The organism is Marseilla massiliensis, from assembly GCF_016899855.1.
GTDB lineage: Bacteria > Bacteroidota > Bacteroidia > Bacteroidales > Bacteroidaceae > Prevotella.
This window is the reverse complement of sequence record NZ_JACJJG010000015.1, coordinates 1-50,791: the sequence shown is the minus strand read 5'-3', so window position 1 is coordinate 50,791 and position 50,791 is coordinate 1. Positions and strand designations below refer to the sequence as shown.

General features: G+C 50.9%; 36 protein-coding genes and 3 pseudogenes. 24 read left to right on the top strand and 15 right to left on the bottom strand.

Annotation, left to right across the window (positions count from 1 at the left end):
• Positions 1-152: 152 nt before the first annotated feature.
• The 4 genes and pseudogenes from H6A34_RS04930 to H6A34_RS04920 all read right to left on the bottom strand — a co-directional run bounded on the left by H6A34_RS04930 (position 153) and on the right by H6A34_RS04920 (position 9,072).
• On the bottom strand, positions 153-2,228 hold the full coding sequence (locus H6A34_RS04930; protein ID WP_205103857.1) for an alpha-glucuronidase: 2,076 nt from the start codon (positions 2,226-2,228) through the stop codon (positions 153-155).
• Between the two features lie 25 nt (positions 2,229-2,253).
• Positions 2,254-3,042, bottom strand: a pseudogene (locus tag H6A34_RS15520) (response regulator); the annotation flags it as partial.
• A gap of 129 nt (positions 3,043-3,171) precedes the next feature.
• Positions 3,172-6,090 (bottom strand): annotated as a pseudogene (locus tag H6A34_RS04925) (ligand-binding sensor domain-containing protein); the annotation flags it as partial.
• A gap of 408 nt (positions 6,091-6,498) precedes the next feature.
• Positions 6,499-9,072, bottom strand: coding sequence for a glycosyl hydrolase 115 family protein (locus H6A34_RS04920; RefSeq protein WP_239480765.1), 2,574 nt, complete (start codon positions 9,070-9,072; stop codon positions 6,499-6,501).
• A gap of 208 nt (positions 9,073-9,280) precedes the next feature.
• Between H6A34_RS04920 and H6A34_RS04915 the strand changes: the two genes are divergently transcribed.
• The 4 genes from H6A34_RS04915 (at position 9,281) to H6A34_RS04900 (ending at position 14,197) form a co-directional block, all read left to right on the top strand.
• Positions 9,281-10,489 (top strand): SGNH/GDSL hydrolase family protein, encoded by a 1,209-nt coding sequence (locus H6A34_RS04915; RefSeq protein ID WP_205103849.1) that lies wholly within the window; start codon positions 9,281-9,283, stop codon positions 10,487-10,489.
• 59 nt (positions 10,490-10,548) lie between these two features.
• Positions 10,549-11,973, top strand: coding sequence for an MFS transporter (locus H6A34_RS04910; protein WP_021949074.1), 1,425 nt, complete (start codon positions 10,549-10,551; stop codon positions 11,971-11,973).
• A gap of 12 nt (positions 11,974-11,985) precedes the next feature.
• On the top strand, positions 11,986-13,101 hold the full coding sequence (locus H6A34_RS04905; protein ID WP_205103848.1) for an endo-1,4-beta-xylanase: 1,116 nt from the start codon (positions 11,986-11,988) through the stop codon (positions 13,099-13,101).
• Positions 13,102-13,231: 130 nt separating this feature from the next.
• A complete protein-coding gene (locus H6A34_RS04900) occupies positions 13,232-14,197 on the top strand; it encodes a glycoside hydrolase family 43 protein (protein ID WP_205103847.1) in 966 nt (321 codons plus the stop codon).
• 108 nt (positions 14,198-14,305) lie between these two features.
• Here the strand turns inward: H6A34_RS04900 and H6A34_RS04895 are convergent, their stop codons facing one another.
• The 4 genes from H6A34_RS04895 to H6A34_RS04880 all read right to left on the bottom strand — a co-directional run bounded on the left by H6A34_RS04895 (position 14,306) and on the right by H6A34_RS04880 (position 21,276).
• Entirely contained in the window at positions 14,306-14,455 is a 150-nt protein-coding gene (locus tag H6A34_RS04895) for a hypothetical protein (RefSeq protein ID WP_205103846.1), read from the bottom strand.
• Between the two features lie 46 nt (positions 14,456-14,501).
• Positions 14,502-15,014: an RNA polymerase sigma factor gene (locus H6A34_RS04890; RefSeq protein WP_021949079.1), complete on the bottom strand. Its 513-nt coding sequence runs from the start codon at positions 15,012-15,014 to the stop codon at positions 14,502-14,504.
• Between the two features lie 132 nt (positions 15,015-15,146).
• Positions 15,147-18,221, bottom strand: coding sequence for a DUF6298 domain-containing protein (locus H6A34_RS04885; RefSeq protein ID WP_205103845.1), 3,075 nt, complete (start codon positions 18,219-18,221; stop codon positions 15,147-15,149).
• A gap of 664 nt (positions 18,222-18,885) precedes the next feature.
• Positions 18,886-21,276 carry a glycoside hydrolase family 2 TIM barrel-domain containing protein gene (locus tag H6A34_RS04880; protein ID WP_205103844.1) on the bottom strand — a complete coding sequence of 797 codons (2,391 nt, stop codon included), beginning with the start codon at positions 21,274-21,276 and terminating at the stop codon, positions 18,886-18,888.
• 562 nt (positions 21,277-21,838) lie between these two features.
• On the opposite strand from H6A34_RS04880, the gene H6A34_RS14920 reads away from it, so the two are divergent.
• Genes H6A34_RS14920 through H6A34_RS04860 form a run of 5 tightly spaced genes read left to right on the top strand, consistent with a single transcriptional unit; the run spans position 21,839 to position 27,642 of the window.
• Positions 21,839-22,564 carry an NTP transferase domain-containing protein gene (locus tag H6A34_RS14920; protein WP_239480764.1) on the top strand — a complete coding sequence of 242 codons (726 nt, stop codon included), beginning with the start codon at positions 21,839-21,841 and terminating at the stop codon, positions 22,562-22,564.
• Complete coding sequence (locus H6A34_RS14915) at positions 22,561-23,367, top strand: ATP-grasp domain-containing protein (RefSeq protein WP_239480763.1); 807 nt, start codon at positions 22,561-22,563, stop codon at positions 23,365-23,367. The genes H6A34_RS14920 and H6A34_RS14915 overlap by 4 nt, the downstream gene beginning before the upstream one ends.
• Before the next feature lie 34 nt (positions 23,368-23,401).
• Positions 23,402-24,346: a CDP-alcohol phosphatidyltransferase family protein gene (locus H6A34_RS04870; protein ID WP_205103842.1), complete on the top strand. Its 945-nt coding sequence runs from the start codon at positions 23,402-23,404 to the stop codon at positions 24,344-24,346.
• Positions 24,339-25,067, top strand: a complete 729-nt coding sequence (locus tag H6A34_RS04865) for an HAD family hydrolase (protein ID WP_205103840.1) — start codon at positions 24,339-24,341, stop codon at positions 25,065-25,067. The genes H6A34_RS04870 and H6A34_RS04865 overlap by 8 nt, the downstream gene beginning before the upstream one ends.
• 16 nt (positions 25,068-25,083) lie before the next feature.
• Positions 25,084-27,642: a DUF5686 family protein gene (locus H6A34_RS04860; protein WP_205103838.1), complete on the top strand. Its 2,559-nt coding sequence runs from the start codon at positions 25,084-25,086 to the stop codon at positions 27,640-27,642.
• A 431-nt stretch (positions 27,643-28,073) separates the two neighbouring features.
• On the opposite strand, the gene H6A34_RS04855 is transcribed toward H6A34_RS04860, so the two are convergent.
• On the bottom strand, positions 28,074-29,183 hold the full coding sequence (locus tag H6A34_RS04855) for an efflux RND transporter periplasmic adaptor subunit (protein ID WP_205103836.1): 1,110 nt from the start codon (positions 29,181-29,183) through the stop codon (positions 28,074-28,076).
• Between the two features lie 175 nt (positions 29,184-29,358).
• On the opposite strand from H6A34_RS04855, the gene H6A34_RS04850 reads away from it, so the two are divergent.
• From H6A34_RS04850 to H6A34_RS04840, 3 genes are all read left to right on the top strand, one after another.
• Positions 29,359-30,261 (top strand): helix-turn-helix domain-containing protein, encoded by a 903-nt coding sequence (locus tag H6A34_RS04850; protein WP_205103834.1) that lies wholly within the window; start codon positions 29,359-29,361, stop codon positions 30,259-30,261.
• A gap of 102 nt (positions 30,262-30,363) precedes the next feature.
• The gene (locus tag H6A34_RS04845) at positions 30,364-30,849 is read left to right on the top strand and encodes a PaaI family thioesterase (RefSeq protein ID WP_205103832.1); all 486 of its coding nucleotides are present in this window, start codon (positions 30,364-30,366) and stop codon (positions 30,847-30,849) included.
• Between the two features lie 214 nt (positions 30,850-31,063).
• A complete protein-coding gene (locus tag H6A34_RS04840; protein WP_205103830.1) occupies positions 31,064-32,083 on the top strand; it encodes a LacI family DNA-binding transcriptional regulator in 1,020 nt (339 codons plus the stop codon).
• Here H6A34_RS04840 and H6A34_RS04835 read toward each other — a convergent pair.
• Complete coding sequence (locus H6A34_RS04835; protein WP_205103828.1) at positions 32,080-32,370, bottom strand: DciA family protein; 291 nt, start codon at positions 32,368-32,370, stop codon at positions 32,080-32,082. The two genes, H6A34_RS04840 and H6A34_RS04835, sit on opposite strands and share 4 nt — an antisense overlap.
• Positions 32,357-33,478 (bottom strand): DNA replication/repair protein RecF, encoded by a 1,122-nt coding sequence (gene recF, locus H6A34_RS04830; protein WP_205103853.1) that lies wholly within the window; start codon positions 33,476-33,478, stop codon positions 32,357-32,359. The genes H6A34_RS04835 and recF overlap by 14 nt, the downstream gene beginning before the upstream one ends.
• A gap of 145 nt (positions 33,479-33,623) precedes the next feature.
• Between recF and H6A34_RS04825 the strand changes: the two genes are divergently transcribed.
• The 10 genes and pseudogenes from H6A34_RS04825 (at position 33,624) to H6A34_RS04780 (ending at position 43,595) form a co-directional block, all read left to right on the top strand.
• The gene (locus tag H6A34_RS04825) at positions 33,624-34,319 is read left to right on the top strand and encodes a tetratricopeptide repeat protein (RefSeq protein WP_205103826.1); all 696 of its coding nucleotides are present in this window, start codon (positions 33,624-33,626) and stop codon (positions 34,317-34,319) included.
• Complete coding sequence (gene ribH / locus H6A34_RS04820) at positions 34,319-34,795, top strand: 6,7-dimethyl-8-ribityllumazine synthase (protein ID WP_021947988.1); 477 nt, start codon at positions 34,319-34,321, stop codon at positions 34,793-34,795. The genes H6A34_RS04825 and ribH overlap by 1 nt, the downstream gene beginning before the upstream one ends.
• A gap of 158 nt (positions 34,796-34,953) precedes the next feature.
• The gene (locus tag H6A34_RS04815; RefSeq protein ID WP_021947987.1) at positions 34,954-35,703 is read left to right on the top strand and encodes an exodeoxyribonuclease III; all 750 of its coding nucleotides are present in this window, start codon (positions 34,954-34,956) and stop codon (positions 35,701-35,703) included.
• 501 nt (positions 35,704-36,204) lie between these two features.
• The gene (locus tag H6A34_RS04810) at positions 36,205-37,458 is read left to right on the top strand and encodes a TolC family protein (RefSeq protein ID WP_205103824.1); all 1,254 of its coding nucleotides are present in this window, start codon (positions 36,205-36,207) and stop codon (positions 37,456-37,458) included.
• Positions 37,459-37,527: 69 nt separating this feature from the next.
• Positions 37,528-38,418: an HlyD family secretion protein gene (locus tag H6A34_RS04805; protein WP_021947985.1), complete on the top strand. Its 891-nt coding sequence runs from the start codon at positions 37,528-37,530 to the stop codon at positions 38,416-38,418.
• Between the two features lie 4 nt (positions 38,419-38,422).
• Positions 38,423-39,346 carry an ABC transporter ATP-binding protein gene (locus tag H6A34_RS04800; RefSeq protein ID WP_205103822.1) on the top strand — a complete coding sequence of 308 codons (924 nt, stop codon included), beginning with the start codon at positions 38,423-38,425 and terminating at the stop codon, positions 39,344-39,346.
• 224 nt (positions 39,347-39,570) lie between these two features.
• Positions 39,571-40,284: pseudogene (locus tag H6A34_RS04795) on the top strand (ABC transporter ATP-binding protein); the annotation flags it as partial.
• A 20-nt stretch (positions 40,285-40,304) separates the two neighbouring features.
• Positions 40,305-41,471 (top strand): ABC transporter permease, encoded by a 1,167-nt coding sequence (locus H6A34_RS04790; RefSeq protein ID WP_205103820.1) that lies wholly within the window; start codon positions 40,305-40,307, stop codon positions 41,469-41,471.
• A 31-nt stretch (positions 41,472-41,502) separates the two neighbouring features.
• Positions 41,503-42,615, top strand: a complete 1,113-nt coding sequence (locus tag H6A34_RS04785; protein WP_205103819.1) for an ABC transporter permease — start codon at positions 41,503-41,505, stop codon at positions 42,613-42,615.
• Between the two features lie 77 nt (positions 42,616-42,692).
• Positions 42,693-43,595: a helix-turn-helix domain-containing protein gene (locus H6A34_RS04780; protein ID WP_205103818.1), complete on the top strand. Its 903-nt coding sequence runs from the start codon at positions 42,693-42,695 to the stop codon at positions 43,593-43,595.
• A 373-nt stretch (positions 43,596-43,968) separates the two neighbouring features.
• On the opposite strand, the gene H6A34_RS04775 is transcribed toward H6A34_RS04780, so the two are convergent.
• Positions 43,969-44,529, bottom strand: a complete 561-nt coding sequence (locus H6A34_RS04775; protein ID WP_239480762.1) for a DUF4738 domain-containing protein — start codon at positions 44,527-44,529, stop codon at positions 43,969-43,971.
• A gap of 107 nt (positions 44,530-44,636) precedes the next feature.
• Between H6A34_RS04775 and H6A34_RS04770 the strand changes: the two genes are divergently transcribed.
• Positions 44,637-45,311, top strand: coding sequence for a DUF4230 domain-containing protein (locus H6A34_RS04770; protein ID WP_205103817.1), 675 nt, complete (start codon positions 44,637-44,639; stop codon positions 45,309-45,311).
• The gene (locus H6A34_RS04765; RefSeq protein WP_205103816.1) at positions 45,301-45,945 is read left to right on the top strand and encodes a DUF4230 domain-containing protein; all 645 of its coding nucleotides are present in this window, start codon (positions 45,301-45,303) and stop codon (positions 45,943-45,945) included. Before H6A34_RS04770 ends, H6A34_RS04765 begins: the two co-directional genes overlap by 11 nt.
• Positions 45,946-46,027: 82 nt before the next feature.
• Here the strand turns inward: H6A34_RS04765 and H6A34_RS04760 are convergent, their stop codons facing one another.
• The 3 genes from H6A34_RS04760 to H6A34_RS04750 all read right to left on the bottom strand — a co-directional run bounded on the left by H6A34_RS04760 (position 46,028) and on the right by H6A34_RS04750 (position 50,247).
• Positions 46,028-46,726 carry an aromatic aminobenezylarsenical efflux permease ArsG family transporter gene (locus H6A34_RS04760; RefSeq protein WP_205103815.1) on the bottom strand — a complete coding sequence of 233 codons (699 nt, stop codon included), beginning with the start codon at positions 46,724-46,726 and terminating at the stop codon, positions 46,028-46,030.
• A gap of 461 nt (positions 46,727-47,187) precedes the next feature.
• Positions 47,188-47,880: a GIN domain-containing protein gene (locus H6A34_RS04755; protein ID WP_205103814.1), complete on the bottom strand. Its 693-nt coding sequence runs from the start codon at positions 47,878-47,880 to the stop codon at positions 47,188-47,190.
• A 120-nt stretch (positions 47,881-48,000) separates the two neighbouring features.
• Positions 48,001-50,247: an inorganic phosphate transporter gene (locus H6A34_RS04750; RefSeq protein ID WP_205103813.1), complete on the bottom strand. Its 2,247-nt coding sequence runs from the start codon at positions 50,245-50,247 to the stop codon at positions 48,001-48,003.
• Between the last annotated feature and the right edge of the window lie 544 nt (positions 50,248-50,791).

Sequence of the window (50,791 nt, the reverse complement as noted above, 5' to 3'; positions counted from 1 at the left end):
AATTTAATCAATATACAGGTACTGATTATCAGGGACTTATGAGCATACAAGATAATACAAATACTTGAATATCAGCAGCTTATCTTTATCCAACAGAACTGCGGATAAACCATTTATATTAATGTAAGGTTATGATGTTAAGCACGTTGGTTTCATGGCCTGTCCGTCTCCCGTCCCTGCAGAATGGCCGGTTGCGTGCCGTCATCTTGCGGTAGATTGGCTGATGTCTCGGTAGCGGTTTCCTGTATCTTGCCGCTTATCTTGCCGAAATACCCAAGGCAGGTATCCCGCCATTCCTCGGCGTTTTCCAGCTGGTGGTCGAGCAGGGCGGACACAATCATGAAGCGTTCGGTGTCAACATACGGACGCATTCTTTGCCATGTGCCGATAAAACGGCGCACTTCGTCTACTCCTCGGTTATAATGTGCCGAGAGATTCTCCCATAATGTTTTGCCGTTTTTCATCTTGTAGTCCCAGCTTACATGGTGGAACCACAGCAGGTATTCCTCTGGACATGCGTTGATGTCATTGTAAATGCTGTCGTATGGGTGGCGGTACTGGCCTACGGCGTCCGTCCCCGTGCGTGTACGGTCAAAGCCTATGCCGAGGCTGTCAGCCTTGTGGTAGTACACGGGACACCATTCTATGGGATAGTTCGGGTACAGACCGTCAGGCTCCGGGCCGTAGTGGTGGTCGGCTTTGAATATGTGGTGTAGGCCAAGCGGCATCATATAGTCAACGCATGCTTCACGGCTGGCCTCCATTACGGCAGTCATCGGATTGATGAAGGCCGTGTCACGTGTGAATGTTTGTGCCAGCCATTCGCGCGCAATACTGTCAGATGCCAGTTCGGGGTTCCATGCCAGTCGGCCGAACGCATACCAGTTAGACTGTGAGAACGGATGTCCGCACCAATTAGTGTTGTCGCCCGTGTTTGCAACGCCTGCGATTCCTTGCAGCTGTTGTGGACTGACGAATGTGAAAAACTCCTTCCACATCGGCGCAAGGTACACCAAATGGCGGCTCTGCCCGAGGTATTCCTGCGTTATTTGCAGTTCCACCCACATTGGAGTATGTTTCATTCTGTCGAATATCGGGGCGTAAGGTTCGCGTGGCTGGAAGTCGAGCGGCCCGTTCTTTGACTGTAGGATAACATTATCCGCGAACTTACCGTCAAGTTCCTCAAACTCGGTTACGGCCTGCTTTACCCTGTCTTCACCTTCGTGGTTGCCGTACACAAAGCTGCGCCACATCACAATCCCGTTGTATGGGGCAAGCGCCTTGGCCAGCATGTTGGCGCCTTCGGCATGCGTGCGATGATAATCTCCAGGTCCGGGTTGGCCTTCCGAGTTGGCTTTTACAAGAAATCCTCCGAAGTCTGGAATCTTCTTATATATTTCTTTTACTTTCTTTTCCCACCATTCCTTTACCTTTGCGTCTGCCGGATCGGCCGTTTCCAGGCCGCCAGCGGCCATTGGCGACGCAAAGTTCACCGCAAGATAGGTCTTTATTCCGTAAGGACGCATCATGTCGGCTATTACTTTTATCTTGTCAAGATATTCGGTGGTGAGGATATATGGCGATGCATTGACGTTGTTGAGCACGCTGCCGTTTATCCCGATTGATGCATTTGCGCGGCAGTAGATGGTCAGCCGTTCTTTCAGGTCCATGCTCATGGTGCCTTTCTCGCCGTTTATCTCGTCCCATTTCCATATACTTTTGCCTGCGTATCCGCGTTCTACACTTCCGTCGGGGTTGTCCCAGTGGTTAAGTATACGGTACGGAAATGCGGGCGACGACGATGAAACACAAACTGACGGACTTATCCTGAACTTATTGTCGGCAGCGGACAGATTGGTGTCTTGTCCCGTTTTGCCGCTGTAAATCTCGCCTTTTGTCTGTTGCATGCGCAGTAACTCATAAGCTCCATACAGCAGTCCGGCACTACGGCGGGCTTTGACAATGAGCGAACCGTTCTTCCCTGAGCGCTCTATTTTGAAGCCGTCGTTGTCAGGAAGGCTTTTGTCTCTTGACAGTATAATGTCACAACCGTTCCAGAATGCGGCAAGTTCGCTGACGGCTGTTTGCGCGATGTCCGACTTGTCGGAAGTTTCAATCTTGGCTGTGCATGCCCCACGCTGTTTGTTCAGCCATAATCTTGAACCGTCATCGGCTTTTGCCGTGATGAAGATTAGTGCCGTCATCGCGGCTATTGTAATTCTTTTCATGTTCATGTTGCGGCTTTTTATCTGGTTATAGAGTACTTTCATTCTGGGCACTTGATTTCTCTTCCTCTCCTTGTTTCCTGTGTTTATCGGCATATTCGGACGGAGACATTCCAAAATGTTTCTTGAATACGGTGGAAAAATGGGTCTGGTTGTTGAATCCAACGTTGTAAGCCACTTGCGTGATGTTTATTTTACCTTCGCTGATAAGTCTTGCGGCTTGTTTCAATCTCAGGTTACGTATGAACTCGCCGGTGGATATTCCCGTTATTTCCTTCATCTTTCTGTGCAGTTGGGCACGGCTTATTCCTACGTCTTTGGTTAGTTCTTCCACGTTGAAGTCAGGATTGGATATGTTCTTGTTGATGGATTTCATTATGCGTTCCATCAGTGCGTCGTTATTGCCTTTTACCTTTATCTGCTCCATTTTGTCTTCCTGCGTCTGTGCTCCGGAGAATTTTCCCTTGAGTCTTCGCGTCTTGTCAATAAGGTTTTCAATCATTATGCGGAGCTCAGTCATGTCGAACGGCTTGGGCAGATATGCGTCTGCGCCTTTCTTGAAGCCTTCAAGGCGGTCAGAGGCATCTGACTTTGATGTAAGCAGTATTACAGGAATGTCTGACACAAGATTGTTGGTCTTGATATTTTTAAGGAGCGTAATACCATCCATGCCTGGCATTACGATGTCTGATATTACGAGGTCGTAGCGCCGTGAGAGCAGCGCCTGGAGCGCATCATGCCCGTTTGTGAAGTTGTCGAACTTGTACCAGTCGCCCAGTTCGTGCTTTATGTACGTGGCAATCTCCGGGTCATCGTCAACAATCATTATTGAGTAGTTCTTGCTGGCGTGGCGGCGAGGAGCGCTCTTGTCGGCACTTTGTGCTTCTGCATTCACTTCAACGATTTCCTCCGGCTTAAGATGTGCATTTCCGGTGCGCAGCGTTATGGTCATCAGAGCCCCTTGCTTACCGTCCGTACGGTTGCTTGCCTTTATTTTTCCGCCGTGCATTTGTATTAGCGTACGGCAGAGGTTCAGGCCTATTCCTGTACCGGCAGTCTTCATTCCGGTAGTGTTCTTGCCCTGGTAGAAGCGGTCGAACAGCTTGTCCGTGTTCTCGTCGTTGAAGCCTATGCCCGTGTCTTGTACCTGTACGATGACAGTTTCGCCGTTCTGCCGTACTTTTATGCATATCTCGCCACCGTCGGAAGTGAACTTGAAGGCATTGGAAAGAAGGTTCTGTATTACCTTGTCGAAATTTGTGCGGTCAATCCATGCATATACTTCTCCGTCGTTCTCGAGTTTGAGGGATATGTTATGTGACCGTGCGTTGCTTTGGAACATAGCCATGACTCCGCTGATTTGCGTGCCAAGTTCGGTGTTCTGGCAGTGCAGGTGCATTTGGTTCTTGTCTATGCGACGTTCGTCAAGGATTTGATTGACCAACAGAAGCAGGCGTTGCGCGTTGCGGTCAATCGTATCTATGTCGGCGATTGATTCCTTGTCGGTGATTTTTTGTTTCAGCTTGTTGAGCGGACCGAGTATCAACGTAAGCGGTGAACGTATATCGTGAGTGGCATTTATGAGGAAGCGCATTTTCGCCTCGTCCAGTTCTTCACGCTTGTTTTTCTCGTATTGCCTGATGAAGTATGCCGTGATTGAGGCGAGCAGCACGATGTATATCACCCACGCGGTGGTCGATGCATACCAAGGGCCGTTCACAATGATGGTTATTTTCTTTGTCTGCCGTGAGTATTTGCCGTTGCATTCGGCGCGAACGTAAATGTCGTATGTGCCGGGTGTCAGCTCATTGAACTGTATGGAGTTGGTACCGTCACGTACGGGAACCCACTCCTTGCTGTCGTTTATGCGGTACTGGAAGTGTATTTCCTCAGTGTGCTTGAAGTTTAGCAGCGAGAATTCCAGTTGCAGTATATTGCTGTTGTACGGTACCTCGAATTTATCCTTGAAGCTATATACCGACTTGCCATTGACGATAAAGTTGGTCAGGTATATGCTGTCCATCTCCATTGTGCTGTTCTTGACTTCCTCGGGATAGAACACTGTCACTCCGTCGTTTGTCCCGAAGGCTATCCTATCGTTGTTTTTCGAATGCAGGGCGGCCCCCAGGATATATTCGTATGTGGACAGTCCGTTGCCGCTAAGATGGCTGATGAATTTGCGGGCCTTCCTGTCGTATAGCAATATTCCACGTGCCGTACCCAGCCAAATGTCGTTGTTGTTGTCTATGACAATGCTGTATATAAGGTTGTTGCGTATCAGTTCCGAGCCGGGAAACAGCCTTAGGTTGCCTGTGCGCTTGTCATATTCGTACAGGCCGTTGTTGGTGCCGATTAAAATCCTGCCGTCGTGGGTCTCGCCAAACGACAGGCTCTGCATGTTCTTGAGCAAAGTGACTCCCTTGAGCACGTAGAAATCGTAGTTGCGTGTGTCCATGCATGACACTCCGTTGGCGCTTCCTAACCACAGCAGGCCGTCGCTGTCGATGAAAAGGGCCTTTATCCAGTTGTTGCATATTGTGCCTCTTGCACGTTTGTCGCCCATGCTGAACGACAGGCTCTTGCCCGTACGTGTGTCATATACGCACAGGCTTTTGCCGTAATCGCAGATGAACAGCCTGCCCTGGCCGTCGTCCGTCATGCAGTTGAGGCCCCATCCGTCATATCGTGCCTTCTCTTCCGAACGTCCTGTGTACGGGTCGTATGCGTACAGGATGTTCTCCGTGCATAGCCAGAAGCGGCCCTGCCGGTCGCGGTATATGGTGTTAGAGCCGTATGGCGAGGTTGGGTGGGCCGAGATGTTGCCGTTTTTGTCGAATTTGTATACGCCGGCTTTCTGCACGGTAGCCCATATGTCGCCGTCATTGCCGCCGGTGATGGATGACACTCCGCTGCCGAGAAAGTATTTCTGTGACGTGAAGTCCCAACTGCTAAAGGCTTCCTTGTCTTGGTTGAGAAGGTATATTCCCCTCTTGTAGCAGCTCACCCAGATGTTGCCGTCCTTATCCTCGAGGATGTCGTTCACGTTGGAAGTCGACAGGTCAAAGCTCTTGTCCTTGGTTTTCACCTGCTCCAGCCTTGTGTAGCCGGCGGGTATCTTCATCAGTCCCCGGCCAGATGTGCCTATGTAGATGTTGCCCTTACGGTCGGAAATGCCTTTCCTTATCGAGACGTTGCGGCTCAGTATGCCCATGTCGTACTCTGTGGCGGTAAGCCGTCGGGTGGCGTAGTCGTATCTCATTATGCCGTACATGCACACTACGAGGAAACCCTTTGCGTCGGCCTTTACGCAGTTGATGGTCGGTCCGCACGATGTCTTGAAGTCCGTGAAGGTAGTCTGCCCCTTGTTGTCGGTGTGCATTTTCGTTATCATGGAGAAGGGCATGCTTATCCACAAATCGTTGTTCTTGTCGATAAACAGGCGGTTGACGTACTCGTAAGAATTCTTCCATCCCGGTATGTTCTCCTCTATTATGGTTTGTGTACCGGCTTTTATCTTGAAGAGGCCATAGCCGGCAGTGCCTATAAGGATGTCGCCCGAGGCGGTCTGTATGATGTCTTCCACCCTTGGTGTAAGTGCTCCGGGGAAAGGATACTTCTTGAAGCTGTCGTTCTCGTAGTCGTAACTCATAAGCCCCTGTGCGCACCCTATCCACAGGCGGCCGTCACGGTCGGCGAAGGTCTTGGATATGTCGTTGCTGAGCAGCGACGTAGAGTCGGTGTCGTTGACGTTGTTCTTTATGTAGTGGGTGAATCGGTAGCCGTCAAATTTGTTCAGTCCGTTTTCCGTCCCGACCCAGATGTATCCGTACCTGTCCTGCCCGACGCAGTTGGTCAGGCTGCTCATAAGCTGGTTGGTGGTGTAAAGCCGGCCGCTATCGGCTACGGCCAGCAGTGTGGCCATCATGTATGCCGCCATGCTGATGAGCGTGATGGGGCGCATACCGTGGCGTACGTGCTTATTGAGTCTTGAAAATCGTAATGTTTTCATTTGTTTTCCTTACGTTTTGTATCTTTGTCTTTGGCTGTGGTGTGTAGCTTGAAGCAAAACCAGCATATATTGTTTTAATCCGTAAAGGTGGCCTTTCGGCGTTTAAAAGGTGGCTTTTCGGGCTGTGAAAGACCGCCTTTTGCATGGCGGTTGGCACCCTTTCGGGTTGTCGCCTGTGCTGTTTGTCGGGTTGATTTGTTTCCGGTAGAGCCTATACGGCTTGCGAAAGTAATCAAAAATACCCGTATGCCAAAATATTGTTTGTCATTTTTCGGTTGCGGCCGAGCCTTCACGCGACCTTTCCGAAGGCTCCATGAACAGGTAAGACGGAGTGTAGCCGCCATAGTCTACGACTATCTTTTCAAATACAATCCCCGGGTCATAAGGGCTTATTGTCAGCTCGTGTGTGCCGCCATTGCCGTCGCCGAGCGGCAGGGTTACCACGCTTTCCACCGCGCGGCGCGCCACGGTGGGGTAGTATACGGTGTAGGCATTGTCGGGTTTCTCGTTCAGGTTTTTGTTGAAATTCACTTTTTGGGGTGTGCAGCCGTCGATGGACACTCCGTAGCAAAGACCTCCCTGGTTAAGGAAATCGAGGGTTGACTTCACCACTATGTGTACGTTTACTTTACCGTTGTCGGTACGTGTGCCTGCCGGCAGCGTGAACCTGTATGACAGCGAGGCTCCGTCCGTGGCCTTGGTATATGGAGTGAGCGCCATGCCTCCTTCGGTCCTGCCGATATACGGGATATATGTCCAGGTGGCTTCTGCTGCGTTGGCCATGCCATACCAGCTGCCGGCCTCCATTGCCACGTAGCCGTTGTCGCCCTTGTTGACGAATCCGCCGGCGCCGTTATCCGCCACGCGCAGCACTTCGGGCTGTGTGTCAGCGGCAAAGCTGTCGTTCCAGTCGGTGTAGCCGATGTGCTTTTGGGTCATCATGCCGTTCCATTTGCCTCCGGCTATGTCGTGGTTGTATTGTGCGCAGAGCATCGAGTCGCGCTTGAAAGCCCGCTCTACATGGTCAGCCCAGACGTTGGCCTCTGGGTCGCCGAGAGTGTGTAGCCTGTGGTTCATGGCCTGGGCGTAATACATCTGGTACAGGTTTGACATGGCCTGGACCGGGAACAACACCAGCTCGCGGTAAGCGTCGCGGTATTCTTCGGGCAGGTCAATGTACTGCCTTAACGCCTCGGCCTCCAGCCTCATGTAGTCGTCGGCCACTTGCCTCCACTCGCCCGTCTTTGTATTATATGTGTGGCGGTCGAGCATTTCGGGGGTCACTCGCCCGTTGTATTTAAGGTAAAGGTTTATTATGCGTGCTGCCTCGTCGGCCTGTTCCGCTCCGAACTGTTGCTCGCAGAACATCCGTATATGTTCGGTTACGGTTCCAGGCGTGAATCTCTTGGGGTTCCAGGCCATGTCCATGAACAGGGATATGGCATATTCCATAGGCTTCAGGTCGCCTACGTTCAGTATCCATAGGCGGTCTATGCCGTAGTCGTAGGCCAGTCCGAGCTGTTCGCACATGTTCTGTGGAGGCGTGCAGTTGAGCCATTTGGAGTTGCGTGGCGCGCCAACGTAGTCAACATGGTAGTACAGACCCCATCCTCCGGCTCTGTCGCGCTCGCCGGCTGACGGTACACGCCTTACGTTTCCCCAGTTGTCGTCGCATAACAGCAGGGTTACGTCGTCAGGAATCTTCATCCCGCGGTCATAGTAGTCGAGCACTTCCTTGTACAATGCCCATACCTGCGGCGTCTCTTTGGCCGGCCGGCCGGTGACGTCGCTTATTATCTTACGCTGGTTGGTGAAGATGTTTTTCATCAGTTTCATGTTCTTCTCGTACTGCGGCACGTACTCATGGTCCTTGCCTTCCGCTCCGCCCATGGGCGCGTCGCCGTCTCCACGCATACCTATCGTTATAACGTCCTCAGTGCCTTTGGCGCGTTCAATGCCTTCACGGAAAAAGCGGTCGATAACGTCTTTGTTGGTGGCATAGTTCCATTCTCCGTATTTGTCGCGGTTGCGTGCCCACTCCTGATGGTTGCGCGCCATCGGCTCGTGGTGCGACGTGCCTATCATTACGCCCATTTCGTCGGCCGTTTTGCTGTTTAATGGGTCGTCGGCGTAGAATGCCCAGCTCCACATGGCAGGCCATAGGAAGTTGCCTTTGAGGCGGAGTATCAGTTCGAAAACTTTTGAATAAAACTTGTGATTACCGTAGTCGGTGCCAAAAGTGTTCTTAACCCAAGTGGTGAGGCACGGCGCCTCGTCGTTGAGGAATATGCCGCGATAACGCACGACGGGTTCACCGTCGGTGTATACACCTTTTTTTATATATATGCGTTCGTGGCGCTTCACGGGCGTGTCGGCCCAGTAGTACCATGGCGATACGCCTATTTGTCTTGAGAGTTCGTATATTCCGTATATCGTTCCGCGGCGGTCGCTGCCTGCTATTATCAGTTTCCCGTCGGCAATGGTTATAATATATTTCTCGCGTTTGCCTTTGAGGGCACTCTTGTCGATGGCTTTCGCTTTAACCAGCCGGTCAATTTCGTAGGAGTGGCCGATGGTGCCAGCTATTATACGTGCTGTGGCGGCATTGCTTGTTGTGCGTGCCGTGGCTCCGCATACCTTGTTTATGTCGGTGGCAAGGTTGGCGGCCGCAATGCCCACTCCTTTGCAGTCTTTGGCGTCTATGTATATTTCGGCCTTGTTGTCGGCATTCAGAAGAAAGTCTCCGGACGTAAAGTCTACAAAGCGTTCGGCGGCATTTATATTTGTTGCAAATGTCAATAATGATAGTAAAATAGTTGCAAGGTTGATGTGTTTCATGTTCATTGATTTTCCTGCAAAAATAAGTATATGTGTCTGAAAATCATAGATTATTTGTTCAAAATAAACGATGGTGATACAAATTGAAATGCAACTGCGACAAAAATAATTTGGTGTTATAAAAGTATGGTGTACTTTTGCAACATAACAAAACCAATGGTCGGGGCAGTTGAGGCCCGGGCTTTTCAATCTGTTTTAGCTTTATATCATGAAAACTGGAATTACTTGTATCGGAAAACTGTTACTGTCCTTGTTGTGTGGAATGGTGTTCACGGCCAACGCCGCCGGTAGTGGCGACGGCAAAGGGTGGACGGCTACGTGGGCGGCAGCGCCCCAATTGGCATCAGGTGTAGACATGCCGGCGGGCTCAGACTTGTCGAATAGCGCGTTGCGCCAGGTCATCCATGTGTCAACAGGTGGCGATGTGCTGCGCCTGAAGTTGTCGAATGAATATAGTAAGGCGCCTGTTGAAATTAAGTCGGTATATATAGCTACGGCTTCCGATTCGTGTGATATTGACGTAAAGTCGGCTGAATACCTGTCGTTCGGCGGTAAGCGCAGTGTTACAATACCTGCAGGAGGTGTCGTAGTGTCGGATGGAGTAAAGTTCGGACTTTCACCTTTGCAGAGACTTTCGGTCACGATTAATTATGGAACTACGCCCAAGGAGGCTACAGCTCACCTCGGTTCGCGCACTACATCATATATAATAAAAGGTGAGGCGAAACCTAAGACAAGTTTCAGGAATGGCGAGAGAGTGGTTCATTGGTACAATATAGCTTCGTTGGATGTAATGGGCGGCGCCGAAGTTATAGCCGTAATAGGCAACTCTATAACCGACGGCCGTGGCAGTACCACCGACATGCAGAACCGCTGGACTGATGTTTTTGCGGAAAGCCTGCATGCGGCCGGAGCCGGTATGGGCGTGCTAAACCTTGGTATCGGCGGTAATTGTGTGTTGAAAAACGGCCTTGGTACGCCGGCTGTCAAGCGTTACGACCGTGATGTCCTTGCACAAGCCGGTGTGACAAGAGTTGTTATCTTTGAAGGTGTTAACGACATAGGTGGTATAGACGGCAATGCCGAGACTATAGTTAAAGAACTTATTGACGCGTATAAGCAAATGGCCGAGAAGGCCCGTAAGCAAGGACTTAAGGTGTACTGCGCCACTATCACTCCATTCAAGGGAAATTCGTATTATTCTCATTTCCATGAAGCCGCAAGGTTAACGGTTAACGACTGGATACGCGGTAGTAAGTGTTTCGACGGCGTGATAGACTTCGATATGCTCATGCGTGATCCGTCTGATGTTTCATCTATCCGACGTGGCTTCCATGAGGACGGCCTGCACCCTAATGCGGCAGGTTATAAGATGATGGGCGAATATGCGGCTGATGTTATATTGAAAGGTAAATAAGCCGGTATGCCCGCATTCCGATTGTTAGTGCAACATTAACTTCTTTAAATCATAAATATATGCAAAACGAAACAGACATACGCCTTTCCGACCATGAGGCGAAAGGCTTTTATAAGCTGTCTTGGGTGCAGCGTATAGGCTTCGGGTCTGGTGATTTGGCCCAGAATCTTATCTACCAGACCATTTCAATGTACCTGTTGCTGTTTTATACCAATGTTTACGGACTAAACCCGACATCCGCGGCGTTCATGTTCCTGCTCGTGCGTATCGTGGATGTTATCTGGGACCCAGTGGTTGGAGCGTTTGCGGATAAGCATAATCCGCGTTTCGGCAAGTACAGGTCTTATCTTCTGTTGGCCGGTGTCCCCCTTACAGGCTTCGCCATACTGTGTTTCTGGGACGGTTTTTCAGGCTCATTGGCTTATGCCTATTTTACTTACGTTGGTATGTCAATGCTTTATACTCTTATTAACGTGCCCTATGGAGCTTTGAACGCCTCGCTTACACGTGATACGAACGAGATAACCGTCCTTACGTCCGTGCGTATGTTTATGGCAAATTTGGGAGGACTTGCCGTTGCCTACGGCATACCTGTGCTTGTGGCAAACTTGTCGCCGAATGGTAAGATGAACTCTGTAGAGTCGGCAGGGGCATGGTTTACAACTATGTGTATTTATGCGGTAATAGGTTTGCTGTTGCTCATATTCTGTTTTTCGCAGACTAAGGAACGTGTCGTGATGGATAAGGCTGAGACGGCAAACGTGAAAGTCAGTGACCTTTGGGTGGAATTCCGTCGTAATCGTCCGCTCCGTATACTTGCCTTTTTCTTCATTACAGCATTTGCAATGATGTCTGTCGGTAATGCGGCCGGCTCTTACTACATGATTTATAACGTGCATGCCGATGCGTCGCAGGTAGCCAACTTTATGGCGTTGGGCTCCATTCCGGCGTTTATTTTCATGCCAATGGTTCCGGCCATAAAGCGTAAGGTCGGCAAGCGTGGCATGTTTAATATATTCCTTTCGGTGGCAATAGTTGGCATGGCTCTGCTTTATGTAATATCCGTAGTGCCGGTGTTGCGTTCGCAGATATGGTTGGTATACGTTGCACAGTTTATCAAGTCTACGGGAGTAATCGTGGCAACGGGTTATATGTGGGCGCTTGTTCCGGAGGTTATTTCTTATGGAGAGTACAAACACGGGAAGCGTATTTCTGGTATAGTCAATGCCCTGACAGGCATATTCTATAAGGCAGGAATGGCTCTTGGTGGCGTAGTTCCTGGATTGGTACTGTCTTTTGTCGGGTTCGACCAGACCAACGAGGTGTCACAGTCGCCGTTCGCTGAGCAGGGAATACTCTGGCTCGTGGCTGTAATTCCGGCTCTTCTGCTTGGCCTTGCAATGTTCATTATTTCAAAATATGAACTTAGTGACGAGGTGGTTGATAAAATAAATATGGAAATAGAGAAACGATCCAAAAACTAATATTTGCCGATTATGAAACTGAAAGCTGTCTTTTTATTGTTTGGATTGTGGCTTGCCCAGACGGTATCTGCTGTTAATGATGGAGATACGATGAAGGATGTTCTCGGCAAATACTTTACTGTCGGTGCTGCAGTAAATATTGACATCGTATATGGACGCAGTCCGGAGGAGGCAAGGATTGTTACAGATAATTTTAATTCAATTGTTGCCGAGAATTGTATGAAGGGTGAGGTTATACATCCGGAAGAGAACACTTATTTCTGGGATGACGCCGACCGGACTGTCAAATTTGCGGAGGACAATGGGCTTGAGATTATCGGGCACTGTCTTGTATGGCATTCACAGCCACCAGAATGGATGTTTACTTATGAGAACGGAGATACTGTTTCGCGTGCCGTATTGATAGATCGTATGTACCATCACATTACCAACGTTGTATCACGATATAAGGGTAAAATAAAGGGGTGGGATGTTGTTAATGAGGCCGTTAATGATGACGGGACTATGCGGCAGTCTCCGTATTATAAGATAATAGGGCCAGATTATGTCAGGTTGGCATTTGAATTTGCCCATGAAGCTGACCCTAATGCCGAGCTTTACATTAACGATTTTTCTATGGCAAGCCCAGGGAAACGTGCTACTATTTGTAAAATAGTGAGACAATTGAAGGCAGATGGTTGCCGTATAGACGGTATAGGAATGCAGTCGCACAACGGAATCGATTATCCTGATTTGGATGAATATGAGGCCTCCATTGATTCCTTTGCCGCATGTGGCGTAAAGGTGATGATAACCGAGCTTGACATGAACATGCTGCCGTCTCCTGATGATTTCAGCGGTGCTGACATAAGCCAACATTTTGATTATCAGGATAAATTGAATCCTTATAAATCAGGACTTGACAGTAAGGGCCGGAAACTGTTTGAAAAGCGTTATCTTGATTTCTTTGGCATTTATTATAGGCATCGCCATCAGATTTCACGTGTTACCTTTTGGGGAGTTACCGATAAAGGTTCGTGGCTTAATGATTTTCCTGTAGAGGGCCGTACTAATTATCCTTTGCTGTTTGACAGGGAGAACAAGGCTAAGCCTGTAGTCGAGAAAATAATAAAATTGTTTAGTGAATAATACGGACAGATAAAGGAATGTAGGTAGTTCAGGGTATCTGTGTGCTGCTTTTCCGGGTATTCGGCAAAGTGTCTTATATTCCTTTTCTGCCTTAACATGTTTGTTACAAACCATAAAATGATAAATGTTTATGAAAAAAGCAAGGTATCTTTTCCCGAGTGATTACATGGCAGACCCGTCTGCTAACGTCTTTAACGGAAAGCTGTACATTTATCCTTCGCATGATTGGGATTCAGGAGCGGCTTTTGATGATGATGGCGGACATTTCGAAATGAAAGACTATCATGTACTTTCACTTGACGATGTTGAGGACGGTGAGGTGACCGATCATGGTGTTATACTGGCACTGGAGGATATTCCTTGGGCCGGGAGACAACTTTGGGATAATGACGTGGTGGAGAAAGACGGTAAGTATTATCTCATCTTCAGCGCAAAGGACAAAAATGATGTGTTCCATCTTGGAGTTGCTGTGTCCGACCGCCCTGAAGGTCCTTTTAAAGCACAGCCTGACCCAATACGTGGCTCTTATTCGATAGACCCGTGTGTCTTTAAGGATGATGACGGCTCGGTATATACCTATTTCGGTGGCTTGTGGGGAGGACAATTACAGCGTTACAAGGAAAACAAGGCTATGGGAAAGGAATACCTACCTGAAGGAGACGAAAATGCCTTGCCGTCGCGTGTCGCTAAAATGACCGACGATATGCTCCAGTTTGCGGAAGAGCCGCGTCCGGTATTGGTTATAGACGAGAATGGCAAACCCTTGAGGGCTGATGATCCACACAGATTCTTCGAGGCCTCATGGATGCATAAGGTAAACGGTAAGTACTATTTTTCATATTCTACGGGAGATAGCCATTTACTTTGCTATGCCGTAGGCGACAATCCTTACGGGCCGTTTACATATAAAGGAGTAATCCTTGAACCTGTTGTCGGGTGGACAACTCACCATTCAATAGTAGAATATAAAGGTAAATGGTATTTGTTCCATCATGATTGTGTCCCTTCAAACGGCGTGACTTGGTTGCGCAGCGTTAAGGTTATGGAGCTTGATATGGACTCTGACGGCAATATAAAGACCATGCGTAGTGAATAAATACCTTGGTGGATAAATCAACAAATCTATTTCCATAAATTGCGAACGGCCCCTTGAGTGTTATTACTCTGGGGCCGTTCTCGTCATGGTAGGTTATGAAATGATTAACTATGTATTGCCGTTTTGTATGCGGTTTATCGCATCTTGTATCCTTTTTTTAAGCTCGTCTTTCTCCATTGGGCTTAGCGCAGTTTCGTTTTCCTGTCCAGTCCAATTCAGCATGTCGGTTATCTGTTGTATTTCCTGTTCGTTTGCCATCTTTAGTCATTTTTAATATTGACGGCAAACAATTAGCTTTGTACTCTTATATAGCTTCGGTTTTTGCTGCCATGAAGCGTAATTTTAGTAGGCTGCGGTGCATTAAGTTCCTTACCGACTGGTAATTTATGCCCATTATGCGGCAAATGTCGTCATACTTGCGCTGCTCTATATAATAAAGGTGTATTATTTGTTGCTGGCGTGGCGACAGGCATTTTACAAATTCGTTCAGCTTGTCCGTTTTCTTACGTTCTTCTTCGATACACTCCAGGTTGAACGCATCGCTCTCGTCGAAAAGCGTTTTAATGTTGTTATCGTTGATTTCGTTTTCGTACGTGTGGTTGTTGTGGCGGAATTCATCATTTATCCTGTTTCTCAGTGAGACGTACAGGTATGACTCGATATTAATCACGGTGTCGAGCTCGTTTTTCTTCGTGTATAGTTTTACGAACACGTCCTGTATGCAGTCTTTTATCATTTCACGGTCGCTCGTGAATTTTTCACCAAAGGCGAAAAGCTTGTCTATGGTTTTGTCGTAAAGTTCGGTAAAGTTAATCATAGGTTTTAGTTGTTTTGGTGCAAAATTAGGAGCGAAAGCATTAAATTAGTGGTAAAAATCGGTTTATAAATACGAAAAACAGGTATCGGCCATTACAACCGATACCTGTTGTCAGTTAATCCGAATATCGGATTATAATTTTTCCAACCACAATACTTTATCATTGCCGAAGTTGGTAATGGTAGAGGAACCGTCAAGTTTTTCTTTTTTCGAGAGCCTCTCTACCTTTCCATCCTGTACGTCGATGGCGTATGTGGCGTAAGTGCCCGGTTCGATACCGTTCATGGTAGGATGTCCGTCATGTGAATAAATTACGTATCCTACTTCGGGTGAGCCTATCATCTGCTGTTTGGAGTCGCCTTCACCGCTTATGTATGCCATCTTTGCCACGTCAGAAAGGAACTTCCCGTCCTTTACAGGCACGTTGGGGCATGAGCCTCCGGCCATCAGTATGGCCCATCCGTACTGCGGGTATTGCTGGGCAAAGAATGTTACGGCCTTGTCTGGATATTTTGTGCGGTATTCCTTTACGGCCTTGTATGCCTCGGCGAATCCTGTCTTGCCAACCTTCATCTTGCGCATGAACTGGCGTGGGGCCATGTTCTTTCCTGCGGGCGGAGCCCAAAGTCCTTGGGTGTTGTAGTGCCAGTAGCGGATGTCGATGATGTCCACGACCTTTGCCAGCTTCGGATCAGCCAGTATCGCGTCCTGGGCGTCCTTTGTGCAGCTTAGCGCAATGAGCGGATGACGGCCCGTCTCGGCCTCCCATTCGGCGATAGTTTCAAGCCAGAAGCGTGTGAAATGCAGCGGACCGGTATATTCCTCGCTGATTAGTTGTACTACGTTATCGTCGTCCTTGAAGTTCTCGAGGCATTGGCGGATATACTGTTTGTGGAGCGGGCGCAGTTTCGGATTGTCGATGTTGTAGAACTGTTCAGCCATGAAAATACGCTTGTCGCCGGTAAAAGGTACAGGTTCCGGGAAATCAGTGCCGTTTACGTTGTTCACCGGACGCCATGGGCAATCTACCCAATGGGCGCCTGCCTCGATGATGTTATGCTGGAAATAGTTTTCGTGGAACAGCATAAGTCCTTGCTTTGCTCCTTTTTCAGCAAACTCTTTCAGGCGCGACCAGTACCAAAGATTAGGCTTTGTCAGGTCATATCGGCTAAGTCCGTCCCATGCGGTGCCTTTGCCCGTGCGTGAGAATGGCTGTTCGTAGAACGGCGCTTCCACATTGCCGTCGGCACGGCGTATACGTTCATGGTCCGTGCGGCGTAAGTCATACCACAATCCGTAGTTGTGGTCGAGCATGCAGTAGCCGTTTGCCTTCAGGTAGTTTACTACTGAATCTATACGGTCTGTCCAGCCTAAGCCTTCGCGTCCGGGCACGAATCTTGTGATGGCAGGTTTTGCGCCTTTCTTTACGAAACTGTCTTTCACTCTGCCTGCCCACCATGGTATATGGTATCTGTTGCCGGTAACGAGGCGTCCGTCTGCTGTGATATGTCCGTTGGTTATGGCGAACTTAGGTGCTTGGGCAATATCCTTCGCGACTTTGTTGTTTTTCAATTTTACATTTTTAATGTCTTTCACGCCGGCGGGGTCGGTACTTGCCGTATAAGGGATGGAGTCGAGCCACATCTCGAGTGTCAGTCTCGGAACAGTCAGCGACTGTCTTGCCATTTCCTGTGCCTGTTCTATTTCGGGGCTGCTTGTTGCGTTAGTGCTTCTCGGCAGGATGTATCCGTTGATGGCCTTGCCTTCACCCACGCGCTTCTCCAGCTGTGCGTAGAACAGGCTTCGTGGCTGTACGTGCTCGTTGCTGCTTGTCCATTCGGCGTTGCCGGTCAGTGTTCCCCAGCAGCCATTGGCGCTACTGCGGTTGTCGGCGCCGGGCGAATAGCACCAAAGCGTAGAGCCGGTGCATTGCCACAGCATGCTGTTGGCAGTGTTCCAGCCTGTTCCGAACTGGAATTGTTCAAGGTTCTTGAAGGCTATGTCGTTACCGTCGATGTTCACAATGTCGAACAGAAGGCCGGCGGCCCACGACCCTATGCTGCCGCTGAAGCCGAGGCTTTCCTCACCTTCGCACTGCACGAAGGCGTTGGGTCCTGCCGCGCAGAATCCTGCCGCGAAGTCGTGTATGCCCTTACGTGATACGCAACGTTGCACGAGAGTCTGCTGCCCGCGTGTTATGAACACTCCACGGCGCCATCCACCCACCTCTGATACCGGCTCTGAAGCGATGCAGTCTTCAACCGTGATGCGGCTTGTGTTCTTCTGTATGTTTACGGCGCTGCCTGCGAATGACCTGAAGTTTACTCGTCTTACCCAGCAGTCGCGCGTATTGTCCATCCATATAGCGTCCCAGCAGTGGTCTTCGTCTTTAGGATTCCATTGGTTGTGTTCAGACGCAAGGGTCATGTTCTCTACGCCGCATTCGGTTATTTCGCCCTTGTTGTGTCCTGTAACGACAAAGCCTCCTCCATATTTAGCGTCGAGGGTTGTCGTTATTGGGGCATCGATGGTTATGTCGTTACCTGTAGCGGATACGATGGTTCTATCCCAGGTTATGTCTATGTCGCCGGGTTTCCAGCCTGTGTAATCAAGTCCTCCGCCGAAATCGTGGCAGCCGAGTGACTCAATCCATTCCCTTGTCGACGGCCTGATTATCCTTATGCGGTCGCCGCTTTGCAGGCCTTTCGTTGTCGCCAGCGTGAGAGTTGTAGTTCCGGCGGGTACTTTGGCGCCGTTTACGTCAATGGTGTCTCCGCCGTCCATGTTCATGTCACCCTCGATGTAGAGCAGTGCCCCGCGGTCTATTCCGCGCTTGATTATTGTTGTCTTGTCCTGTCCGGAGCCTCTCAGTACTACTCCCGAAGCGCAGATGCGCAGCGGCTTGTCGATATTGAAAGTGCCGGCACCCAGCAGCACGGCGCCTCGGCGGCCGTTTTTGTCGGGTTTCAGTGACGACACGTAATCTATTGCCTTTTGCAGTATGTCGTGCATGTCTCCGCCACTACATTCTACATATACGGCATTGGCTACGTCAGGTATAGCCGTTTCGGAGGCGTGGTATCCGCATGTGGAGTAGTCCATAGGGATATACACCTGCTTTTCCTTGCCTGCTTTGGCGGTCGTGACTACGCCGAGTCCCGCCAGCAACAGCGTTGCCAGGCAGCATTTAGTTAACAGTTTGTTCATATTTCGGTTAGTGTTTGATCATTATTCCTATACCGTTTAGAATAACGACGTTATTCCGTCTTTATTGTACTTGTTTCTGTCTGTTATTTTTTCGTTTGCGACATGGTGTTTAACTATTATTAAGCAAAGTTCAAGTACACGTGTTAATTAACTCATGTTAAATACGTATCGCGATGGCGTTGGCGGCCGTTTACCGAAAAACACCGTTTTTTTTACACTGTGTGTAATGGCTTGGTAATAAGCATGTTATGCTCGATGAACAATTATTCCCATATCAAAGGCAATGTAAAATACGGTATATTGAAGTATAAAAGACCGTGTTTGGCGTTGCCAAAGGCCGTTAATGGCATGTCCGAAGGCCGTCTTTAGCCTTGTATTTTCCCTCACATTGCGACGAATAACATATCCGAACAAATGTTTGATGTCTATTCGCCGGAAGTATGCCGTATTCATGTCCTCTCACGACCCTGCATTATGTTAAATGCTGATGTTAAGCCGTCACCATGCTATTGTTAATTTAACTGAAATAAGAGTGGCGCATACATTTGTGTGGTAGTGTAAAGAACGGTATGGCGCAGACCGTTGTAAGAAATACGCAAAACAGGAAGTCGACGGTTTATGCGTATCCGTCGACTTCCTGTTTTACGTGGAGATATGTCAATTATTATTTGACTTCAATCGGCAGTGTTGCGTCAGGCAGTCCCTCAGAACTAACCGTCAGCGTAGCCGTTCCTGGCTGTTCACCCTCAACTATTACAACCAGCTTGCCGCTGAACAATGGCATTTGGTGCGAATTGAACGTCACGAGCGATGTCGCGTCGCCGTTGCATACAGCGCGGAACGAGCCTGCTCCCTTAACGTCAAAAGCCATTTCGTTGTCTGCCGTGGGGCATGGGTTGCCGTCTTTGTCAACGAGGCTTACCGTTACGAACGACAGGTCACGGCCTTTTGACGATATAGTCTGCCTGTCGGCATTGAGCACAATCCGTGCCGGTTCGCCCGCGGTCTTTACCGTCAGGGTATCGGCGGCGTTGCCCTTAGCGTCGTATGCCACTACGGTTATGTTGCCCGGCTGGTACACAACGTCGTTCCAGCGCAGGCGGTAGCGGTCGAGGCGTGATGATTTGTCATGCTTCTTGCGACCCTGGCTCTTGCCGTTGACGAAGAGCTCGGCCTCGGGATATGACGTGTAGCAGTACACCGGAGTGACTTCTCCCTCACGTCCCGGCCACGTCCAGTGCGGCAGGAGATGTAGTGTTGGCGAGTCCTTGCGCCAGTGGCTGCGGTAAAGCCAGTAGCGGTCTTTGGGCAGTCCGGCAAGGTCGCATATCCCGAAGTAGCTCGAACGCGACGGCCAGTACTCATTATAGGGCGTAGGCTCACCGAGATAATCGAATCCTGTCCACACAAACTCGCCGATAGTCCACTTGCGGTCTTCCTGCATTGCCCAGTCGTCGTCGGGCAGATTGCTCCACGAGCAGTACTCCGTGTCGTATCCCGAGCATTGTCCGTCCGGGTATTCGGCATCATACTGCACCTTCACCGGGAACTTGTACACGCCTCTTGAACTGACTGTCGAGGCCGTTTCGCTACCCAGCAGGAAGCCCTGCGGCAGCTGTTTTATGTTGTTATCGTACTTATGCACTCGGTAGTTGAAGCCCGGTACGTCCATCACTTGCGCAAATCCGGACTTCAAGGCGTCTTCGGCCTTGTCCATACCTTGTGTCACCGGCCTTGTAGGGTCGAGCTTATGGCACAGGTCCTGCAGGTGGCGGGCTATCTCGCGGCCCTCTTCGCTCCACTGTTCGGGTATCTCGTTACCGATACTCCACATGATAATTGACGGGTGGTTGCGGTGGTTGAGCACAAGATTTGTTATGTCGCGGTCGCTCCACTCCTTGAAGAAGCGGGCGTATCCGTTCTTGCATTTAGGATAAATCCACATGTCGAAACTCTCGGCCATTACCATAATGCCCATCGAGTCACACACTTCCATCTGCATTGTTGACGGCATGTTGTGCGAAGTGCGTATCGCGTCGCAGCCCATTTCCTTCATTATACGGATTTGGCGGATAAGCGCAGCCTTGTTCTCGGCCGCCCCTATGGGGCCCAAGTCGTGGTGGAGACATACGCCCTTGATTTTCCGGCTCACTCCGTTAAGGCGGAATCCGTGCTTTGCCGACACGTCGACGGTGCGTATGCCTACGCGCTTTGACGTCTCGTCAACCTGCTTGCCGCCGTCCAGAACGGTTGTCGTGAGCGTATATAAATAAGGTGTCTCGGGTGACCACAGCTGCGGATTCTCCACTTCGCCGGTAACCGTAGCGCGTCCGTCAGCCGGGGTTATGGGCAGTGTTTCTTCGTAAACGGTGTTGCCGTTGGCGTCGGTCAGCGTGAATCTTACCTTTGTGTTGCCGGCGTTCTCGTATCCGTCAACTTTGGCAGACATGTTCAAGGTAGCCTTTTTCGACGAGATTTTTTCCGTACGGAACCATCCTTCCCACTCGTTGAGCCGAGTTTTTGAAGTGACGATTAGCTTGACCGGGCGGTATATTCCGCCTCCGGGATACCAGCGGCTGCTCTCTTCCACGTTTTGCAGGTCAACCTCAACGGTGTTGCGTCCGGCCTTGGCGTATGGCGTGATGTCCACTCTGAAGGCGTTGTATCCGTATGCCCATCGTCCGGCTTCCTTGCCGTTGACCTTTACTACGGGCTCGCTCATGGCGCCGTCAAACAGCAGTTCGGCGTGCCCGTAGCCTTCAGGCAGGGTAATAGTGGTTTTGTAATGGCCTTTGCCTATCCATGGCAGGGCGCCCGAACGGCCCGATTTCTCGGTGGCCTCGGTCTCTCCGTCCTGCTCGATTGCTACGGTCTGCAAGTCCCATTTCTTGTCGAACGGTCCGTTGATGGCCCAGTCGTGCGGCACGCTTACCTGCTGCCACGTAAGTTTGTCACGTGAGAACAGCCAGCCGTCGGCCAGCGTGGTCACCTTTCTCTGCTGCGCGCCGCATATCGTGGCGGCAGAGAGTAACAGTAAAATAAGTTTTGTCTTCATTCTATTTAATTGCGGTTTTATGCTCTTCTTCTGCTTTGCCTTGGTATTAGTTTTCATGGCCGGGATGTTGTCCGGCAGTGTTTCCTGTTTACAAAAATAGTAAAAAAATGGGAATGATGTACTTTGCTTGTGTTTTTTTAGCCATTATGCGATAAAAATACGTATGCCATCTGTACGCCGGATGTGCGTTGGGTGTTAGCCGGCAGAGCCATTGCCGGCTGTCTGACGGCCGTAATCCGTAAACGTTTTGCTGGTTGAATGTTACTGTTGCGGCGTGGTACGGGGCGGTATCTTACGTTCCGTAACAAAACGAGGCCCGTTGCTTACGATTGTAAAAGGCCGTCTTCCGTAATGTAAAAGGTGGCCTTTTGCATCATGAAAGGTGCCCTTTCGCGACGTGAAAGACGGCAAACGGTAAATAGATATGCCGATTAACCTCTTTTACCTGAATAAAGTCCTTTTTGTCTTTAAACTCCAATGAAAAAACTAAAAATACCATAAAAAGTTTTCTTTTGTCGCCTATTATGCCTAATTTTGCCGATTAATTGAATATATCTTGACGATGAAATATGCCATAATCGCGGCGGGCGAAGGCTCCAGGCTTGCTGCCGAGGGCGTGGCCGGGCCCAAGCCATTGGTGCGGCTTGGCGGCGAACCGCTTATAGACAGGCTCGTACGCATATTCTCTGACAACGGGGCTACGGGTATAGTGATTGTATATCGTGGCGGCACGGACGGCATGGCCGACCATATAGGCAGGCTATGCCGCGCCGGAGCGGGTGCCAGGCACGTGCCGGTAGAGGCGGTGGAGGCGCTTACGCCCAGCTCGATGCACAGCCTGATGGCCATTGCCGACAGGCTTGATGGAGCCCCGTTCTGCCTTACGACGGTCGACACGGTGTTCACCGAGAGCGCTTTCAGGAGTTATGTCGGCACGTTGTCTTCGGTAATAGGCGGCACTGCCGACGGTGTGATGGGCGTTACGGGATACGTTGACGACGAGAAGCCGCTATATGTGCGCACCGACGGCGACATGAACATAACGGGATTTCTTGACGAGAGCGAGGCGTGCCGTTTCGTATCGGCAGGGGTCTATGGGCTTGCCCCACGCTCGCTTGACGTGCTGAGGGAGTGCGTCGGGGCTGGCGAGAGCCGCATGCGCAACTTCCAGAGAGCCCTGCTGAGGAAAGGATTGCTCCTTAAGGCTTATGACATGGGCAAGGTGTTCGACATTGACCATGCTGCCGACATCGCCAAGGCAGAGCGTTTTATAGGCGTAAACGTATGAGTGGAGTACTCTGTGTATACCGTGCCGAACGCTTTTCGCCTAACTCTGTCGACCGTGACAGGGCCGTGATGGACGCCGTCGCCTTGCTTCTGGCCGGGAGAGGGATTGCCGTCAAGACCGTGGGCGAGGAGCAGCTCCGGCCTGACAGGGAGGATGCCGTGGTGCTGACGATGGCCCGTTCGGCGGCGGCGCTCGACGTACTGGAGCGGATGGAGGCGCAAGGCTATACGGTTATCAACGCTCCTGGGGGCGTAAGGCGTTGTGCCCGCAGCACGGTTGACCGCCTTATGCGGAGTGCCGGCATACCGGCCGCGCCGCTTTCGGGCAGCAACGGCTATTGGATAAAGCGTGGCGACGAGGCCGCCCAGGAACGTGGCGACGTTGTGCATGCTGCCGACGAGGCCGGCAGAGACGCCGCGCTGGAGCGTTTCAGGGCGAGAGGAATAAAGGACGTTGTCGTTACGGCGCATGTGGAAGGCGACCTTGTCAAGTTCTACGGAGTAGGCGGAACGGGGTTTTTCAGGACGTTCTATCCCGGCGACGGCCTATATTCAAAGTTCGGCGACGAGATGGTGAACGGCCGTCCGGTGCATTACCGCTTCCCTGCAGACGACATGAAGCGCGACGCCGGGCGCCTTGCTTCGCTCGTAGGGGTCGACGTTTACGGCGGTGATTGTATCGTGCGCCGTGACGGGACGTACGCGTTCATCGACTTCAACGACTGGCCCAGTTTCGCCATGTGCCGCAATGAGGCCGCCGAGGCAATAGCCAAGATTGTTTGTGAGAAGGTAAAAAGACAGTAGACAAAAAGGTAAAAGCAAAACCATCCGATAGGATATGACCAAGTTTAAGGAAATTCTCTATGCTTCGATAAAGTCGACCGACACGGAGGAATGGCTCGACATGCACTTTAACAGGCCCGTAGGCCTGGTTATCGCGCTGGCCTGCAAGCGCCTCGGCATTCACCCCAACGCCGTCACTGCGGTATCTGTTGTGCTCGGCGTGGCGGCCGCGTGGATGTTCTATCATGCCGACTTGTACCACAACCTGGCGGGAGTGGCGCTGCTGATGTCGGCCAACTTCTGCGACTCGGCCGACGGACAGCTGGCCCGCCTTACGGGTAAAAAGACGCTTGTGGGGCGTGTCATTGACGGATTCGCCGGCGATATATGGTTCTTCTCCATATATTTCGCTTTGTGCTGCCGGCTCACGTTCCAGCTCATGCCGGGCGGTGTAGACGGCGTGTGGGGGCCGTGGATATGGGTGCTGGCGTTCATCGCCGGCGTGTTGTGCCATTCGCCCCAGAGCTCGTTGGCTGATTATTACCGCCAGATACACCTGCTCTTCCTCAATGGGCGGCAGGGTAGCGAACTTGACACGTACGCCGGCCAGCGTGCCATCTACGACGCCCTGCCCAAGGGCAGTCCGCTGATAGCCCGCATGTTTTACTACAACTACTCCAATTACTGCCGCAGCCAGGAGCGCCGTACGCCGTCGTTCCAGCGCATGATGGCGGCCGTGAACGATAAGTACGGCGACGTGGCGTACATGCCGGAGGGGCTGAGGCGCAGGTTCATCGAGGGCAGCAGGCCGCTTATGAAATATACGAATATACTGACGTTCAACGTCCGCGCGGTATGTATTTATGTAACGTGCCTCGTTGGCTGCCCGTGGGTGTACATGCTGGTAGAGGTCACCGTTTTCACCATATTATATATATACATGCACAAGAGGCATGAAAGCCTGTGCCGTGAAATGATAAAGGAGATATGCAATGGTTAAGGGACTGATATTCGATTATGGCGGTACGCTTGACACGGGCGGCCGGCATTGGGGCAAAGTGTTATGGCAGGCTTATGTCGAAAGCAGCTCCGGCGTAAGCGAAGGCGACTTCCGTGAGGCGTACGTGTATGCCGAGCGCACGCTCGGATGCACCCTTGTCATACAGCCGGACTATACGTTCTACCGCACTCTTGACGCAAAGCTTGCCATCGAGCTTGGATGGCTTGAGGCCTCTGGGCGTATCGGCCGTAGCGGGAGCGGCCTCGACAGTCTGCGCCGAGCCATGCTCGACCGCCTTTACGATGAAGTGAAGCGGCAGACGGAGCGAAGCCGCTACGCGCTGGAACAGCTGAAGCCCAGGTATCCGATGGCGCTTGTGAGCAACTTTTACGGTAACATCGGCGTCGTGCTTGACGAGTTCGGCCTTGGCGGTCTGTTTGACCACGTAGTAGAGTCGGCCGTCGTAGGAATACGGAAGCCCGACCCGCGGATATTCACCCTCGGCGTAGAGGCACTGGGGCTGGAGCCGGATGAGGTTGTCGTAGTAGGCGACAGTTACGGCAATGACATTGTTCCGGCAAAGCGTGCGGGCTGTCATGCCGTATGGCTCAAGGGCGAGGGATGGACGGACGAAACGCATGACGAGACCCTTCCTGACGCAGTTATAACAGACTTGTCGCAGCTTGGATTAAACGTTTTGCATGATAATATGTCAAAATAATATATAGGTTAGGGAAATGAGAAAGGCATTTGTATTGTTGCTATTGATATTCTCATTGGCAATCGACGCGCAGACGATACGGGGGGTGGTAGTCGATGAAGAGACAGGAGACTCCATCCCGCATCCCGGCTTGCAGTACAAGAAGGGCAAGGTGGTCGTGTCCGGCGGCAGCGACGGCAGTTTCTCCATGCCACGCCTCAACGACGAATACCTTACGGTAAGCGCCGTAGGTTACAAGACGCTGCAGATACTCATAGGCCCGAACACTCCCGCCCGGATGCGTATCACGCTGAAGCCCGACACCAAGAGGCTGAAAGAGGTTACGGTAAGGGGCAAGAAGGGTAAGTACAGCCGCAAGAACAACCCTGCCGTTGAGTTGATGAAGCGTGTCATAGCGGCCAAGAAGCGTAACGACCTTGAGAACCATGACTATTACCGTTACGATAAATACCAGAAGCTTACCCTTGCCGTCAACGACATCACGCCCGCCGAAGTGGAGAAGGAAAAGGGCAAGAACCGCCAGTGGCTTGTCAACCAGATTGAGTTCTGCCCGTACAACAACAAGCTCATCCTGCCGCTGTCCGTTGACGAGACCGTAACCCAGCATATATACAGAAAAGACCCGAAGAAGGAGAAGACCATAGTGCTCGGACAGAGGGCCACCGGTGTCAACGACTTGATACAGACCGGAGAGATGCTCAACACGGTGCTGAAGGACGTCTTCACCGACGTCGACCTGTACGACGACCAGATACGCCTGCTGCAATATCCGTTCACAAGCCCTATAGGCAAAGACGCCATAGCCTTCTACCGCTTTTATATAGTCGACACCGTGTACGTAGACCGCGACGAGTGCTATCACCTGGAGTTTACGCCTAACAACCAGCAAGACTTCGGCTTCAGGGGCGAACTGTGGGTGCTGACCGACTCTACGCTGCACGTCAAGAAATGCCGGTTGTCGCTCCCACGGAAAAGCGACGTAAACTTTACCGACAACCTCAGCGTAACCCAGGAGTTCACCAAGCTGCCCAACGGAGAGTGGGTGTTGACCACCGACGATATGTATGTCGAGATGTCTGTGGTCGACTTCCTTACCAAGGCCGTGCTGATACGGACGACCAGAATGACCGACTACGCGTTCGACCCTATACCCGACAAGGCCTTCAAGGGCAAGGCGAAAGTCAAGTACGACCCAAGTTCAAGAATGCGGGGTGACGATTTCTGGGCGGACAACCGCACCGTGGAACTGACCGGTAGCGAGCGTGGAATGGGTACGTTCATCGACAACCTTACAAAGACAAAGGGCTTCAAGTACCTATTGTTCGGCATGAAAGTCCTCATAGAGAACTACGTCGAGACGGGCGGCAAAACACATCCGAGCCTTGTTGACATAGGCCCCATCAACACGATGGTAAGCACGAACTTCATCGACGGCATGCGTACGAGGCTGAGCGCCCAGACCACGGCCAACCTGAATCCGCACCTCTTTGTCTCCGGATATTACGCCCGCGGTTGGGACAGCAGGAAGAACTACTATAAGGGACAGGTGACCTACTCGTTCAACAAGAAAGAATACATGCCGTGGGAATTCCCCAAGCGAACGCTTACCTTCACGTCGACGTACGACGTATGCTCGCCGTCAGACAAGTTTATGCCCACCGACAAGGACAACGTGTTCACCTCGTTCAAATGGACGGACGTAGACAAGATGATGTTCTACAACCGCCAGGAACTGGCCTTCGAGTACGAACAGGACTGGGGATTCAAGACCACGGTCAGGCTGAAGACCGAGGAGAACGAGGCCTGCGGAAAGCTGTACTTTACGCCCTTGTCGCTATACGACGCCGAACCCCCCGCCATTGAGCACGGCAAGATACGCACAACCGAGGCATCGATAGAGCTGCGCTACGCCCCGGGAGAGACGTACGTAAACACGAAGCAGCGGCGGCTGAAGATTAATTATGACCCGCCCGTGTTCACCCTCTCGCATACGGTCGGCGTGAAAGGAGTGCTTGGTGGCGACTATAACTACAACTTTACCGAGGCCAGCGTCTATAAACGCTTTTGGCTAAATAGCTGGGGCAAGCTCGACGTAACCCTCAAGGGCGGCATACAGTGGAACAAGGTGCCCTTCCCCCTGCTCATAATGCCGGCCGCCAACCTGTCGTACATCGTCGAGGACGAGACGTTCAACATGATAAACAACATGGAGTTCCTCAACGACAGATACGCCTCTCTCGACGTGTCGTGGGACCTTAACGGAAAGATATTCAACCGCATACCGCTGATAAAGAAGCTGAAATGGCGAGAGTGGCTTGGAGTGAAAGTGCTGTGGGGCACGCTTACCGACAAGAACAATCCCACCTTGGCCGCCAACGCGGGCGACCCGCTGCTGATGCAGTTTCCCGAAGGCTCGTACGTAATGGACCCCCATAGGCCCTACATAGAGCTGATAGCCGGAATACACAACATCTTCAAGATATTCCACGTGCAGTTCGTACACCGCCTGAACTACAACGGTCTGCCTACCGCAAAGAAAAACGGGGTGCGCCTCATGATGAGGTTTACGTTCTGACGGAAAATAAAAGCCATTCCAATAAGCCGCCTTTTGCGGTTCTTCCGCAGTTTTGTTGGATGGCCTTTCAGCAACATAAAATTGAGCACATCGAGTTTTTCTTTTAAAAGATTAAAAATCAATAGTTTTGTTATATAATTTGAAGTATGGATAAGCCGGATAGTTTTATAGCCCTAAATTTCAATTTAATCAACATACAGGTACTGATTATCAGGGACTTATGAACATACAAGATAATACAAATACTTGAATATCAGCAGCTTATCTTTATCCAACAGAACTGCGGATGAACCCCTTTTGGTCTGTAAAAGACGGTCTTTTATGTTGCGAAAGGCCGTCTTTTGCAAGGTAAAAGGCCATGTTTTGTAACGTTGTCGGTAATGTATTGATTGTCAATGAGTTATGAATGCAGACTAAAACGGCGCCGTTCTTTACTTTTTTACTTTGATTTCCATTCCGTCGCTGAGCAGGCCCGCGCCCTCGGCTACGATGACGTCGCCCTTTTTCAGGCCGTCGGTCACTACGTAGCGCTTGCCGTCGCTGAGAGGCTCGACAGTGATTTCTTTAGATTTTGTCTTGCCGTCTACCACGCGGTAGACGAACTTCTTGTCCTGTATCTCGTACGTGGCTTCCTGCGGAATGATAATCCTGTTTGTATATTTATAAGGTATAACAATGGTCGCGCTGCCTCCGCTGAATAATATCCGCGACGGATTGGCGAACGTGGCGCGCATGGCTACCGAGCCTGTAGCCTCGTCAACGTTGCCGCTTACGGCATCGACAGTGCCTTCGGCTGACAGTTCCTCGCCGCTGCCCAGGCGCAGCTTGACGCACGGCAGCGTGGCGATGGCCTTGTCGAGAGAGCCATGGTCGGCCACGAGGCGCTGCGCCTCGCTCTCCGTAACTGAGAAATAAGCGTGCACTGACGATACGTCGGCCACCGTGGTCAGCGGCTCGTCAATGCTCGAACTTACGAGGGCGCCCAGGCGATAGTTTATCATTCCGATCACCCCGTCTGCCGGACTCTTCACCTCCGTGTATGATAGGTCAGTGCGGGCTGCGGCCAGTTTGGCCTCGGCATTGCGCAGGGCTGCCAACTGTTCGTCAAGTGTGCATTGCGCCTGGCTCACGTCATAGTCGGCCACTACGCCGCTCCGGCGCAGCTGCCTCTTGTCCTCAAGCTCCAGCTGTGCGCTGGCTACCGCTGCCCGGGCACTGCTTACGTCGGCCTCGGCGGCGCGCAGCGAGGCGCGGTAGGGCTCCTGGTCGATTATGAACATGGTCTGTCCACGCTTGACATGCGCGCCCTCGCTTACGCATATCTTCGTTATCGTGCCGCTTACCTGTGGCCTCACCTCTACGCTCTGTACGCCGCGCAGGATGGCGGTGTACTCTTTCTCCAACACGCATGCCGACGGGCTTGCCGTTATCGTCTTGTAGTTGCCGGCGGCGCCGGTGGCCGCCTTCTCCTTGCACGACTGTGACAGTAACGCCACAAAGGCGCATGCCAAGGCGGCAATGTTGCATTTTAAATGTTTCATACCTTTCTTTTTAACGTGATAAAATGTTTAAATCAGCCGCAAAGGTATGCCTCGGGCGGCATTTTGTCGATGTCGGATGTGTAACGAATGTTGTCGTTTTATAAACAAAACGTGGCTTTGTTGTTTTTAACGCGACGAATATTGTCTGTTTTGAAATAATACGTATCTTTGTGGCATGACACTGAACGGTTTTTTACAGACATACCATGCCGACTGTGTAAGCACGCTGGGCGCCGCGCTGTGGCGGCCGAGGGACGGAAGCATTGACAGGGCGGGAATACATACTGTTGACCTGCACTTCGTAATGCTGCTTACGCGCGGATGGATGACCGTGCGTATGGATAACCGTGACGTCACCCTGACGGCTAACTGCTACGTCGACACGGCGGGCTGCCATGACTGCACGGTGATAACCGAAGCTTCGCCCGATGTTGACGGATATATGCTCGTAACCACGGAAAAATTCCTGTCGCATGTGTTCAAGAGCCGAATGCCGTTCTTGCCGGAATGCTTCGAGTATGTGTTACGCTGCCCCGTGTCGCTGTTTGACGGCAGGACCGCCGCCATAGTGGCTGAGGCTTTCGCCAGTCTGGAACGAAGTATCTACGACTGTGCCAACGTGCATAATGACGAACTCGTGGCCACGAAAACGGCTGTATTGTTTTACGAAATATCCAACTGTCTGTTTCGGCGTGTCGGCCAAGGAGCGTGTGGCACGGCTTCAAGCCGTAAGAACAGGCTGTTCGTCAGGTTCATGTCGCTTCTCAAGCTTAACGCCCGACTGCAGCACAATGTAGGGTTTTACGCTTCGGAAATGTGCATAACGCCGCAATACCTCAACAGGATTGTGGGCGAGGTGAGCGGCAGAACTGCCTCCGACACCATAAACATGGCCGTGACGGGGGAGATAAAGGCCTTACTCGCCAATGTCGACATGCCTTTGAAGGACGTTGTGCGGCGCACAGCCTTCAACGACCAGGCGGTGTTCACCAAGTTCTTCAAGAGGCAGACGGGCATGACGCCTATGCAGTACAGGAAATGCGGGCTTGAAGGACAGACGCTTGGCCAACGTGTATGAATAACCTGTGGGCGGGGGATGGTAGCCGGCGCTTGTGCGGCAGGACGGACGTCGGCATGCGGATAGCCGTCAGCCCTTGCCACAATATATAAATATAAACGTATGAGAAAGATTAAGAATCCATGGACGGAGAAAGAGGGCTACGGCTGTTTCGGCTGTAGCAAGGACAATCCTATCGGAGTGCAAATGGAATTTTACGAAGACGGCGACGACGTGGTTAGCTTCTGGAAGCCCAAAGGGCTTTACCAAGGCTGGGTGGACACCATGCATGGCGGCATATTGGCCACACTTGTCGACGAGACGGCCGGATGGGTGGTGTTTAGGAAATTGCAGACCACCGGCGTTACCACCAGGCTTGATGTGAAATACAAACGGCCGGTGATGACCACCGAGGCGCAGGTTACCGTGCGGGGGCATGTTGCCGAGATAAGGCGCAACCTCGTTACCATAGACGTGGTGATAGAAAACGCCAACGGCGAGGTATGCATCGAGGGCAGGGTCGTTTATTTCGCGTTCGACAAGGCCAAGGCCCGTGAGTATGGATTCACCTCGTGCGACCTCGAGGGCGACGAGCTTCTGTCCATGTGACTGTACGTTGGCTCACGGCGGGGCATGGCTCATAGCGGGCGTTCGTCTATTTTTTATACGCAAACGTTTGCGTGTTGCCGCTTTTTTGTTATCTTTGTTCTCACGAATATAGGATGCGGCTCGGCAATGGAATGTCAAAAACTTTGTTTTTTCCTTGCCATTGCGCTCGCCTTTCACTATCTTTGCATATATCAATGTATAAAATGGCATGTAAATGGGACAACGCAGAACGTCGTTAAAGGAGATAGCCGAGCAGCTTGGCGTCAGTATCGCGACCGTTTCACGCGCGATAAGGGACAGCCATGAGGTAGGCGACGAAATGAAGGATAAGGTGAAGGCTCTGGCCAAGAAGCTGAACTACAGGCCCAATCCTTTCGCCCAAAGCCTTAAGCGCAATGCGCCCAAGGTGATAGGCGTGGTAGTGCCAAATCTTGTCACGCATTATTATGCCGCTGTGCTTGACGGCATTGAGGATTATGCAACGAAGGCCGGCTACGCGGTCATCACGGCCAACAGTCATGAGGACCATTTGCGTGAGGAAAAGGCAATCGACAACTTTGCGGGTATGTACGTGGTGGGCATTATAGCGTGCCTTGCGCAGGATACGGTGGACTACTCGCACTTCATCGAGATAAACGACATGGGCATACCGCTCGTGTTTTTCGCCCGTACGTGCCTGCCGGAGATGTTCTCGTCAGTGGTGTCGAACGGTGACGAGGCGGCCAAGGAGGCTACACTGCACTTGATAGATACGGGTAGCAGGCGCATAGCGTTCATCGGCGGGCCGCAACATCTCGACATGATGAAGAGGCGTAAGCACGGATACCTTGAGGCCTTGCGGGAGCGTCGCCTGCCGATTGACCGCTCTATCATCATAAACGGCAGCATTGACTATGAGTATGCGCGCGAGGCTGCCATGGACTTGTTGAGGCGTGACGACCGCCCCGACGCCATCCTTGCGTTCAACGATATAATAACGATGGCTTCATTCGACGCAATCAAGGCCCTTGGGCTTCGTATCCCGGACGACGTCGCTATAATAGGTTTCTCGGAAGGGGAGACTTCGTTCTTCGTCACCCCGAAGCTGTCGGTCATCATGGACCAGGCACATCTTACCGGCGAGCGGGTGTGCGAGTTGCTGCTGAAGAATATCAACGGCGACAAGAAGATATATAAAGAGGTGGTACCGATGATTGTCAAGATAAGGGAGAGCTCGGACAAAAGAAAGGATTAAAATAGTTTTATGTCATTGATGATGATGGCGCCGACCTCGGCATTCAGGTTTTTCACGAGGCGTTCGCGCATCATCGAGAGATCGGCCCTCAGGGCGGGGTTGAGTATTTTCACGAAGAGTACCTGGTTGCGGATAAACTTCTCGCCTGTGTATTTCTCGATGGCTTTGCCGGCCACTTTGCCCCACGAGTCGAGCAGGCGTTTCTGCCTGAGGGGTGTCTCCAGGCCGTCGTGCCTTAGGCATTGCGCCACTATGTCCTCCAGTGATTTGACTTCACGCCTGAACATGGTCGTCCTCCTTATTCTCTATCACCCCGTTTTCGACATAAAACAGCCGGTAGTCCAATTCGCTACCGCGTAATATGCGGTCAAGGTGTTCACGGTTAGTGTCGGTCAGGAATATCTGTCCGAAGCCGTCGCCGCCTACGATTCTCACTATCTGTTCAACGCGCGATGCGTCAAGCTTGTCGAAGATGTCGTCAAGCAGGAGTATCGGGCGTACATTGTTCCTGATGTTTTTGAGAAACTCGAACTGCGCAAGTTTCAGCGAGATGACGTATGTCTTGTTTTGTCCCTGACTGCCTTCGCGCCTTATGGGATAGTCGCCTATCAACATCTCAAGGTCGTCGCGGTGTATCCCGTGCAGCGAATAGCCTACAGCGCGGTCCTTGTTGCGGTCGCGACGGATTACGTCAAGCAACGGCCCACGCTGGCAGTGCGACACATAGCGCAGCGTAACGCTTTCTTTTTCCTGCGAAATGCTGCGGTAAAAATCCTGAAATAGCGGCGTAAGCTCTTTTATGAAAGAGTCTCGTTTGTGGTAGATGATTTCTCCTTGTTCTGCCATTTGCTCTTCAAGCAGCCCGATGAGCGTATCGTCGGGCTCGTTGTCGGCTTTCAGCATTGAGTTGCGTTGTTGCAGCGCCTTGTTGTAGCGGTTGAGGGCCTCGATGTATGTACCGTCGTATTGCGAAATGACAACGTCCATCAGTCGCCGCCTTTCTTCGCTGCCGCCCTCGATGAGAATAGTGTCCGACGGAGATACGAGAATCAGCGGTATCAGTCCGATGTGTGCCGACAGCCGCCGGTATTCTTTCTTGTTTAGTTTAAAGTGTTTTTTCGTGCCGTGCTTCATGCCGCACGTAACCCTGTCTTCATCGCCCGCATCGTTTACGTAGCGGCCGTCAAGCATGAAGAAGCCTGCCCCGTGACGTATCGCTCCGGAATCAGTGACGGAGCACGAACTGCGGCAGAACGACAGGTAATATACGGCGTCGAGAAGGTTGGTCTTGCCCACGCCGTTATGTCCTATGAAGCAATTTAATTTTTGGGAAAAGGCAAGTTCAGCCTCGCTTATATTCTTATAGTTAAGTATGGATAATCTGCTCAGAAACATAAGTCTTGCCATTCAACTTTAGTGCAAAGTTAGTCTATTTACCAATGAAAAACGAAAAAAGTCAACGATAAATTTCAATATTCAGGATAAAATCCGTAATTTTGCCACGTTTTATGGACAAGTAAATTAAAAATCATAAACATAAATGGCAAACATTAAGGAAAACAAGGGCACAATGGACAATGCCCTCAGTCAGAAAGAGGCGGTCTTCATGAAGCATAAAAAGGCCATCTCCCTCGCTATTATCGTAATCATTCTCGTTGTGGCAAGCATCATTTGCTACAACAATTATGTGTCGGGCCCAAGGGAACAGGAGGCAAGTACGGCTTTGGCTAAGGGCCAGGAATACTTCGCAAGCCAGCAATACGATATAGCGTTAAAGGGCGACAGCACCGGATACAAGGGCTTCTTGGCCATCGCTTCCGACTATGGAAGTACTGACGCGGGCAACCTTGCCAACCTTTACGCCGGTCTTTGCTATGCTAATCTTGACAAGTGGAATGATGCGGTGAAGTATCTTGATGCTTATTCAACGTCGGATGATGCGATGATAAGTCCCGCCGCTGTAGCCGCTTTGGGCAATGCTTATGCTCATGTAAAGCAGCTTGACAAGGCCGTTGACTGCCTTAAGAAGGCCGCTTCGATGGCTGACAAGCAGGCTGAAGGTAACGCTAACAACAGCATTTCGCCTTCATTCCTTATCCAAGCAGGTGAAATCCTTGAGAGCCAGGGCAAGAAAGACGAGGCCCTGAAAATCTATCAGGATATCAAGGCAAAGTATGTCAACTCTCCGGTTTATGGCGAGATAGACAAGTATATCGAACGAGTTAGCGTAAAATAATGGCCACTTCATTGCATAACTTGTCGGACTATGACCTGAGCACTGTGCCCGACGCAAGTAACATGTGCTTCGGGATAGTGGTAGCCGAATGGAATCCAGAAATAACCGGGGCATTGCTTGACGGTGCGGTAAAGACCCTTGAAAAGCATGGCGCTCTGCCCGAGAATATTCACGTAAAGACTGTTCCGGGAAGTTTCGAGCTCATATACGGCGCACATCAGATGACGCTTAACGACGGTTATGACGCCATCATCATATTGGGATGTGTCATACGTGGCGAGACTCCCCACTTTGACTACATTTGCCAGGGCGTTACCTACGGTATAGCAAGACTCAACGCAAAGAGCCAGATACCGGTAATCTACGGGCTTCTTACTACCAACGACCTGCAGCAGGCCAAAGACCGTAGTGGCGGACGCCTCGGTAATAAGGGCGATGAATGCGCTATCGACGCCATAAAGATGGCAAAGTTCTGATAATTTCAATTTAAAATAAAAAGGATAATTGAGAATTACGGTTGCTTTGTAAAACGAGTTAATCCAAAGATAACATAATTCTCAATTATCCTTTTTTATTTATAACAGTAATCATGATTGTCAATTCTTGAATTGTCAATCCTAAATCAGATAAGTTTATGAAGTTTATTTCATGGAATGTAAACGGCCTTCGTGCTTGCGAGGGTAAGGGATTCAGCGACGCTTTCAGGCAACTTGATGCCGACTTTTTCTGCCTCCAGGAGACAAAAATGCAGGAAGGGCAACTCGATTTGCAGTTTGAAGGTTATCAGTCTTATTGGAATTATGCCGAGAAAAAAGGCTATTCGGGCACCGCTATATTTACCAAACACGAGCCTTTGAACGTAACTTACGGTCTCGGCATTGACGAGCACGACCATGAGGGGCGTGTGATAACGCTTGAAATGCCCGACTTTTATCTCATAACCGTTTATACTCCTAACTCCCAGGACGAGTTGCGCAGACTTGAATACCGCATGAGGTGGGAGGATGATTTCCGTGATTACCTTCTTAAGCTCGACGCCGTTAAGCCCGTGATAGTGTGTGGCGACATGAATGTAGCGCATGAGGAAATCGACCTGAAGAATCCCAAGACCAATCGTCGCAATGCCGGATTTACCGACGAGGAGCGCCAGAAGTTCACCACGTTGCTGTCATCAGGCTTTACGGACACGTTCCGTTATCTTTACCCTGACCTCGAAGGCGCTTATTCCTGGTGGTCATACCGCTTCCGTGCGAGAGAGAAGAACGCGGGGTGGCGTATCGATTATTTCGTAGTATCTAACCGCTTGGCCGACAAAATCAAGTCGGCAAGCATTCATAACGAGATATACGGTTCTGACCATTGCCCGGTAGAGTTGGTCATTTGAGGGTAAAACAGGAAATATCACGATACATATCGCCTTGTAAAAGGTGACATTTCGCATTGTAAAACACCGTCTTTGGACTTGTCAAAGGCGGTGTTTTACATTATATTTTAGTACATGTATCATTAATATTGTTTTTCAATAACAACCTTTCATCTTTCATAATTCAGGTAAAAGCCTGGTTTTTAGTTGTTTATGTGGTGAAAGATGGCTGAAGCGAATCTTTCACTTACTATGTCGTTGATTATCAGCATGATGTTTCGATTGTGGAAGATGAAAGGCAATTAAGGGAAAGCATGACGGATAGCATTAATCTTGTGGTTTATAAGGATTTTGTCGTCTATAATGATTTATCAAGACTCTTGGAATACAAAAATCGGGTATGAAAGCGTACTGTCGGAATATTTGTGTACAAAAAGAACATTTTACAGTTACGCAAGTTAATGTATATTTCGTAGATATTTCGTATTTTTGCATCCGTAATCAAATACTAAAAACACCGACATGAAACACGTCCTGATATCATTATTATCGTTGCTAATGGTAAGCGAGGCATACGCCCAGCTTACTCTTGACAGTTGTAAGGCTTGGGCAAGGACAAATTATCCGGTTATAAAACAGTTTGACCTGGTAGAGCAAAGCCGCAGGTTTACCGTCGACAACGCCTCAAAGGCGTGGTTGCCGCAGGTGTCGCTATCCGCAACGGCAAGTTATCAAAGCGATGTCACACATATACCGGTGGATATTCCGGGTGTGGACATACCAGGTTTGGACAAAGACCAGTATGACGTCAACGTTACCGTAAGCCAGCAGGTGTACGACGGCGGTGCCGTGGCTTCGGCGCGACGCATGGCCAATGCGCAGGGGGACGTGGAGCGTGAGCGGGTCAACGTGGCAATGTATGATGTGTATGAGCGTGTGGAGCAATTGTTTTTCGGTATTTTGGTGCTTGACGAACAACTGGAGCAAGTACGCCTGTTGCAGGATGACCTGGCATTGAGCTACAACTCGGTAAGTGCTATGATGGAGGGCGGCGTGGCCAACCAGACCGACGTTGATGCCGTAATGGTGGAGCAGGTGAAGGCCCGGCAGGCTGAAACGGGATTGCTCAGTTCGCGCAGGTCATACCTGAAAATGCTCGAGACGTTTACCGGACGGACTTTTGCCGAGGGGGATTCGCTTGTCAGGCCTTCGTCAGAAGTTGTAGCGTCTTTGGACAACAAGCGTCCGGAGTTGGCCTTGTATGCCGCCAAGGACCGTCTGCTCGATGCGCGTCTTGGGGCGCTTGACGTTGACTTGCGTCCCCGTCTGGGCGTATATCTGCGTGGTGGCTACGGCAAACCGGGGCTTGACATGTTAAGCAACGACTTTGATGCGTACTACCGAATAGGCGCTACGCTGACATGGAACATCGGCAGTCTGTACACAAGGAGTAACGACAAGCGCCTAATCGAGGCCGAGCGGCAGACCAACAACTCAGAACGTGACGCTTTCTTGTTCAATACACGTCTGCAGACAGAGTTCCAGAACGGTGCGATAGATAACCTCAAGCAGCAGCTTGAACAAGATGACGAGATAATAAAGCTGCGCGAACGCATACGTTCTAAGTCCGAAACGAAGGTCAGGAACGGTACGGAGACTGTCAACGAGATGTTGCGTGACATCAACGCCGTGAGCGATGCACGGTTGGCAAAGCGCCTTCATGAAATCCAGCTGTTGCAGGAAATATACAAGTTGAGGAACATCAACGGGCAATGACGGCACTGCCATCCCTTGGGGTGGATTATAGGAATTCAAATCAACAATACTGATAAAATAATTAAGACGATGAGAAACATATTTTTATTATTAACCGTTTGGGCGTTTATGGCATGCTCTTCAGGCGATGACGGGTATGACGCCACCGGCATGTTCGAGGCTACCGAGGTTATTGTTTCGGCCGAACAGCCGGGCAAACTGTTGCGTTTTGACATAACCGAGGGCGACCGCCTTGACTCAGGCCGCCAGGTTGGACTTGTTGATACAGTGCAGCTTTATCTGCGGGCGCGCCAGCTCGGTGCCACGAAAGAGAGTTACGCAAGCAGCCGTCCGGACATTTCAAAGCAGCTTGCCGCCACGAGACAGCAGCTTGAAAAGGCTGAGGCTGAGCGCAGGCGTTATGAGGCGCTGGTAAGGGATAACGCGGCCAACCGCAAGACTCTTGACGACGCGGAGAACAACGTTCGTGTGTTGCGTCGCCAGCTCGACGCCCAGCTGTCTACGCTCGGCAACAGTACGAACAGCCTGAACAGGCAGATGGATGCCACCGAGATACAGCGTATGCAGGTGGCCGATATGCTTGAGAAGTGTCATGTTAAGTCGCCAATAACGGGAACGGTGCTCGAGAAATATGCCGAAGCAGGCGAATACGTCACTACCGGCAAGCCACTGTTCAAGGTTGCCGACGTTAATGACATGGAACTCAGGGCGTATGTCGCCGCTCCGGAGCTGACTTCGTTGAAAATAGGGCAGCGTGTCAAGGTGTATGCCGACCTTGGCGATAGCGGGCGCAAGGAGTATCCTGGCGTCATTACGTGGATAGCCGACAAGGCGGAGTTTACCCCTAAGACGATACAGACGCGCGACGAGAGGGCCAATCTTGTCTACGCGGTGAAGATATCGGTAAAAAACGACGGCGGACTGATAAAAATCGGTATGTACGGAGATGTAAAATTCTGACGTTATGGATATTATAACGGTTAACGGTCTGCGCAAGAAGTACGGGCGGGTGACGGCTCTTGACGGTGTGGATTTCGGTGTGAATGAAGGTGAGATATACGGTATAATCGGTCCTGACGGTGCCGGCAAGACGACGCTGTTCCGTATATTGGCCACCCTTTTGCTTGCCGACGCTGGTTCGGCTACTGTCGACGGGCTTGACGTCGTGGCCGACTACCGTGAAGTAAGGCGCCGGATAGGCTACATGCCCGGTCGGTTTTCGTTATACCAAGACCTTACCGTCGAGGAGAACCTTAATTTCTTCGCCTCCATTTTCGGCTCGTCCGTGGAGAGCAACTATGCTATGGTGGCTGGGATATATAGTCATTTGGAGCGTTTCAGGACACGGCGTGCAGGCAAATTGTCAGGCGGTATGAAGCAGAAGCTGGCCCTTTGTTGTGCTTTGATACATGCGCCGAGGGTTTTGTTTCTCGACGAACCCACTACGGGGGTTGACCCCGTGTCGCGCAAAGAGTTCTGGACAATGCTCGAAAAGCTGCGCCGCGATTACGGCATAACCGTGCTCGTGTCGACTCCGTACATGGACGAGGCCGCCTGGTGCGACCGTATCTCGCTTGTACAAGGTGGCAGGATAATGCAGACAGATACGCCCGACGGTATCAGGGCAAGGTTCTCGTCGCGACTATTTTCCGTCAGAAGCGTGGCCATGCACAGGCTGATGACCGACCTGAAGGCGTGTCCGAGCGTAACGTCGTCGTTCGCTTTTGGCGACTGTTACCATGTGACGTTGGACGAAAGGGCTGGTATCGGAGAGCTTCAATGTGAACTTGCCGCGTGCGGACAGGGTGATGCCGTGATTGAGCGTATACCCCCTACGGTGGAAGACTGCTTCATGTCGCTCATGCAACGGCATGACGTTGCGGAATGAATGGCTTTGATTTTTGATAAAATTGTAATGTCTTGATATACTGTGTATTACCGCCAGTGTTGGAAAAGACCGTCTTCGGGCTTGTAAAAGGCCGCCTTTAGCGGTGCCAAAGACGGCCTTTGAGCCTGTGAAAAGCCGTCTTTTACAAACCTTGAGAAATGATACAGTGTGAGGCTTTACCTGCCTCTGGCTTATAATAGGAAGAGAATATGGATGCAGACTACGTGATAACGGCAGACAACCTGACTAAACGTTTTGGCGACTTTACCGCCGTTGACAGAATCAGTTTCGGCGTAAAGCGCGGCGAGATATTCGGTTTTCTCGGTGCGAACGGCGCCGGAAAGACCACGGCCATGCGCATGTTGTGCGGTCTTAGCCGACCTACCTCAGGACGGGCCATGGTGGCAGGATATGACGTAGGCCGTTATCCTGAGCAGGTGAAGCGGCACATCGGATATATGAGCCAGAAGTTCTCGCTCTATGACGACCTGACCGTGGCCGAGAATATGCGCCTGTTCGGCGGAATATACGGCATGGACAGGCGTACCATAAGTGGCAAGACGGACGCCATGCTGTCAAGTCTTGGCCTTAAGGACGAGTGCCGTTCGTTCGTAGGGTCGCTGCCATTGGGGTGGAAGCAGAAGCTGGCGTTTGCCCTGGCCATCTTCCACCAGCCAGGAATAGTGTTTCTCGATGAGCCTACCGGCGGGGTTGACCCCGTGACGAGAAGGCGCTTTTGGGAGCAAATCTATGAGGCGGCCGACAGTGGAATAACTGTTTTCGTAACGACGCATTACATGGACGAGGCCGAGTATTGCGACCGGATATCCATCATGACGGAAGGCCGTATAGCCGCTCTGGATACCCCTGCCGGGCTGAAAAGCCGTTACGGGACAGATAATCTGTATGACGTGTTCTATAAAGTTGTGGGCAGTTAGGTTTAGTTCTTTGAATAACCATGAATAAAGTTACAATCACCGGGCATAATGAAAACCGCCGCCAGACTCTCCGTCTGGGGTGGGTGGGGCTGTTGCCGTTCGTCAGAAAGGAGTTCAGGCACATCTTCCGCGACGGCCGCAGCATGCTGATATTGCTGGTTTATCCTGTCATTCTCATCGTCCTGTTCGGTTATGCCGTCACTACCGAGGTGAAGAACGTGCGCGTGGCGGTGCTCGACAGTTCACACGACGAAGTTACCCGACTGGCATGTGACCGCATATCGTCCAACAGCTATATGACGCTGGTAGCTTCGGTCGGTGATATCGACCAGGTATATTCGCTCTTCAGGCGCGGCAAGGCGGATGTTGCCGTTGTGTTCGGCAGCAATTTTGCCAATGACATAAAGCATGACGGACTGGCCCAGGTGCAGCTTCTCGTTGACGGCACCGAGCCTAACCAGGCTGTAATGCGCACCCAATATGTAGGCAGTGTGCTTTCAGACGTAGGCCGTGAGCTGGCCGGAAGGGGAACGTTTGGCACCGCGCCGGCCATTAATCCCGTGCCACGCATGCTTTATAATCCCCAACAAAAGAGCGAATACAACTTCGTTCCGGGGGTAATCGGTATGATTCTAATGCTGATTTGCGCGATGATGAGCAGTATAGCAATTGTCCGCGAGAAGGAGAACGGCACAATGGAGGTGCTTCTTTCGTCGCCGTTGTCGCCGGCATGTATCGTTATAGCCAAGCTGGTTCCGTATTTCGTAATATCCGCCTTCAATATCGTTACCATCCTGCTGCTTGCCCGCTACCTTCTTGGTATTCCCATGGCGGGCAGTCTGCCGGTGCTTCTCGGCGTCACGTTGCTGTACATTCTCGTGGCGCTAACGCTCGGACTGCTTATCTCTACGCTTGTGAGAACCCAGATTGCGGCCATGGTACTGTCGCTCTTGCTTATCATCCCTACGGTTTATCTGTCGGGACTGGCCTTTCCGTTGGAGAGCATGCCCGGCGTGCTTCGTGCCATTTCAACCATTGTTCCGGCACGATGGTATATAGATGCGGCCCGTAAACTGATGATTCAGGGCGTCGAGGCAAGGTTTGTAATGCAGGATGTTTGGGCTATGGTGATTACCGAAGCGGTACTGCTCGGCATTTCGTTAAAGAAGTTCAAGGTAAGGCTGTGACTGTTGTCGCGGTCAAGTAAAGAGTTAGGTTATGATACGTTATCTTATCCAAAAGGAGTTCTTGCAGATGAGGCGCAATGCTATCCTGCCAAAGATATTCGTCATATTGCCCGTCGTTATGCTGCTAATAGTGCCTTACGCGGCCAACCAAGAGGTCAAGAACCTGACGTTCTGCGTCGTTGATAATGACCACAGCACGTTGTCGCGGCGGCTTGTTGAGCAAGTGGCGGCCTCTGAATATTTCAACCTTACTGCCGTAACGGCCGATTATGCGTCGGCTATGGCGTATGTCGAGGCCGGTAGCGCTGACGTCATTCTCGAGATAGGGCCTCGTTTTGAGCGTGATCTTGTGGCTGCGGGGCATGCTGACGTCGGTGTGTCGGCCAATGCCGTTAACGGCGTTAAGGGAGCTCTTGGCCAGGCATATATGTTGCAGATAATAGCGGATTGCTCTGCGAGGATACGTGCCGGGCGCGGACTTGGCGTCTCGGACGTGTCGGTTGCCGGCGTTGACGTCCGTCCGCGTTACCTTTATAATGAGGCTCTTGATTATAAGGTATTCATGGTTCCTGGTATAATGGCCATGTTGCTGACGCTGCTTATAGGCTTTCTGCCGGCGCTTAATATCGTGGGTGAGAAGGAGCGGGGCACCATCGAGCAAATCAACGTTACGCCAGTTGGACGTTTCGGCTTCATCTTTTCTAAACTCGTGCCTTACTGGTGCGTAGGTCTTTTCGTTCTGTTATGGTCGGTTTTGTGGGCTTACCTGATTTACGGACTTGCCCCGGCCGGCAGCCTGTGGCTGTTGGTGGTGGCCTCGTTGATATATTTTTTAGTGGTTTCGAGTCTTGGTCTTATAGTCTCGAACTATTCGTCCACCATCCAGCAGGCGGCATTGCTGATGTTCTTTTTCCTTGTGATATTCATATTGATGAGCGGTTTGCTCACGCCGATATCGAGCATGCCGGAATGGGCGAGGGCGCTGACTTATGTCAATCCGTTGCGTTATTATATCGAGTCAATGCGTGCGTTATACCTTAAAGGCAGTACGTTGGCAGACTTGTTGGCGCCTTTGCTCGCCATGGTGGCGTATGCCGCGGTGGCCTGGGCGTGGGCTGTGGCGAGTTACAGAAAGAGCAGTTGATACGTTCTTGACGGCTTAACGCCTGCTTATTGCTTGTTTTATATTATTATGTTAAGGTAAAAATGAAAAACCTGAATATGTCAAATAATTCACTTGAGCGCCTGTCTTTCCATGAAGTAAGTACCATGCTGTCTGGCGCCAGTCATGCTGATAGCCGCATGAGGGTAATCGGCCATGACATGGCTATGCTGAGAAGCGGCGAACTGTTGTTCCCCTCGGTGGTGCGTCCGGGCGTGCCGTACATCATGGAGGATAGCAGGATAGGCATGTTGAGGAATGGCGAGGCGCGCCTTACGATAAATCTTATTGAGCATAAAATGCGCAAGGGTATGCTTGCCTTTATAGGTACTGGCAGTATAATACAGATGGAGGAGGTGTCTGATGATTTCGACTTGTGCGGCATGATGATAAGCGACGGAAGGATGAAAGGGGCCTTGAAGGATGGCATGCCTACGTGGTGCGTGGGCAACGCCACGTTTTTTACCCTTGCGCCGTCGCCGTCTGAGTTTGACTTTGTTGGGCGGCTGTTTGATGCGGCATGGACGTTGATTGGGCAGGAACGTTTCCCCGACGAGACTCTTAACGGCATTATACACGCCGTGGTGCATTATTATAATTATCTGAAGGATACTACTTTGGGCACGTCGATACGCCAAATGCCGCGCAGCAGGGAAATATTCGAGCGGTTTATAACGCTTGTCAACGCCTTTGGACGGCGCGAGCATGACATCAGTTTCTATGCCGACAAGATGTGCATAACGCCGCGCTATCTCGGTACGGCAGTCAAGGCGGCAAGCGGAATTACGGCTAAGGAATGGATAGACCGTGCTGTCGTGACGAACGCCAAGATTATGTTGAAGTATGGCGACGGACAGATAGCCGGAATATCCGACAGTCTTAACTTTGCCAATACCAGTTTCTTTTGCAAGTTCTTCAAGCGGCTTACGGGCATGACGCCGATGGAGTACAGAAAGTTATGATGTCCGTAGGCATTTGTTGAAGCCTTGCTTCGGGCATGGTTAGCGTACTGTGCGCCGGTATCGTGCGGCTATTGTTTTGGTGCATGTATGCGTGTCGTGCAGTGTAATGATTGCGCCTGTTTTGCAAAAGGCCGTCTTTCGCTTAGTGAAAGGTGGCCTTTTGGAGCATGAAAGGCGGTCTTTTAGCTTGCGAAAGACGTCCTTTTACGGAATGCTTGTCATGGTATTGATTAGCGGCCGGTTGCTGATGTAGACGTCACTGTCGGCAGACGGTATAAAAAATGGAGGCCATGAACCGGGGAAAAGGCGTCCGGACGTTATTTAGTCCTGGCCTTTTCCCCGGTTCATGGCCCCTTTTTTAACGTTCAAGGTCTTACTCTTCAACCTCGAGTTCGGCCCTTGTGTCTTTCTCGATGCTTATGTCGCCCATGCACGATAGCGTTATCAGCAGCGGCACATAGTCGTCGCTCAATACGTCGGGTGCGCCTACGCTGGCCGCGAGTACGAGGCTGCTGTCGTCGGTATGGTCAACGACGATACCCAACAGGGCGCTCTTTTTCATGTATTTCTCGCTGATGACAGACGAGAAGTCGGCCTTTCCGAAAGTCTTGTCGAAGAACACTGTGCCGTCGGGACGTGTCACCCTTACGGTTATCTTGTTGTCGTAGTACTTGTTGCCGGTATCGTCGGTAATCATTGGCAACGACGTGTCCGCGCGTCTCGATATGCTTACCGTGTATTGTTTGCCCTGCCATTCTACTGCGTCACGGTGGTCATAGTCCTGCATCTTCACCGGTGCGGCAGGCGCTTTCCTCACCGTTTTCTTCGCAATGATGTCCTTTGAGGGCTTCTTTTCGCTACATGCCGAGAAGGCGAAGGCCGCCGCCGCAATGAGCAATAAAGTGTATTTGATTTTCATTTCGCGTTTTTTCATTTTACGTGCAAAAGTAATACAAATCATGTAAAATGCAAAATAAAACATAGTTTCGCTTTCTTATTATTTTGAGTTTCATCTATTTTTCACTAAATTTGTAACAACTTATGAGAAAACTTACATTATATATCGTGCTTCTCGTGCTTGCGTTGGCCTCATGCACGGGTGGCGGCAAGGCTCCCGAAAAGGAAGAGCTGATGGACACGATACCGGTAATGGTGATGCAGATACGGAAGTGCTCGAGGCTGTATACGGCCGAATACCAGGTGCACAAGATAGTGACGCATGACGACAAGGTGGAGCTTAAAGGCTCGTTCATGCAGCAGAAGTTCAATATCCCAGTGCCTATGTCGTCGCGCAAGATAGCCATACCGATAGAGGCCAAGCTGAAAGCGTACATCGACTTTGGTGACTTCTCGGAGAGAAATGTCGCTGTAAGCGGAGACAAAGTGGAAATAATACTGCCCGACCCGAAGGTTGAGCTGACGTCAAGCCGTGTCAACCACGGTGAAATAAAGAAGTACGTGCCCCTGATACGCTCTAACTTCAGCGACGCCGAGATGTCCGGATACGAGAAGCAGGGGCGTGAGGCCATAATAAAGAGCATACCTAAACTCGGTATAATAGAGATGGCACGGCAGGGCGCAACGCATGCGCTTGTGCCTATGTTGACACGTCTGGGATACAAGGAGGAGAACATAACGATAACATTCCGCAAGGAGTTTACTGTTGACGACCTGCCGTTGCTCCTTGACAATAATACTATCGAAAATGGAAGATAACAAGAATCTGGATAAGAAACGTGGCAACCGGCTCGTCGACCTGTGGGCAGGCATTGGCCGCCTTAAGCTGTATGCCGTGCTGGCACTTGTGTTGCTGGCCATTGTGTCGATGGCATATCTCGCGCGTTCCTGCCGTGACAACAGCATAACTTCAGTCGTAAACGACAAGATTAACATAACGCCGACGCAGGTTGCGGCCATGAGGGAAATAGGCGAATGGGAGTTTCTGTCGATTGAGGACGAAGAGATGATAGACACGGTAAGGAAAGGAATATTCAAGGACGATGAGCTGATACGCATATATTCGGGCACGTTGAGGCTCGGCATAGACTTAAGTGAGGCCAAGGACGACTGGGTAAAGCTTGACGGTGACACCCTTGTAGTGGTATTGCCGAGGGTGAAACTGCTTGACGACGACTTTATTGATGAGGCCAAGACACAGTCGTTTTTCGAGACAGGCACGTGGAGCGACAAGGCGCGTGAGGACATGTACCACCGTGCAGCGGTGAAGATGAAGCGCCGTTGTCTTACCAAGGAGAATGTTGAAAGTGCCGAGAACAATGCCATGAGGCAGTTTGACAGGATGTTCAGGGCAATGGGTTTCGACTATGTAAAGATACGATTTGGCAATTAAGAATTAAGAGTTAAGAATTAAGAAATAACGTCTTGTTGGTTATTTGACAAGGGTATTTTTCTTAATTCTTAACTCTTAATTCTTAATTAAATATACAGAACACGCCGGCTGCAATGAAGATTAGCCCCACTATAGTGCTCATCCATTTTTGTATTACGTGCATTTTTTCTTTCATTGCCGTGGTGCCGCTTATTCCATAGGCAACACTCCACGCCAGTATTACGGCAGGAATGGATGTCGCTACGGCGAAAATTATCGGCAGGAGATAGCCTGTAGCCGATTTTGCAGACATAGGCATGAGCATGCCGAAATACACTATGGCGCTTTCCGGACAGAATGAAAGCGCCAGAATCACGCCTAACGCAAAGCTTCCCCATACTCCGTGAAACCGGCGTGCGCGGGTGGATACGTCGGGGCAGTGCTCATGCCGATGTATGAGGCGGTCGGCCACGAAATACACTCCTACCGCTATCAGGACGGGGCCGAGCACCCTTTCGCCCCACGTGGCGAACCAACGGCCTACGGCTTCCATGTCGACACTGCTCCTGAACAAGCCGAGCAATGCCGCTCCAAGTGCCGAGTAGGCTAATATGCGCCCTGCTGTATAAGCAAGTCCGCTCATGAATATACGCCGTCTGTCGGCCGTGTCCCTTGCGATATATCCCATTGCGGCAATGTTGGCGGCAAGAGGGCAGGGGTGGAGCGCCACTATCAGTCCGAGCATGAACGCCGTTAGAACCGGAAAGTTGTTGTTGTCTATAATGCTTTGAATAATCTCCATTTTACCTTAAAAACATCTGTTGCCAGGCCTTGTGCCCGTACCTGCCGCGTGTGTAAGTGGCCGTGTACGGCCGGCGTGCGTTGGTTTCTGGCCTTGTTTTAGGCCGCAGGCTTGTGCAAAGATAATGATTTAGACCGAGAAAAGCAATATGTGGATAGTGAAATAAATGGTAAAAGGGGATTGTGTCGGTTATTTTCGGCGAAGTGGCTGTTGCCGTTTCAAAGAATGATTTTTGGCGGTTTCGTAAAGTCTTGATAATCAGGCGAATAGTAAAATGCCGCCTTTCGCGTTGCGAAAGACGGCATTTTGCGTCGTGATTGACGGCCTTTCGTCTTATGAAAGGCGGCCTTTTATACGGCGTTCTGCCGCATGTCGTGATTCTATCTGCGGTATGGCGGACGTTATACTATTACGGTATGTACGACCGTTGGGCGTCGGCAGTCCTTTATTCGGCCGTGGCATTACGGATTGATGTCCACTACACCCGAACCGGAAACGTGCCTGTCACACTGCCCTACATGCCCGTCTATGTCGATGTCGCCCGAGCTTTTAACCGTGCATTGTGCCTTTTCAATGTTCGCGTTTTGCAAGTCGATGTCGCCCGAGCCCGTGGTTATGGCGCTGAGTTCCTTGGCGTTGATGTTGTCTATATCGATGTCGCCGCTGGCTGAGACGTCAGCGGTGAGAACGTTGCATGTCAGACTGCGTATTTTTACGTCGCCAGAACCGTCAATGTCTATGTCCATCCTGTCGGTAGTGATACTGCCGTCAGAGCCGAAATCGCCGGCTCCTCTCAGCGTGATGCCGCTAAGCCTTGGCGAGGTTATATATACGTCTACGTTGTCGCTGTCGTCGTCACGGTATGCTCCGCCTTTACCGTCGTGGTATATGCGCAGCGTTTTGCCCTTGTATTCAGTCTTTGCGTTAGGGTCGTTACCTTCAAATCTTACACTGTTTGCGTCACCCTGTGTGTAGTAAATGTCGTAGTTGCCGTCAACTTCAATCTTTTCAAACTGCCTGTCGGCGCTGTTTTCATTTACGGTCGCCTCTGCTGTAGTCTCGTTGTTGCCGGCTGTTGCCGTGTTGTTTTTCCTCTCCGTGTTGCACGCTGTCAGCATGATGAACGCTACGGTGGTTAATAATGTTTTTCTCATGGTGGTAATCATTTGTTTGTTTTTATGTACTAAACGGGCAGACAAGGAGCCCTTCATATCGTGTGTATTGCCGGTTCTCCTTGTCTGCCCGTTGTTTTCATGTTCTGTCAAGCCGTATCTTTACTGTCTGTCGTCCAGGAATTTTCTTGCGGCACGCAGCTGGTGGCGCATTACGCTGAGGAATTCCTGGCTCTCCTGCAATATGTTAAGGTAGAGCAGTGATACTTTCAGGTTGGCGTTGTTGTCCTGGTACATGATGTCGATTACGCGCTTTCGCATTGTCGAAAGTTCGTCTTTGCACTCGTCGGCGATGTTGAGCGTTTCCTGGTAGAGCTCATACCTGTTGGTCGAAATCATCTGCTCAGTATGGTTCATCAGTTCGTTTATCTTGCGGCGGGTGTTCTCAAAGTCGTCTTTGTACGCCTGCGGCAGCGGGTTGAAGTTGTTGTCCACGTGCTCCTTCACCGGTTCCAGCATACGTTTCAGGCAGTATATGAACTGCTGGTCGCTGTTAACTCCGAGGTGGAACCACGTGTTTCGCTCTATGGCAATCTCTGCCGGAATGCGCCGCATGGCAAGAAGTTCTTTCCTCCTGAACTTCTTTAACTGCGACTGTTCTTCCTTCAAGGCGCTGTTGCAATGGCGCAGCTCTTTCCTGTTCTCGTTGTATATACCGTCGATAATGCGGTTGAACTGCTCAAGCGCAAAGTGGGTGACGAAGCTTTGGGTGCGTGATACGTGCTTTGAGAGCAGGTCCCATACTATTTCCTTGTCTCTTGTGCGCATCATGAGTTGGAATACGTCGTCCTTCTTCTCCTCCTTTTGCTTCTTCGCAAACTTGCGGTTGCTGCTCCAGAGCAGGTAGATGTCAAGCACCATGAACGCTATCATGACGGCTATTCCGCCGAAATGCATCATCGCGCAGACTATCGCGCAGACAGCGAATGCCACTCCGGCAGTTACGAACCATCCGCCGATAACCGAGATAACACCTGTTACGCGGAACACGGCACTCTCACGGCTCCATGCCCTGTCGGCAAGAGAGCTACCCATGGCAACCATGAACGTAACGTAAGTTGTTGACAACGGAAGCTTGTAATTGGTACCGAAGATGATGAGCATTGCGGCAAGTACCAGGTTGACGGCTGCACGCACCTCGTCGAAAGCAGCTCCGTCAGCCAGTATGGCCTCTTCTTTGTTGAAGCGGTTGTCTATCCATTTGCGCATGCGCGGCGGCAGAATCTTGGTCACTGCGGCGTTCATGTCCTGAGTGGCGCGCACTATGCTGCGTGCCGCGCGCGATGAGCCGAACATCTCGTCGCCTTCGTCCTGGCGACTTAGGTCAACGCTTGTCTTGACGACATTCTGCGCTTTCTTCGACGTTGTCATGGCGATAATCATTATAATTCCGGCCAGTACAAGGTAGAGCAGCGGGCTCTTTGCCGACGACATGAGCGATGTCATCATGAAAGTGTCGAAGTTGCCGTTGCCGTTGGCAAGGAAGTCTTGCATTGCGTCAAGTCCGGCAAGTGGCACGCCGATGAAGTTTACGAGGTCATTGCCGGCGAACGCCATTGCCAGCGCGAACGTTCCGGCCAGCACGATGAGCTTGAATACGTTGATACGCAGCAGGTGCAGAATCTCCATCAGCACCGTTGAGCATACGAAGAAGACTGTCATGAGCATCATGGTGTTCGTCTCGATCCACTGGCGTGCAGCCTCGCTGATGTACGGCGACTTGCCTATGCCCGTGATGAATATGAAGTATGCCAGTGACGTAAAGGCTATACCGCCGAATATTGCAATGGTATAGCGGAGATGTTTTTTATAGTTGAACGTGAAGATAATTCGTGAAATCCATTGGACTATTACTCCGAAGAAGAAAGCTATGGCAACGGAGACGAAGATGGCTATTATGACACTGAGGGCCTTGTCGCTGTTGAGCAGGTCGTAGATAGTCAGTGACGGGTCGGCATGCATCTTCAGCATGGCAAGGATGAATGTACCTCCGAGCAGCTCGAACACGAGTGAAACGGTTGTTGAGGTAGGTAAGCCGAGGCTGTTGAAGGTGTCGAGAATAATGACATCGGTCACCATCACGGCGAGGAATATTGTCATCACCTCTTCAAAAGAGTAATTGTCGGGCCTCATAATGCCGTGGCGTGCCACGTCCATCATGCCGGCACTCATTACGGCTCCTATCAGTATGCCGACCGACGCTACAAAGAGCACCGTACGGAACTTGGCCACCTTGGCGCCGATGGCCGAGTTGAGAAAGTTTACGGCGTCGTTGCTTACGCCTACGAACAAGTCGAATACTGCCAATAGAAGCAGGAATGCGACTATTAAAAAATAAATCTCTGTCATAAACCTTTAGTTTTCTTTATGATTGATATGTTTGCGATTTCACGCCGCAAAAGTAGAAAATACATATTACAATTTCTTTGAACGGATATTTCATTTGTGTTACAATCGTAACAACTGCTACGAAATTGTAGTCTTACCTTAATTTAATATGTTTGTTGGCTGAAGGCATGCTGTTGTGCGAAAGACGGCATTTTGGCTTGTAAAAGGGCGTCTTTCGGGTGGTGAAAGGCCGTCTTTTGCACCGCAATATGCGGCCTTTTTGTCTTTTCCTGAAATAGGTTGACAGTTTTTGTTTAAATAAACTACATTATTTTACACACTCTGGATAGAGGTACTGGAATAGTTGACATCGCATCGGGAAATGTGCCGCTTTACTTTACATTCCCGGTCTTTGTCAGGCGGCCCCACGGGGCCGCCTGACAAAATCGCGGCAAAGATACTATCTTCCATTGTCATTTCCTCCATGCCCCACCGTTTTTTTTCTTTTCCACAGCCGTTTTTGTTCGCCGCTCCCGGCGTGCGCCGTCTCCGGGGTGTTGTTGCC

Excerpts from the sequence above, each read along its gene's own strand:
- H6A34_RS04930 (WP_205103857.1), bottom strand. The coding sequence starts at position 2,228 with ATGAAAAGAATTACAATAGCCGCGATGACGGCACTAATCTTCATCACG.
- H6A34_RS04920 (WP_239480765.1), bottom strand. The coding sequence starts at position 9,072 with ATGAAACACATCAACCTTGCAACTATTTTACTATCATTATTGACATTT.
- H6A34_RS04915 (WP_205103849.1), top strand. The coding sequence starts at position 9,281 with ATGAAAACTGGAATTACTTGTATCGGAAAACTGTTACTGTCCTTGTTG.
- H6A34_RS04910 (WP_021949074.1), top strand. The coding sequence starts at position 10,549 with ATGCAAAACGAAACAGACATACGCCTTTCCGACCATGAGGCGAAAGGC.
- H6A34_RS04905 (WP_205103848.1), top strand. The coding sequence starts at position 11,986 with ATGAAACTGAAAGCTGTCTTTTTATTGTTTGGATTGTGGCTTGCCCAG.
- H6A34_RS04900 (WP_205103847.1), top strand. The coding sequence starts at position 13,232 with ATGAAAAAAGCAAGGTATCTTTTCCCGAGTGATTACATGGCAGACCCG.
- H6A34_RS04895 (WP_205103846.1), bottom strand. The coding sequence starts at position 14,455 with ATGGCAAACGAACAGGAAATACAACAGATAACCGACATGCTGAATTGG.
- H6A34_RS04890 (WP_021949079.1), bottom strand. The coding sequence starts at position 15,014 with ATGATTAACTTTACCGAACTTTACGACAAAACCATAGACAAGCTTTTC.
- H6A34_RS04885 (WP_205103845.1), bottom strand. The coding sequence starts at position 18,221 with ATGAACAAACTGTTAACTAAATGCTGCCTGGCAACGCTGTTGCTGGCG.
- H6A34_RS04880 (WP_205103844.1), bottom strand. The coding sequence starts at position 21,276 with ATGAAGACAAAACTTATTTTACTGTTACTCTCTGCCGCCACGATATGC.
- H6A34_RS14920 (WP_239480764.1), top strand. The coding sequence starts at position 21,839 with ATGAAATATGCCATAATCGCGGCGGGCGAAGGCTCCAGGCTTGCTGCC.
- H6A34_RS14915 (WP_239480763.1), top strand. The coding sequence starts at position 22,561 with ATGAGTGGAGTACTCTGTGTATACCGTGCCGAACGCTTTTCGCCTAAC.
- H6A34_RS04870 (WP_205103842.1), top strand. The coding sequence starts at position 23,402 with ATGACCAAGTTTAAGGAAATTCTCTATGCTTCGATAAAGTCGACCGAC.
- H6A34_RS04865 (WP_205103840.1), top strand. The coding sequence starts at position 24,339 with ATGGTTAAGGGACTGATATTCGATTATGGCGGTACGCTTGACACGGGC.
- H6A34_RS04860 (WP_205103838.1), top strand. The coding sequence starts at position 25,084 with ATGAGAAAGGCATTTGTATTGTTGCTATTGATATTCTCATTGGCAATC.
- H6A34_RS04855 (WP_205103836.1), bottom strand. The coding sequence starts at position 29,183 with ATGAAACATTTAAAATGCAACATTGCCGCCTTGGCATGCGCCTTTGTG.
- H6A34_RS04850 (WP_205103834.1), top strand. The coding sequence starts at position 29,359 with ATGACACTGAACGGTTTTTTACAGACATACCATGCCGACTGTGTAAGC.
- H6A34_RS04845 (WP_205103832.1), top strand. The coding sequence starts at position 30,364 with ATGAGAAAGATTAAGAATCCATGGACGGAGAAAGAGGGCTACGGCTGT.
- H6A34_RS04840 (WP_205103830.1), top strand. The coding sequence starts at position 31,064 with ATGGGACAACGCAGAACGTCGTTAAAGGAGATAGCCGAGCAGCTTGGC.
- H6A34_RS04835 (WP_205103828.1), bottom strand. The coding sequence starts at position 32,370 with ATGTTCAGGCGTGAAGTCAAATCACTGGAGGACATAGTGGCGCAATGC.
- recF (WP_205103853.1), bottom strand. The coding sequence starts at position 33,478 with ATGTTTCTGAGCAGATTATCCATACTTAACTATAAGAATATAAGCGAG.
- H6A34_RS04825 (WP_205103826.1), top strand. The coding sequence starts at position 33,624 with ATGGCAAACATTAAGGAAAACAAGGGCACAATGGACAATGCCCTCAGT.
- ribH (WP_021947988.1), top strand. The coding sequence starts at position 34,319 with ATGGCCACTTCATTGCATAACTTGTCGGACTATGACCTGAGCACTGTG.
- H6A34_RS04815 (WP_021947987.1), top strand. The coding sequence starts at position 34,954 with ATGAAGTTTATTTCATGGAATGTAAACGGCCTTCGTGCTTGCGAGGGT.
- H6A34_RS04810 (WP_205103824.1), top strand. The coding sequence starts at position 36,205 with ATGAAACACGTCCTGATATCATTATTATCGTTGCTAATGGTAAGCGAG.
- H6A34_RS04805 (WP_021947985.1), top strand. The coding sequence starts at position 37,528 with ATGAGAAACATATTTTTATTATTAACCGTTTGGGCGTTTATGGCATGC.
- H6A34_RS04800 (WP_205103822.1), top strand. The coding sequence starts at position 38,423 with ATGGATATTATAACGGTTAACGGTCTGCGCAAGAAGTACGGGCGGGTG.
- H6A34_RS04790 (WP_205103820.1), top strand. The coding sequence starts at position 40,305 with ATGAATAAAGTTACAATCACCGGGCATAATGAAAACCGCCGCCAGACT.
- H6A34_RS04785 (WP_205103819.1), top strand. The coding sequence starts at position 41,503 with ATGATACGTTATCTTATCCAAAAGGAGTTCTTGCAGATGAGGCGCAAT.
- H6A34_RS04780 (WP_205103818.1), top strand. The coding sequence starts at position 42,693 with ATGTCAAATAATTCACTTGAGCGCCTGTCTTTCCATGAAGTAAGTACC.
- H6A34_RS04775 (WP_239480762.1), bottom strand. The coding sequence starts at position 44,529 with ATGAAAAAACGCGAAATGAAAATCAAATACACTTTATTGCTCATTGCG.
- H6A34_RS04770 (WP_205103817.1), top strand. The coding sequence starts at position 44,637 with ATGAGAAAACTTACATTATATATCGTGCTTCTCGTGCTTGCGTTGGCC.
- H6A34_RS04765 (WP_205103816.1), top strand. The coding sequence starts at position 45,301 with ATGGAAGATAACAAGAATCTGGATAAGAAACGTGGCAACCGGCTCGTC.
- H6A34_RS04760 (WP_205103815.1), bottom strand. The coding sequence starts at position 46,726 with ATGGAGATTATTCAAAGCATTATAGACAACAACAACTTTCCGGTTCTA.
- H6A34_RS04755 (WP_205103814.1), bottom strand. The coding sequence starts at position 47,880 with ATGAGAAAAACATTATTAACCACCGTAGCGTTCATCATGCTGACAGCG.
- H6A34_RS04750 (WP_205103813.1), bottom strand. The coding sequence starts at position 50,247 with ATGACAGAGATTTATTTTTTAATAGTCGCATTCCTGCTTCTATTGGCA.